Genomic DNA, 56,117 nt, shown 5'->3' with positions numbered 1-56,117 from the left:
AGCACCTGAGCGCCAACCGCCCGCACATCCAGCCACCCGCGCGCCACGTGCCGCGACCGCTTTCGCCGGGCGGGCTCGTCCTGTCGTCAGCTGATCCTCACGCCGTCGAGAATGCCCCCCACACACGTCGTACCGTCCGCACTGGCATGGCCTCCTGCGGCCAGGCATTCCTGCAAGGAGATGTCAGTCGGGGCGGTGCGAACGGTGGCGTGGGCCGAGGCGGCCGTCAAGGTGATGGGCAGCGCGCTGGCGGCGGCCAGGACGACCGCGGCGAGACGAGGACTCATCTTCATCACTCCTGCTCTGAACGGCAGTCGACTGGCCGCCGTTCGTCGGGTGTCACGGTGTTCCGGTCTCGCGCCGGAGCACCGTCCAGACCTGTGGTAGGCCACGACCGCCTCCAGCGGATCGGCCTGATCAAAGCCCCGTCCATCCGAGGGCCCGCCCGGCGCGATGCGGCACGGGGCTCCGCTCGAAGTCGGGAGACTCGGTTACCGATTGTGAAGCCGCCGACGGGCGCACGGGCACCCCTGCGGTCGCCACAGCCGTGCCGCGCCAGGGCAGGTGAAGACGTGCCGTAACCGACAGTCATGGGGGACCACGAGCCTGCGGACAGCCGTCGGCGGTCACGGCCGATAACCCAACAAAGCGGGGGGTTGCTTAGCCTGCCCTCTTCTTCCGGCCTCCGCCCCGGCGTGCCTCAGGTAGGTCCGGGTGGGGATGATGCAATTACTCCAGAGTTACGGCGTGTGACTACTACTTCACGTAATGTCGAACTCTGGCCGACCTGCGAGGGGCGGCCGTGTCGGTGGGTGAAGAAGCGGAGGGAGGCGGGCGTGCCGGTCGATCCCACCGATCCCGAAGCCTTCGAGGACGCCCAATCGGGCACGAGCGGATCAGCGGTCGAGGTGTCCGAGACCGACGCCGCGGAGTGGCACAGCGGACCTCGCCTCGCATAAGGAGCGGTCGCTCCCCGACGCCGCCCCGGCTTCCGAACGGGCCGGCGTTCCCGGTCTGGACAAGGACGACCGACGCTGATCGTCCACCCGGGACGAAGGCGGAGCAGCGGGACGGAAAGGCTCCCGACCTCTCCTGAGGCCCAGCATCGCCACAGGCTCCTCGATGTGAAACCACATGAAGGGGAACGAAAATGACAAAGACGAAGTACCTGGCGCGAACGCGTACAGCGGTCATGCTCTCCGGGCTCACTCTCGGGGCGCTGACCGCCGTGGCGCCCCTCGCGCACGCGACGACGGACCCCACCAGCACCACTACGGCCGTCCAGGAGCACAGCGACCGCGGTTACGCCAAGGGGTATCGCGACGGATACCGCAAGGGGTACCGCGACGCGAACAGGGACGCCCACAAGGACTGCCGCTACCGCAAGCACGCCCAGGCGCGCCAGGGCGGCGAATACAACCGCGGCTACGCGGACGGATACGCCAGGGGGTACGACAAGCGATACAACGAAATCTGCCAGCGCACGCCGCGCTGACTCAGACGACGCGGAAGCGTTCGGCTACGACGAGGGTGGTGTCGTCGATGGCGGGGGTGTGGCCCAGGAACTCGGACACGCCCTCGCTCTGGAAGAACGCCTCGTGGGCCGTTCGCCATTCGGCGGCGTTGGCGTAGCCGCGGCCCTCGGCGAGGGCGAAGGCGTCGTCGATGTCCTTGATGGGGACGGTCCGGACCTCGACGAGTTCGATCGTCACGGTGGGGAGGCCGTCCGAGTCGAGCACCGCGAACCGCTGGCCGACCTCCGGCAGCGGCTCACCGGCATGCTCGTAGATCTCCAGGAGTCCCGTCAGCGCCGTCTTCCGGCCCTCCTTGATCGCCGCCACGCCGCTGTCGCGCTCCGGTCCGGGGAAGGCGAGTTCGAGCGTCGGGAGTTCCTCGTTCGTCATCCCCGCAGCGTACGAAGGCCCCGTCGCGGAGATCAATTCGGACCGGACGGCGTCAGCCGAGGAGGCTGGGCTGGTCGAGCACCCACAACCACGTGCCGTCGGGCTGGCGGCGGGCGATCTCGACGGTGACGTCGCCGCCGGCGAGGCGCGTCGAGGTCAGCGCCAGGTCGCCGTTGCGGACCGTGGGGAGTTGCGTTCCGGGGGTGAAGGTCGGTTTGCCCGCGACGAGGTGTTCGTACGCCTTGCGGATCTCCTCGCTGCCGCTGGCCGTCTGACCGCCGGGCAGGGCCAGGAGGCCGTCCGGCTCGTACAGCGCGACCAGCCCGTCGACGTCACCGGCGTTCAGACGTTCCAGGACGAAACGGCTCAGGTCCTCCGGTCGCTGCGCACGCTCACGCCCCTGGTCGTCGCTCATCGTCTCGACTTCCTCCGGATGCGGATCGTCCGGATGATCATGGCAGGGACGTCCGACGGAACACCGGCCCTCACCGGCGGGTGACGCCGAGGACGGCCTGGACGACCGCCTCGGTGTCGGTCAGGTCGGGCAGGACGAGTTCGGCTCCGGCGGCGCGCAGGGCCGCTTCGTCGCTGGTGCCGGTCGCGACGGCGACGACCCTGGCTCCACCCTCGTGACCTGCGAGGACGTCGTGCGGGGTGTCGCCGATCAGGACCGTGGAGCGCGCGTCGAAGCGCTCGCCGTACTTGGCCTCCGCGCGGGTCTGGGCCAGGCGGACCAGGGGCGGGCGCTCGGCGCCGTCCATGCCGAAGGCCCCGACACTGAGGTCGACGTACCCGTCCAGGTCGAAGGCCACGAGCTTGTGGCGGGCGATCTGCTCCATGTTCCCGGTGAGGACGGACTGGATGACCGGTTCGTCCGCCAGCGCGGTCAGCACGGAACGCGCGCCGGGCAGCTCCCGTCCGCGCTCGGCCAGCTCGTGCCGGTGTTCGTCGAAGGCACGGCCGAGGGCGGTCGTGAAGGCGCGGACGAGTTCCTCGGTGGGATCAATGCCGTGCAGCCGGAGCGTGTCAGCCGTGATGGCCCGCTCAGTGCGTCCGGCCATGGGAGCGAGCCGCGTCGGCGAGCGTCCGACGAGGTTCTCGAAGACCGCGCGGTACAGCTCGCGGCTGAGTCTGTTGACACTGATCAGGGTGTGGTCGATGTCCCAGAGCACAAGGATCCGCACCCCGGTGATCTTACGTCGGACGGTGCGGCTAGGGTTCGCGCGTGAGTTTGAAACTGCTTCCGGTTGAGGTCGGGCACGTCGAGGCGATGGTGAGAGTGGCCGACTCGGCGTGGACAGACGAAGGGGTGCGACAAGCGCTCGTGGCGGCGGGCTGGCTGCCGGACGGGCGGACGATCGACTGGGGCCCCGGCGGGGAGTTCGAGTTCGGAGGCAGCCTGGACATCGGGGCCGACTGGGGGCTGGACCTCGGTACGGCCCCGCCCCGCCCGGGTTCGCTCGTCGCACTGCCGTTCGCGCTGCTCTGGCCACCCCTCAGCGCTGACGCCGACGAGGACGACGAACCCGACGACCTCGACGACCTCGACGACCTCGACGACCTCGACGACGACGAAGAGGACGAGGACGATCTCGACGAGGACTACCCGGACGTCTGGAAGCGTCTGCCGGACGCCGGGCCCGCCGTGTTCGAGGCCGAGTTTCTGCGCGTCCGGGCGCTGGTCGAAGGGCTGATCGGGCCGCCCGCGCGCGTCCACGGGAGCATCGCCGCAGGTTCGCGCTGGGATGTCTGGGAGCGCGGGGAGACCGTCCTGACCCTGTACTCCCAGGACGACATCCCCTCGTACTCGCACTACGACCGCCTCGCGCTCGCCGTCTGGCCCGCCGAAGGATGGCGCCAGCCCGAGTAGGCAGCCCGCAACAGCCTCAGTTGAGGGAGAGGGCGATGCCGCTGCCGATGCCTAGGGCGAGGGTGAGCGCGGTGGTCAGGTAGACGACCAGGGCCGCCGGGCGGGACACCGCCGGGGGCTCGCCCTCGGCCCGCGAGTAGAGCGGGACGACCCAGCGGAGGTAGTAGAAGACGCTGGCCACCGTGTTGACGGCGGCCACGACCGCGAGCCAGATGTAGTGGCCCTCGACCGCCGCCCCCAGCATCAGGACCTTGCCGACGAACACGGCCGTCGGGGGCGTCCCGATCAGGCCGAGGAGGCAGATGACCAGGGACAGCGCCAGCAGGGGCGAGCGGCGCGCGAGGCCCCGGTAGTCGCTGATGCGGTCGCGTCCGACGGCGACGACGACCGCGAAGGCGCCCAGGTTCGTCAGGGCGTAGGCGGCGACGTAGTACAGCAGGGCGGGTTCGGCGAGGTCGGTGCGTCCGGCCATGGCGACCGGGACGAGCAGGTAGCCCGCCTGGCTGATGGTGGAGTAGGCGAGGAGGCGGCGGACGTTGTCCTGGCCGAAGGCCGCCAGGTTGCCCAGGGTCATGGTCGCGGTCGCGATGAGGGCGATGGTCAGGGCCCACGAGTGCGGCATGACCTCGTCGCCCAGGCGGAACAGGGCGGCGAGGGCCCCGATCTTCGGGACGGTGGTGACCAGCGTGGCCACGACCGGGGACGAGCCTTCCGCGACGTCCGGAACCCAGAAGTGGGCGGGAACGGCCCCCGCCTTGAAGAGCAGGCCCGCTACCAGCAGGATCGCGCCGACCGTGACGGCCGCGTTCGAGGGAAGGTCGCGCGCCAGGGTCTCGTACGACGTGCTGCGCCCCAGGCCGTAGAGCAGGGTCACGCCGGTGAGCATGAGCAGCCCGAGCAGGGCGCCCATGAGGTAGTACTTCAGCGCGGACTCGGCGCCCTTGCCGTCCTTGCGGAAACCGGCGAGCGCGTAGGCGGGGATGCTGGCCAGCAGGTACGCCGCGACCAGCACCAGCAGGTCGGACGCCGCGCCCAGCGCGATCGTCCCCAGGGCCGTGAACACCGTCAGGACGTGGAACTCGGTCTCCCGGCGGTGCCCCCGCATCGGCGCGAAGCCCAGGGCCAGGACCAGCAGCGTCGTCCCGAGGACGGTCAGCCGCGTGACGTGCGTGACCGGGTCGAGCATGAACGAGTCGAACGTCATCAGCCGGGGGCCCGACACGGCGAACGCGGCGGCCACCAGCCCCGCCAGGACGCCCGCCGCGCAGACGAGCGCGGCGATCCACTGGCGCTGCCGCGGGACGAACATGCCGGTCAGCAGGCCGAGGACGGCACCGAACAGCGTGAGGAGCTCCGGCAGCAGGTCCGCCGGGTTCTCGCGCATCATCGGGTTCATGGTGTTCATCGGGCGACCAGCGCGATCACGGCCGACGACACCGGCTCGACCAGGTCGAGCAGAAAGCGGGGCGCGACGCCGATGACCACGGCCAGCGCCAGCATCGGGACGATCGCCAGCCGCTCGGCAACGCCGACGTCGGTGACCTTGGCGGTCAGGGTCCCGGGCTCCCCGAGCAGGACGCGCTGGAGCAGCCGCAGGAACAGCGCCGCCGTGATCAGGACGCCCAGCACCGAGATCCCTCCGGCGATCGCCGCGCCGGTCGTCCCGGCGCCGATGACGCCGGTGAAGATCTGGAACTCGGCGATGAACCCGGACAGTCCGGGCAGGCCGAGCGAGCCGAAGGACGCGACGGCGAGCAGTCCGGCGAAGACCGGGGCGACCCTGGCGACGCCGCCGTACTCGTCCATGTCGTAGGACGTGGTGCGTTCGTACAGGACGCCGCAGAGCAGGAACAGCGCGCCGGTGAGCAGGCCGTGGCTGACCATCTGCGTGACCGCGCCGGTCACCGCGAGCCGCCGGGCCGCCTCGTCCCCGGCGAGGCCGGCGGCGCCGACCGCGAGGACGATGTAGCCCATGTGGTTGACCGACGTGTAGGCGATCAGGCGCTTGAGGTTGCGCTGGGCGAGGGCGACGAGCGCGCCGTAGACGACGCTGACGGCCCCGACGATCACGATCACCCAGGCGTACTTGCGCCAGGCGTCCGGGAGCATGGGCATCGCGATCCGGACGAACCCGTACGTGCCCATCTTCAGCAGCACGCCCGCGAGGATCGCGGACCCGGCGGCGGGCGCGTCGGTGTGCGCGGGCGGCAGCCAGGTGTGGAACGGCACGGTCGGGGTCTTGACCGCGAGGCCGACGACGATCGCGAGCAGCACCAGTCCTGCGAGGCCGGGCGAGTCGGCCAGCGGCGGGTTCCGGGTCAGCTCGACCATGTCGAACGTCTTCGGGGACGACCCCAGGTACAGGCCGATGAAGCCCAGCAGCAGCGCCAGCGACCCGAAGAAGGTGTAGAGGAAGAACCGCAGCGCCGAGCGCAGCCGCTCGCCGTGTCCCCAGCCCGCGATGACGAAGTACATCGCGACGATCGACAGGTCGAAGAACACGAAGAACAGCAGCAGGTCCAGGGCGGCGAACAGGCCGAGGCTGACGGTCTCGAGGAACAGGAACAGCGCGGCGAACGTCCGGACGCGGTGCGTCTGCCTCAGCGAGTACACCGCGCAGCCCAGGAACAGGAAGGAGGTGAGGGCGAGCAGGGGCAGCGACAGGCCGTCCGCGCCGAGGTGGTATCCGGCCCGGACGGACGGGATCCACCGCGCGTTCGTCTCGTAGCCGATGCCCGGACCGTCGTAGCCGATCCAGAGCGCCACGACGATCGCGAGGTCCGCGGCGGACGCGACGATCCACGTCCAGACGGACGCCCGGTCGCCGAGGCGGAACAGGTACAGCGCGAGCGCTGCGACCAGCGGGAGGAAGATCACCAGGGAAAGCACGGTCACCCGACCAGAACGACGACGAGGGTCAACACGACGAGAAGGACGGCGGCCTGGGCGTAGTAGGTGTGCACCTGGCCGGTCTGCGGACGGCGGGCGAGGGCGGCCAGGCGGCGGACGGCCCGTCCGAGGCCGTCCACGAGGCCGTCCGTGGGGAGCTCCACCCGCCTGGAGGTCACGGTGGCGGCGGCGCGTCCGCCCGCGGCGACCGCGCGGACGGCGCCGTCCAGCACGCGGTCGTCGAACCAGGCCAGCGCGTTCGCGAGCGCGAGCACGGGCCGCGCCACGAGCCGGTCGGCGGCCTGGCCCAGGTAGAGCCAGTTCTCGGCGACCGCGAGCCGGGGAACGCGGACGCGGCGGGACGCGACGACGGCCGCCACCAGCACCGCGAGGCCGCCGGAGATCACCAGTTCGAGCGCGGTGGGGCCGTGCTCACCGGACGCGCCGAGCAGCTTCTGCCACGGTCCGAGGACGCCCGGCAGGGCGACGATCCCGAAGCCCACGCCGACGGCCGCGAGGACGGGCATCGGCAGCTTCTCGGCGAGCCCGACGTGCCGGGTGCCGGGCTGCTCGGCGTCGTCCCTGGTCAGGGCGTCCTGGGGATGCCAGACCGCGACGATCATCTTCACCGAGTACGCCGCCGCGAGGACGCCGCCCGCCAGGCCGACCGCGTACAGCGACCCGGGCGTGGACGCCAGGATCGTGTCCTTGGTCGCCCAGATCGACAGCGGCGGGAGCCCGGCGAGCGCGAGCGCGCCCACCCCGAACGTGACGCCGACCAGGCGGTACCGACGCGCCGCGCCGTGCAGTTCGGAGAGGTCCTTGGTGCCGAGGGCGGTCAGGAACGCGCCCGCGCCCAGGAAGAGCAGGCATTTCACCGCCGCGTGCGCGACGAGCTGGGCCGTCCCGCCCGCGACCGAGCCGACGCCCGCCGCGAGGACCATGAACCCGATCTGCGCGACCGTCGAGGCGGCGAGCAGCTGCTTCAGGTCGCGCTGGGCGACGGCGACCGCGCCCATCACCAGCGCCGTCAGCGCCCCGGCCCACGCGACCAGCGTCTCCGCCCAGCCGGTGCTCTCCAGCAGCGGATGGACGCGGAGCAGCAGGTACGCGCCCGCGGCGACCATCGTCGCCGAGTGCAGCAGCGCCGACACCGGGCTCGGGCCCGCCATCGCCCGCGACAGCCAGAACGAGAACGGCAGCTGCGCCGACTTCCCGAGCGCCGCCAGGACGACCCCGGCCGCGACGAGGTCCCGCCAGGGGGACGCCGCGTCCGGCAGCGCGTCCAGCGACAGCGAGTGCGTGCCCGCGACGGCGCAGCCCGCCGCGAAGTAGAGGCCGAGGTCACCGGCGCGCGTGGTCAGGAACGCGACGTTCGCCGACTCCACGCGCTCGTCGTCGTGCCACCAGAAGCCGATCAGCGCGTAGGACATCGCGCCCATGACCTCCCAGGCCATGAGCAGCACCGCGAGATCGGTCGCCGTGACCGTCACCAGCATCGCCGCGGCGAACACCAGCATCAGGCCGAAGAACCGGGCGCGCGCCTCGTCCGGGCCGATGTCCCCGGCCGCGAAGACCAGCACGGCGAGCGCGGCGGACGCCACGGTCACCACCAGCACCGCCGACAGGCCGTCCACCGCCATGCCCGCCGGAAGCCCGGCGAACAGCGGGAACGTCACGTCCGGACGGGCGACGGCCGCGGCGACCGCGAGACCGAGCGTGCCGAGCCCGGCGGCGACGCCGAGGATCGGCGCGCCCCGGTCGGCGCGGCGTCCGGCCAGCAGGAGCAGCGCGCCCACCACGAGCGGCAGCGCGGGCAGGGCCCAGGCGATCGCGCTCATCCCTTGAGTTCCGATGCGTCGTCGGTGACGTCCACGTCACGCGCCCGGAACAACGCCGTGGCGACCGCGAACCCCATCGCCATCTCCAGCGCCATCACCGTGACCGCGACGAGCACCAGCACCTGCCCGTCCGCCGACCCGGGCGCCAGGTAGAACCAGAACGCGCCCCCGGCCACGACGAGCCCGTTCACCATGAGCTCCAGCCCCATCATCAGCATCACGATCGACTGCTGCGACAGCGCCCCGTACAACCCGACCGAGAACAACGCGGCCGCCAGCACCAAAAACGCCTGAAGCGTCACCGAGCACCCCCAACCCCGCCATGCCCCTCATGCGCACCGTGCCCATGCCCCCCGCGCCCGGACGATCCGTCCGCCTCCACGTCCGACACGTGCACCTCATGCCCATGACCAGCATGTTCGCCAGCCTCACGCCCGTCCGCACCATGCCCCTCGTGCGCATGCGCGTCGTGGGCCTGTTGGTGCTGCGCGTGCTCATCGTGCCCGGCCGCGCCATGCCCCTCATGCCCGTGCGCGCCGTGGCCGTCGTGGCCGCCTGCAGCATGTGCGTGCCCGCTGGGTGCGGGCGTGCCGTGACCGGCGTGGGCGGGTGTGGGGTCGTCTGTGGGGGGCTCGGGGGTGGGGGTGGAGAGGTCGTAGCGGCCTCGGTTGGTGGCCAGGACCACCGAGGCGATCATGGTGGCGAGGATGGCGAGGCCGATGACCATCATGACCAGCATCTTCGGGCCCATGATGGCCTGGCCGAGGGCCTCGGTCGGGTCGGACGGCGGGGCGCCCTCGCGACGGGGCCAGTGGACGGTGAAGATCCCGGCCGTGAGGAGGGCGAAGACACCGGCGGAGATGCCGAGGGCGGCACGGTTGTTGTGCACCATCGTCATCGGCATGAGGCCGGCCGGGTTCATCATGTACATGATCATGAAGACGGCCATCACCAGCATCTCCATGATCATCATCAGCACGACCAGGACGCCCAGGTAGTGCAGATCGATGAGCAGCAGCACCGCGCCGACGCACAGGAAGGACGCCAGCAGCGCGAAGGTCGCGCGTGCCATCGAGTCGACGACGAAGACCATCGCCCCCGTGCCCACGGCCGCGAGGGCCAGGATCCAGAACGCCGCGTCCTGCAGCATGTCAGTTCCTCCTCACAGCGCGACCAGCCCGGTGACCAGCAGTTGGAGCAGCGTGGCCGGGATCAGCGCCGTCCACGCGAAGGTCATGAAACGGTCCATCCGGAGCACCGGCAGGCGGCGCGCCGTCCAGAGCAGGGCGGCGAGGACGACGAGCGTCTTCAGCAGCGCCCACAGCCAGGCCGGGAGAAGCGGACCCGCTCCCCCGCCGAGGAACATCGGGACGGCGGCGGCAGCGGCGACCGCGAGCATCGCGTACCGGCCCGCCGAGAACACCAGCCGGTCGGCGCCGGACAGTTCGGCCATGGCACCACCCGCGAGATCGGCGCCCGCCGGGGACGACAGCGGTCCCCAGAACGCCATCGCCAGCGCGGACAGCAGGTACACGAGGAACGCGACCGGCATCTGGACGGCGAACCACAGATCGTGCTGCGCCGTCACGACGTCCGAGAACCGCAGGGACTCGGCGCCGACCGCGACCGTGATCAGCGCGAACATGTGCGGGAGTTCGTAGGCGAGGCCCTGCGCGATCATCCGGTAGCCGCCGACCAGCGAGTACGCCGAGTTCACGCCCCATCCGGCGAGCCAGACGCCCGCCCAGACCGCGACCTCCATGGCGTTGAACCAGACGATCCCGACGGACGTGTCGGACGCCGCGCGCGCACCGCCGAGCGGCAGGACCGCCGCCGCGAGCACCGCCGCGACCGGCAGGACGAGCACGCCGGTTCGGCGCAGCAGCCGGTCGGACGCGAGAGTGCTCCGGCGCTGCCGGACGAGCAGGCGCGCGGTCTCGCGCAGCGGCGTGTCCCAGGCCCGCCAGGGCCCAGGGCTTCCGGCCGACGCGGCGGCGAGGACGGCGTCGAACGCCGCCGCCGCGATCGTCAGCACCGCGACGAGGGGAAGGACGACGAGCTGGGACTCAGACATGCTCCGCCACCGTCCTCACCGTTTCGGGGTCGAGCGCGGCGATGAGCAGGCGCGCCGCCGCGACGTCCAGGCCGACGAGCAGTTCGTCGAGCGGCGGGGCGGACGTGTGCCGCCGCGTCTCACCGCCGAGCTCGGCGAGCTGGTCGGACACGCGTGTCCAGGCGTTCGTCTCGCCGATGGCCACGTCCTGGAGCATCCAGCGCAGCGTGCGCGAACGACGCGTGCGGCGGACGAACTTCGCCAGGCGGGACGGTTCGACGCGTCCGTTGGTGAGGGCCTCGTCGCGGAGAACGCGTGCTTGCGCGGCCTGGGCCGTCCAGCCCGCGACTGCGAGCAGGCGGGCCAGCGCGTCCAGGCGGGCCGCGACCACGTTCGTCTCGTCCCAGAAGTGTTCGGCGTCGGCGTCCGCGTCCGCGGAGAGGTTCTCCACCTCGGCGGCCTGGACGACGTCGCCTTGCAGGGTGAACGTCACCTTCAGCCCGGCGGGCCAGTCGGCGAGCACCGGCCCGAACGGCACATGCAGGACGTCCAGCTTGAGCCCGTCCCGGTCCGGCGCGCGATCGGCCATCGCCAGCCCGTGCGGCACCCCCATCATGTGGTGCTCATGCCCCCCGCCATGACCACCGCCGTGACCCTCATGACCGCCATGCCCCATGGCCGCGTGGTCCATGGCCTCGCGCCCCGAAGGCCCACTCTCCATGGCCGCGTGGCCTCCGTGACCCTCATGACCCTGGTGGCCCTCGTGGTCTTCGTCGGCGTTCTCCGCGTCGTGGTTCATGTGGGCGTGGCCCATCGCCTCATGGTCCATGGCCTCGTGGCCCGCGTGCTCATCGCCCATGGCCGCGTGGCCCTCATGCCCCTGGTGGCCTTCATGGCCTCCGGAAGCCGCGTGGCCTTCGTGACCCGAATGGCCTTCGTGACCCTCGTGGTCTTCGTCGGCGTTTTCGGCATCGTGGTTCATGTGGGCTTGGCCCATCGCCTCATGGTCCATGCCCTCGTGGCCCGCGTGCTCATCGCCCATGGCCGCGTGGCCCTCGTGGCCTTGGCCCATGTCCCCGTGACCCATGGCGCTGTGGTCCATGGACGATTCGGGGGTGAAGGAGGCGCGGCTCGCGGCGTCGGTGACCTGGGCGGGTTCGTCGGCCAGGTGGGCGGACGCGGCGTCCAGGGCGGTGAGGACGTCGGACGGGGAGTGCAGGTCGGCCCGGGCGCGCGGGTTCGGCATCTGGTCCCAGACGGTGTCGACGGCGTCCGCCAGGTCGGGCCCGGGACGTCCGCAGACGATGAGGAGGTCGGCCTCCGCGGGCGTGAGGGCGGGTCGCCAGCCGCGGCGGCGCAGGTCGGCCTCGACGGCGAGCCGGACGGCGGTGAAGCCGGGGACGGCCACGACGAGCGGACGCGGGCGGCGGGCGGCGAAGCGCAGGAGGCGTGCTCTCAGGCCCATCGGAACGCGCCCTCCCGCCAGGCGTACAGGACGCCGACCATCAGCAGCGCGAGGAAGGCGAACATCTCGACGACGGCCTTCGGCCCGACGGACGTCACGACCAGCGCCCACGGGTACATGAAGACCATCTCCATGTCGAAGGCGAGGAAGACCAGGGTGATCACGTACCAGCGGACGTGGTAGCGCGACACGGCGTGCTCGACCGGGAGGCCGCCGGACAGGTACGGCGCGGCGGCCGGGGTTCCCGGGAGGGCGGTGAACGCGGACACCGCGTACACGGCGCACACCAGGGCCGCCGTGAGACCGAGCAGCGCGAGCGCGCCGACGAACGGCTGCATCCGCACTCCCCCCTTTCGGCTGATCCGAGCGGACCGATGACAACACGTCGGGATTCGTCGATATGCCTCTACCCGGCACGTGTATGTCCGAGCGGGACGAGTATGTCCTACACGATGTCGGAGGTACAAGCCGAGGTCAGGGCGTCGAAGCGAGGCGCAAACCCTCCCGAACGCCTCGCACTCGGACGCCGTGATCGTCCGAAACCCTTACCCCGCCGGGTCTCCCGGCCCCACCGGGCTCCCACGGACGGCGCGGCGAAACGTCCCGGGAAAAAGATCGCCGGTTCGGCCGGGCGGGGCGCGTCGGCGCGCCTCGGCGACGGCGAGCGTGCGGGCGGCCCGGCCGCGGACGCCGAACGTGCCGCGGATGGGCGGAACGCACACCTCGGCGGCGCCCCCGCGGCAACCGGGCGGGCGGGCGGAACGTCCCCATAAAGCCGGACGTAGTGGCCCATATTTTTCACCTCGGGGCAACGCAAGAATGGCGGGTCCGGATCCGGACAGAATATTGAGTGGCGCTCCGAAGAAGGTCATTACTAAGCTCCGAAGCATCAGTAAGTAGCAGCGTAAAGAACGATCGACCCTCGGTCGTTCACACTCGGAAAGGAGTTTGATCGCATGCTCTACACACCGCCCGAACTGACTCGACTCGGCAACTTCACGCAGGTCACCCTCGGCCACCCGAGCTGGGGTTGGGAGTGGGACAGCAAGTGCTTCTGGCTCAACTGCGTGGGCAAGAACTAGCGGGACGCTCCAGCGGTAACGGCTCGGAGTGAATCCGGGCGCCGACGTCGGAATTTCGACGTCGGCGCCCCACCTCGAATATCGGTCCCGAATTCGCACCGAACGATGTCCGTGCGTTTTCGCATGCCCTGGGAATTCCTGTGCGCTTCATCGTGCTCCCCGACCATCCGGCCGGACCCGCCGTCGTCGACCTCGTGGCGGACGCCCCGGCCCCGCTGCTCCGTCACCCGTCCGGACGGCCCTGGATCCTCGGCGACCGGGCCCTGACCCTGGGCGAGGTCCGGCACACCGCGCTCGGCGACCGGGCGGCCGTGCTGCTCGGGCCGACGAACGCGACCGTCCACGGGCTGTCGCACGTGCTGGCCACGGCGAGGACGCCCAGGGACGTCGCCGCCGCGGCGAGCGCGTTCGGCGGCTGCTTCCACCTGGTCGTCAGCATGGGCGGACGCACGTGGGTGCAGGGGTCGCTCTCGTCCGCGCGGCAGGTCTTCCACGCGCGGGTCGGCGAGGTCGTCGTCGCATCCGACCGGCCCGACCCGCTGGTGAGGGGGCTGGGCGCGGTCATCCGGGACGAGCTGCTCGCCGCCCGGCTGATCGCGCCCTGGCCGCCGTGGCCGCTCTCCGAGCAGAGCCTGTGGCACGGCGTCGAAGCCCTGCCCACGGGTACCGCCCTGGAGATCGGCGCGGACGGGCGGGGACGGGTCGTCCGCTGGTGGCGTCCACCCGAACCGCACCTCGCGCTGCCGGAGGCGGCGGCCCTCGTGCGCGAGGCGGTGTGCGACGGCGTACGCGCGCGGGTACGAGGCGCGGGAGTCGTCAGCGCGGACCTGTCCGGCGGCATGGACTCCACGAGCCTGTGCTTCCTCGCCGCCCAGCACGCCGACCGGCTCGTCACGTCCCGGATGGAGGGCGACGACCCGGCCGACGAGGACGGCCTCTGGGCGCGCCGCGCCACCGAGATGCTGCCCGGCGACCACCTGGTGTTCGAGCGCGGGACGACCCCGGCCTGGTTCTCCGGCGTGCTCGACCACGCCGACGACCTGGAGGAGCCGTACGCGTGGATCCGCACGCGGGCCGCCCTGCTCGCCACCGCGGGGCGCGTCGGGGAGTACGGTTCGCGCGTCCACCTGACCGGGCACGGCGGGGACGAACTGTTCCTGTCGAAGCCCGTTCACCTGCATGAACTCGCTCGGCGTCGACCGCTGGCGGCAGTCCGGCACCTGCGGGCGCACCGGGCGTTGTTCCGGTGGCGGACGGGGCCGATGCTGCGCGGCCTGTCGGCGAACGCCTCGTTCGGGGAGTGGCTCGCCGCGTCCGCGGACGGCCTGACGGCTCCCCTGGAGACCGCCGCGTCCGCTCCGGCGTTCGAGTGGGGCATCGGCGGGCTGATGCCGCCCTGGGCGACCCCCGACGCGATCGACGCGGCCCGCACGGCCGTGCGCGACGCGGCCTGGCACGCGGTTCCGCTGTCCCCCGGACGCTCCCAGCACTCGATCATCCAGGACGTCCGGGGATGTGGCGCGACCGTCCGGCAGGCGGCGCGCGCCGCCGGAATGCCCTGGGAGGCCCCCTACGTGGACGACCGCGTCGTTGAGGCCGTCCTGTCCCTGCGCCCTCAGGACCGCGTGGGCCTGACCCGGTACAAGCCCCTGCTCTCCGAGGCGCTGCGCGGCCTGGTGCCCGCGCCGTTCCTCGGCCGGACGACCAAGTCGGAGTACAGCGCGGAGGCGTACCGGGCCCTCCGCCGGAACCGCGCCGACCTGCTGTCCCTGTTCGAGGACTCCCACCTGGTCCGGCGCGGGCTGGTGGACCTCGACGCCCTGCGCCGCGTCCTGACCGTCCCGCCGCCGACGGCGCTGGCGTTCGTGCCGCTGGTGAGCACGGTCGCGTGCGAGGTCTGGGCGCGGTCCCTGCCGGTGCGCACGGACGGCGTCCGAACCCTCGGAGGAGAGTACGCATGACGATGCCCATGACGTTGGAGCCCACCGAGCGCGTGCCGTGGCGGCGCAGGCTCGCCGCGCGGGTCGCGGTCGCGGTGGCGCGTCCTGTGGCGGCGCTGCCGCCCGCGCGCCTGAGACGCGTGCTGGTCCTGGCGAGCGGGCGCGCGCGTCCGGCGAGCGCCGCGCGGGCGGACGAGGCGCGGCGGGCGGTGGTCTCGGTCAGCGTCCGGTGCGCGGGACAGGTCTGCCTGCAGCGGGCGGTCGCGACGGCGCTGCTGTGCCGGTTCGGCGGGACGTGGCCGGACTGGTGCACCGGCGTGCGGCTGGAGCCGTTCAAGGCGCACGCGTGGGTGGAGGCCGAGGGCCGTCCGATCGGGGAGAACGCCGAGGTCGGAGCGTTCTCGAAGGTCCTGGTGATCTCGGCGGGCCGGCGATGACGGCGGGCCTGGTCCTCGCGTTCGCCCAGGGCGCGGTGGTGCTGGTGTTCGGCTACTCGGGCTACACCAAGCTCCATGACCGCGAAGGTTTCGGGAATTTCACCCAGACGGTACAGATGCTGACGAAATGGGACGGTCGCGCCGTCACGGTCCTCGCGGCGTCCTTCGCCGGCTCGGAGGCGTCGACCGCCGTGCTCACCGCGCTGCCGCCGACCGCTTTCGCCGGGTTCGCGCTGGCCACGGCTCTGCTGACGCTGTTCATCGGCGTGATCCTGCGGGCGGTGCGCGGACGGGTGTTCGCCGAGTGCGGCTGCTTCGGCGGGCACAGCGCGGCGATGAGCTACCCGCTGATCCTGCGGAACGTCCTGCTGCTGGGGTTCGCGGTGCCGGGGCTGCTGCTCTCGGCCACCCGGGCGCCCGAGGTGTCGCCGCTCGCCGGGGTCGCGGCGGCGGCCGGGGTCGGTGCCGCGTTCGCGCTGGTCAAGTACTACGACACGGCCGTCCGGCTGGTGCTGTTCCGGCTGTTCCCCGAGGCCCGCGCGTCCCGTCCGGAGGCGTCATGACGGTCCCCGAGGAGGACTCCGCGACCGAGACGGCGGCGATTGCGACCACACGGCTCGTCCAGCGGTTCGGGGCGGTCACCGCGCTGGACGGCGTCGACCTGGCCGTCCCGCACGGGACGGTCCTCTGCCTGCTCGGGCACAACGGCGCGGGCAAGAGCACCCTTGTGGACATCCTGACCACGCTCGCCCGGCCGACGTCCGGCGCCGCCCGGGTCGCCGGGTTCGACGTGGTCGCCGAGGCGCACCGGGTGCGCCGGAGCATCGGCGTGGCCGGGCAGTTCGCCGCGCTGGACGACCAGATGACACCACGCGCGACGCTCGTCCTGCTCACCCGCCTGCACGGTTTCGGCCGCCGCGCCGCGCATGCGCGCGCGGACGAGCTGCTCGAACTGTTCGGCCTGGGCGAGTTCACCGAACGGCCCCTGCGCGCCTGCTCGGGCGGCACCCGGCGCCGCCTCGACCTCGCCGCCGCGCTCACCGGACGGCCCGAGGTGGTCGTCCTGGACGAGCCGACCGCCGGCCTGGACCCGGTGTCCCGGCTGACGCTGTGGGAGGTCGTCCGGGGCCTCGCCCGGGACGGCGCGGCGGTGCTGCTGACCACCCAGGACCTCACCGAGGCCGACCGGCTCGCCGACGTCGTCGCCGTCCTGCGGCGCGGACGGCTCGTCGCGTCCGGCACGCCGGACGAACTCAAGGCGCGCGTGGGGAGCCGCGCGGTGACGGTCCGTCCGGCGGACGCCGTCCGCGCCGAGCAGGCCCTCCGCGCGGACGGCATCCGCCCGTCGTTCGACCCGGCGCGCGGCACGCTGTCCGTCGCCGCCGCGTCCTCCCGGCAGGTCACCGCCGTCCTGCGCGCCCTGGACGCCGCCGGGATCGACCCCGGCGAGCTCTCCCTCAGCCAGCCGGGCCTGGACGAGGTCTACCTCGCCCTCGCCACCGGCCACGACACCGTTCGGGGGGCGGCATGACGGCCGTCGCGGAACGGGCCGTGGAACGCCGGGACCCGGCGCGCGGCGACGGCGCTCGCATCGCAACGCAGACGGGCGTGCTGACCGTCCACGCCGTCCGGACGATGCTGTCCGAACACCGCCTGCTGCTGATCACGCTGATCGAACCGCTGCCGATGCTGCTGGTCTTCGGCCAGGCGCTCTCGGGCCTCGCGCACGTCCCGGGATTCCCGCGGGGCGTCCCGTACATCGACTACCTCGTCCCGGCGCTGATGGTGACCACGGCCCTCCAGTCGGGGCTCCAGTCCGCGACGCGGCTGACCGACAACCTCGCCGGCGGGCTGATGTCCCGGCTCCGCACGATGCCGCTCTGGCTCGGATCGGTGCTGGTCGCGCAGAGCGCCACCGGGCTCGTGCGCGGCCTGTTCCGGCTGGTGACGCTGGTGGGGCTCGCCTGGCTGGGCTTCGGGTTCCAGTGCCGGGGCGGCCTGGTCGGCCTGCTCCTCGCCGCCGCGGTCTCGATGGCCGTCGCGTGGGCGCTGGGGTGGGTGTTCATGGCGCTCGCCTGCTGGTTCCGGCACGGCGACACGTTGCAGGCGGCGGCCGGGCTGGCGATGTTCCCGCTGATGTTCGCCTCGAACGCGTTCCTGCCCGTCGCGTCCCTGCCGCCGTGGCTGCACGCCGTGGCCGAGGTGAACCCGCTGACGCACGGCGTCACGGCCGTCCGGGCGCTGACGCTCGGCGGCTCCGCGCTGCCCGCCGTCGCCGCGACGTTCGCGCTCGCCCTGCTGGTGACGGCCGTCGCCGCTCCCCTCGCCGTCCGCCGCGTCCGCCGCACCGACTGAACGTCCGCTGAAGAACGTCCCTTGAAGGAGGCCCGCATGACCGTCCGCCTGTCCGACCACATCACGCTCGTCGCCGTCCCCGGCCCGGAGGAGGGAGACCGTCCGGCCGCCGTCCTCCTCGACGGCCGGACGGGCGAGTACTGGCAGCTCAACGCGACCGCGCACCTCGTCCTGAGGTCGCTGCTGGACGGCGCGTCCGAACCCGAGACGGCCCGCGCCCTCGTCCGGGCGCACCCCGAGGCCGCGGACCGTGCCGAGACCGACGTCGGCGACATCGTCACCCGCCTGACCGCCGCCGGCCTCCTCGAGAGGCCCTGACCTCAGGTCAGGGGCTCGGCGGGGCCCTGGTCGAGGCGGAACGGCGGGTAGGCGTCGGTGAGGAGCAGGGCGTACGCCGACACCCGCAGGCTCCACCGGCTCACCCCCATCAGCAGGTGGAACAGGCCGCGCGGGTACCTCGCCGTGAACAGCAGCGCGATCACGACGATCAGCAGCAGGACGCCGATCAGGCCGGGTGTGTGCCACCCGTCCCCCATGTCGGACGAGTACATGCCCGCGCCGGTGAACGCCGCCAGGACCAGGTAGTGCGGGATCGCCAGCAGCCACCACTTGACCAGCACCAGCCCGCGTGAGAGGCGCTCGGGGTAGGCGACGTCCAGGCGGGCGGGGTAGTCGGGGGCCTCGCCCAGGGTGAACGGCGGGTACCTGTCGGTCGCCAGCACCCCGTAGCCGTAGTAGCTCACGCGCCAGTTCCAGCGCAGGACGCCGACCGTGTAGTCGAACAGCGCGCGCGGGTAGCGGCCGGTGAACAGGATCGCGAAGAACGCGATGACCCACACCACCACGACCCCGATCCACAGCACGAACAGCACGATGTAGTGCGGAATGAGCAGCAGCCACTTCACGAGCCACAGGGCTCGTGAGGGCGTCGGCTCCGGTGTCCCCTCGACACGGAGGGGGAACGGCGGTGCGGGTGGGGGTGGCGATGGCGGAACGGTCATCGGAGGGCCTCCCTGCTTGCTCGGCGCCCTGGTTGGCTGGTGCTTGGAGAGTGCGCCTGAGCAGGCGATATGTGAAGGCCGAATGTCCTGGTCCGGCCAGTTTTTACTCTGGACGGACCGGATCTTGGCCGATCCGGCGGGTCAGCCGGTCAGGAGGCCCGCCTCATGCGCGAGGATCGCCGCCTGGACGCGGTTCTCCAGGCCGAGGCGGACGAGGATCCGGTTCACCCGGCTCTTCACGTTCGCCTGGGTGAGTCCGAGCTCGGTGGCGATCCGCTGGTTGGAGTGGCCTCGCGCGACCAGGAGCAGGACGTCCAGTTCGCGCTCGGTGAGCAGGTCGAGGCGACCACGACCGGAGGGCCGTCCGGCACCGTCACCGGCGGCCGCACCGGCACCGGCACCGGGTCCGGCGGCGGCGCGGCCTGCGGGCAGTGCGGTGAAGACGCCGATGAGTCGCCGGGTCACGCTGGGGGCGAGCATCGCCTCGCCCGCCGCGACCACCCGGACGGCCTGCGCGAACTCCTCGGCCGGGCTGTTCTTCAGCAGGAACCCCGAGGCCCCGGCGCGCAGCGCGGCGTGCACGTACTCGTCCAGGTCGAAGGTGGTGAGGACGAGCACGCGCGGCGCGGGTCCGGCGTCGTCGGGCCAGTCGGCGAGGAGGCGGCCCGTGGCCTCGACGCCGTTCACCCCGGGCATCCGGACGTCCATGACCACCACGTCCGGACGCAGGCGGACGGCCGCCTCGACCGCCCGCTCCCCGTCGGCGGCCTCGCCGACGACGGTCAGGTCCTCCCGGCGGTCGAGGACGGCGCGGAGCGCGGCCCGCACCATGTCCTGGTCGTCGACGAGCAGCACGCGGATCGTCATCGCCGTTCCTCCAGGGGGATCAGGGCGGCGACCCTCCAGCCGCCGTCCGGGGTGGGACCGGCGTCCAGGGTGCCGCCGAACGCGGTGACGCGCTCGCGCATTCCGAGCAGCCCGCGTCCCGAGCCCGGCACCGGGCGGTGGCCGTCGCCGGGCGGCCCGTTCACGACCTCGACACGCAGCGCGGACGCGTCGCGGGCGACGACGACGGCGACGCCGACCGGTCCCGCGTGCTTCAGCACGTTCGTGACCGCCTCCCGGACGACCCGGTACGCGGACGCCTGCAACGCCGCCGGGAGCGCGCCCGCCGGGCCGGTGACGGCGTCGACCGCGACGCTGACCCGGCACCCGGCCGCCTCCGCGGCCTGGACGAGCCGGTCCAGATGCGCGAGCGACGGCTCCGCCCCCTCGCCGTCACCCCCGACCGAGAGCAGCCCGAGGATCCGGCGCATCTCGACAAGCGCGGTGTCCGCCGTCTCCGCGATGCGCACGACACCCTGCCGCGCGACCCCGACGACCTCGGCCGTGTCCGCGGTGTCGCGGGCGCGCGCAACATCGCAGGCGTACGCGCTGTCGCAGACGTGCGCGTTCTCGCAGACGTGCGCGGTGTCCCAGATGTCCCCGGTGTCGCGGGGGGAGGAGGGCGGGGTGGTGGTGAGGGCGTCCTCGGTGGAGCGGGCCTGGACGGCGATGGCGCTGACGTGGTGGGCGACGACGTCGTGCAGTTCGCCCGCGATGCGGGCGCGCTCGGCGACGACGGCCTGCCGCGCGTTGGTCTCCCGCTCGGCGCGCAGCCGGTCGTTCAGGTCGCGCAGCCTGCGGGCGTCGGCCTCGATGCGGCGGCGTCCGCAGCCGAGCAGGAACGCGACGGCGAAGTACGCGGCGAACGCCGTGGGCGAGTCCGGGTTGAGCGAGTCGGGACGCGGCGGCTCGGCCCGTCCGGTGAGGAGCTCGGCGGCGGTCGCGGCGGCCAGCGCCAGCGCCGTCGCGGTCAGGCCGTCCCGGACGGGACGGTACCGGGCGACCGCGTACACGCCGAAGATCAGGAAGTAGGGGCCGGGGGTCTTGCCGGGGACCGGGTCCAGGGCCTCGAACAGCGCGAACAGGACGGTCATGGCGGCGAGGACGGTCCGTGGCCGACGCCGACGCCACAGCAGCGGGACGGTCTGGGCCGCCCACAGCAGCGCGCCCGACGGGCTCGGCGCCGGGTCCCTGGCGAGCAGCGTCGCCGCGTCGAGCAGGCTGAGGCCACCGCCGAGCGCCGCGTCGGCCAGCCAGGGACGCCCGGCGAACCGGACTCGCGTGCCGCGCAGGACGGCCAGGGCAGAAGTACTCATTTCGCCGCCAACCCTAGGTCGCGCGGACACGGCGGCACATCGTCCGCGCGGCGCATCGAAGGTTGCGCGGGGCCCGCGTGGGTTCGTCGCCCGGGAGGACGCGCCGTGAGGGTTCGCCTACCTAGCGTCGAAGCATGCAAAGAACCGCTCTCCTCGCCGCCGGGACCGCGCTGATGCTGCTCGCGGTCGGCGGTCGCTGGGACATCGCCCTGGCGGCCTGGATCTTCCCCGTCCTGCTGCTCCGCTTCTCCCGGACGGGCCGCGCCTGGACCGCCGTCACCGGGATCTGGGCCGCGAACGTCGCCGCCGCCCTGTTCTGGACGTGGGAGTCCGCGCTCGGCTCCGGCCCGGTGATCGTCGTCGGGGCCGTCGCGATCGGCGCGCTGCGGACGGTCCCGTACGTCCTGGACCGGTGGCTGGCGTGCAGGCTCCCGGCGTGGGCCGCGCTGATGGCCTTCCCTGCGGCGGTCGCGGCGTCCGAGTTCCTGTTGACGCTGGTCACGCCGTTCGGAACGGCCTTCGGCGTCCTCGCCGTCACCCAGTACGGCGAGCTGCCGCTGCTACAGATCACCGCGGTCACCGGGGCCTACGGAATCGGATTCCTCATCGCCTGGTCCGCGTCGGTCGCCAACCTCGTCTGGGCCGTCCTGACAAGCCCCGCCGACCAGACACCCCAGACCGACCGCACGCCCCACGACGGGCAGACGCCTCACACCGAGCGGACGTCTCAGGCCGAGCGGGCGCGGCGGGTCGCCTGGCCGTGTGCGGTGTTCGCGGGGGTGTTGCTCGCCGTGGTCGGGTTCGGGAGTGTGCGGCTGGCGTTCTTCTCGGAGCCGCAGCACACCGTGCGGATCGCGGGGGTCGGGCCGCGGCCGGAACTGCGCGCGGCTCAGAAGGCGGCGATCCGGGCGGTCGGCGGCGGACGCCGTGACGTCGCGACCGCGCCCGACGCCGCGGTCCTGCCCGCGATGCTCGCCGTGCGGAACGACCTGCTCGCCAGCACCCGCCGGGAGGCGGTCGCGGGCGCGAAGATCGTCACCTGGCCGGAGAACGCCGTGTCCGTGCGGGAGTCCGACGAGCGGGCCACGATCGGCGCCGCCCGCGCCGAGGCGCGCCGCGACGGGATCTACCTGGAGATCGGCCTGAACGTGTTCGCCGCCACCGGGCCGTCCTTCGGGAAGGACGAGACCCTGCTCATCGGCCCGGACGGCGCCGTCCTGTGGACGTACCAGAAGGCACACCCCATCCCCGGCTCGGAGACGTTCAAGCCCGGCGACGGGCGCGTCCCCGTCGTGGACACGCCGTACGGACGGCTCGCGAACGTCATCTGCTACGACGCCGACTTCCCCGCGATGATGCGGGTCCGCGCCGACATCGTGCTCGTCCCGTCGCACGACTGGCGCGAGTACGGCGAGGCGCACACCCGCAAGGCGTCGCTGCGCGCGATCGAGGGCGGTTACGCCCTGTTCCGGCAGGACGGCCAGGGCGTGAGCGGCGTGTTCGACCGGCACGGACGGGTCCTGGCGACCGCCGACACCTTCGCCGCCGGGGCGGAGACGACCGTTGCCCACGTCCCGACGCGCGGCGGGACGACCGTCTACGACGTCATCGGCGACACGTTCGCGTGGCTGTGCGTCGCCGGTGTCGTGGCCCTCGCCGCGTTCGGCGTGGCCCGGCCGCGCCGCAGGCGCGCGGCGGAGGCGTCGCAGGTCACGCGGGTGGACGTCCCGGCAGCGTGACCCGGAAGATCGTCCGGCCCGGGACGGAGTCGAGTTCGGCGCGTCCGCCGTGCGCGGCGGCGACGCCCGCGACGATGGCCAGCCCGAGCCCGGTGCTCCCGGACGCGCGGGACCGCCCCCGGTCCCCTCGGACGAACCGGTCGAACACCGCGTTCCGCAGGTCGGCGGGCACGCCCGGACCATCGTCCTCCACCTCCAGCACCGCGCCCCCGCCCGCCCGGGGCCGCTCCAGCCGGACGGTCACGCGCGTCCCGGGCGGGGTGTGCGTGCGGGCGTTGGCCAGCAGGTTCGCGAGCATCTGGTGCAGCCGGTGCTCGTCCCCGCGCAGCGTGACCGGATCCTCGGGCAGTTCCATCGTCCAGCGGTGGTCCGGGCCCGCCACGCGGGCGTCGGCGACGGCGTCCAGGACCATCCGGGTGAGGTCGACCGGCTCGGCGGCCAGCGGACGGCCCGCGTCGAGCCGGGCGAGGAGCAGCAGGTCCTCCACCATGTCGCCCATCCGGACCGACTCGGCCTGGATCCGGCCGAGCGCGTGCCGGACGTCATCGGGGGTCCGGTCCGCGTCGCCGTCCGGGCGGCGCAGCGCCAGCTCGGCGTGGCCGCGGATCGTGGCGACCGGGGTGCGCAGTTCGTGGCTGGCGTCGGCGGCGAAGCCGCGCAGCCGCTCCTCGCTGGCGTGCCGCCGGGCGAGGGCGTCCGCGACGTGCCCGAGCATCCGGTTGAACGCCGCTCCGACCCGTCCGACCTCGGTGCGCGGGTCGGCGTCCGGGACGCGCTCGGGCAGCTCGACCTGGCCGCTGGCCAGCGGCAGCTCGGCGACCCGCGACGCGGTCGCCGCGACCCGGCGGAGCGGGCGCAGCGTCAGCCGCACCCACCCCGCGGCGGCGAACGCGGCGAGCACCAGGACGGCCCCGAACACCGCCAGCTCGACCCGCGCCAGCCGCCGCGTCGTCTCCTCCACCGGACGCAGCGGCAGCCCGGTGACCAGGACGTCGCGGTCGTCGCCCACGTAGGCCGCCATCCGGTAGGCGCGCAGCGTGGACAGCCGGACGGTGCGTGGCTTGCGGTCCGGCGGCAGGGCGAGGAGCGCGCGGGCGTCGGCGGCGCTCACCGGGACGCCCACGACCGCCTGGTCCCGGACGACCCCGGCGGCGGTCACCCGGCCCCTGAACAGCCGCGCGGCGAACGTGTTCGGCGGCACCCCGCGGGTGTCGGGGACGCGGTTGTCGGCGTCCGGCCGCCGCTCGTGCTCCAGCCCGGCGGCCAGGCGCGGGCCGAGGGCGGCGATCTGCTCGTCGACGCGTCCGACCAGGAAGCCGCGCAGCGCGGTGACCGTCGCGATCCCGACGGCCAGGCAGCAGAACGCCAGCAGCGCGACCAGCCCGAGCGTGAGCCGCGCCCGCAACGTCCGCGGAAACAGCCCCCGGAGACGATCGCCGAATCGGTCGCGGAGACGACCGCCGGAGCCCTCGCGGGGACGATCGCCAGAACCGTCGCGGAGGCGGTCCCCGGAGCCGTCGCGGGGGCGGTCGCCGGAGCCGTCGCGGGTCACCGGGGCTCCGGCTTGAGGACGTAGCCGACGCCGCGGACGGTGTGGATCATCGGGGTCCGGCCCGCGTCGATCTTCTTGCGCAGGTAGCTCACGTACAGCTCGACGACGTGCGCCCGGCCGCCGAAGTCGTAGCTCCACACCCGGTCGAGGATCTGCTCCTTGCTCAGCACCCGGCGCGGGTTGCGCATCAGGAACCGCAGCAGCTCGAACTCGGTCGGGGTCAGCTCGACGACCTCGCCGTCCCGGGTGACCTCGCGGGCGTCCTCGTCCATGCTGAGCCCGCCCACGGTGAGCAGCGCGGACGCGGCGGCGCGGCGGGTCAGCCCGGCCCGGCGCAGCAGCCCCCGCAGCCGGGCGAGGAGCTCCTCGAGGCTGAACGGCTTGGTGACGTAGTCGTCGCCGCCCGCGGTGATCCCGGCGACCCGGTCCTCCACGGCGTCCCGGGCGGTGAGGAACAGCACGCAGACCTCGGGTGAGGCGGCCCGCAGCTCGCGCAGGACGCGCAGGCCGTCGATGTCGGGGAGCATGATGTCCAGGACCACCGCGTCCGGACGGAACTCGCGCGCGACCGCGATCGCCCCGGCCCCGTCGGCGGCCGTCCGCACCTGCCAGCCCTCCTGGGCCAGGACGCGCCCCAGCACGTCGGTCAGGTCCGGCTCGTCGTCCACCACGAGCACGCGGACGGGCGACCCGTCGGCGTGACTCAGTCCTCGAACATCGTCCATGGTGCCCCCAGTTTCACCTCCTTTCCTCTGAGTTCCCTCTGTATCTCCTCAGAAGCGCCTGGTGGACGACGGTTCTGAGGGTTCTCAGAGATTCGGCTGGCACTGTGACGGCACGCCGATCGAAAGGGGGGCTCCATGACCGCGGTACGTTCCGGGCACACCCTGCCGAACGCGCGCCGCGCACCGGCGGGACGGCGTCGGCGCGGCCTGCGGCCCGAAGGGGTCCTCGGCGTGGTCTACGCGGGCGGCCTCGCGGTCCTGGCGCTGTGGTGGCACGGCACGGACTCGGTCGTGGGGGCCGCCGGGTGGCTGACCGACGGAGCCCGCGTCACCGGGCTGCTGGCGGCCTACGGCTGCGCGGTGATGCTCGCGCTGATGGCCCGCGTCCCGGCGCTGGAGGGCGGCGTCGGGACCGACCGGCTCGCGCGCTGGCACGCGGCGGGCGGCCGGTACACCGTGTGCCTGGCCCTCGCCCACGTCCTGCTGGTCATCTGGGGATACGCGCTGACGGACCGGAAGAACGTGATCAGCGAGACCGGCGACCTCGTCTTCCACTATCCGGAGATGCTCAAGGCGACGCTGGGCACGCTGCTGTTGTTCGCGGTCGGGATCACCTCGGCGCGGCTGGCCCGGCGGCGGCTGCGGTACGAGGTCTGGCACCTGATCCACCTCGGCACCTACCTGGCGATCTTCCTCGTGTTCTTCCACCAGCTGGCGAACGGCGCCCAGTTCGCCGACCAGCCCGTGGCGCGGTACTTCTGGTACGCGCTGTTCGTCGGCGTCTCGCTCGTGCTGGCCTGGTACCGGTTCACCGTCCCTGCCCGGCGGAACCTGCGGCACCGGATGCGGGTGTCCGAGGTGCGGTTCGAGTCGCCGGGCGTGGTGTCGGTGTACGTCACCGGGCGCCGCCTGGACGACCTCGCGGCCCGGCCCGGCCAGTTCCTCCGCTGGCGGTTCCTCGCGCCGGGCATGTGGTGGGCGGCGAACCCGTACTCGCTGTCGGCCCCGGCCCGGGACGGCCTGCTGCGGATCACGGTCAAGGCGGCCGGGGACCACAGCCGCGGGCTGGTCCGGCTCCGTCCCGGCACGCGGGTCTGGGCGGAGGGCCCGTACGGCGCGTTCACCGAGGCCAGGCGGACGCGACGGCGGGTGCTGCTGCTCGCGGGCGGTGTCGGGATCACCCCGCTGCGCGCGCTGTTCGAGACCCTGCGCGGCGACGTCACCCTGATCTACCTGGCCCGCCGCGCCGAGGACCTGGCCCTCCGGGGCGAGCTGGAGGCCATCGCCGCCCGCGACGGTCGCCGGGTGCTCTGCTTCGTGGACGACCCCGCCGAATACTCCCTCCCCCTGACCGCCGACTCCCTGCGGACGGTCGTCCCCGACGTCGCCGAGCGCGACGTGTACCTGTGCGGCCCGCCCGGCATGACCCGCGCGGCGCACCGGGCGCTGCGCGAGGCGGGCGTCCCGGCACGACATGTTCACCAGGAGTCCTTCGAGTTCTGACACCTTCGACACGCTGCCTGCGTTTGGGCTTTTGACCGCTTTGACATTCTGACCGTCCCGACGTTCCGAACACGGGCCCCACGGGCCCGGGGAGGAGAGCACGCGATGCGCCGAGCCGTCCTCACCACCAGCGCGACGGTCGCCGGGGTCGGCCTGCTGCTGGCGCTGAAGCCGCACCACGGCGGGCTCGCCGCCGCGTCCGGGCCGTCCGGTGGAGGGTCGGGCGGGGCCGGATCCGGGTCCGCGACCGTGGCACCGCACGGGTCGTCCGGGGCGTCCGGGTCGTCGAAGACCTCGGGGACGGGCGCGAACGGCACCTACACCGGGGACGTCGTCGACACCCGGTACGGGCCCGTCCAGGTCCAGGTGACCATGAAGCGCGGGAAGCTGACCGGGGTGAAGGTGCTCCAGGCGCCGTCCGAGAACGGGCGGGACCGGCGGCTGGCGGAGATGTCGATCCCGCGCCTCACGCAGGCGGCGCTCGCGGCCGGGAACGCGCGGATCGACACCGTCTCCGGCGCCACCTACACCAGCGAGGGCTACATCGGCTCGCTGCAGAGCGCCCTGGACAAGGCCCATGGCTGAGTCCGGCGGCGGGCGCGAGGTCCGCGTCGTCCACGTGATGGGCACGGTGGTCTCGTTCGACGTGCGGACCCCGATGACGCCCGGGATCTCCCGTGCCCTGGACGCGGCGGAGGAACGGCTGCGGCACGTGGACGCGGTGTTCTCGACCTACCGTCCGGACAGCGAGATCAGCCGCCTCGCCGACGGGACGCTCACGCTCGACGCGTGCCGCCCCGAGGTCGGCGAGGTGCTGGGGCTGTGCGCGCGGATCGCCGAGGAGAGCGACGGCCGGTTCACCTGGACGCCCGGCGGACGGCTCGACCCGTCCGGGATGGTGAAGGGCTGGGCCGCCGAGGACGCCTCTGACCTGCTGTTCGAGGCGGGCGCGACCGACCACTGCGTGAACGCGGGCGGCGACGTCCAGGCACGCGGCTCCGCCGGGCCCGGCCTCCCCTGGCGGATCGGCCTCGCGCACCCGCACCACCGCGGCGACCTCATGACCGTCGTCACCGGCACCGACATCGCCGTCGCGACGTCGGGGACGTCCGAGCGCGGCGGCCACATCGTCGACCCGAGGTCCGGCCACCCGGCGACCGGCCTGGTCTCGCTGACCCTGGTCGGCCGCCACCTGACCCACGTGGACGCCCTGGCCACCGCGGGCTTCGCCATGGGCGACGCCGCCCGCGCCTGGGTCTCCGCCATGCCCGGCATCGAGGCGTTCGGGGTGACCACCGACGGCCACGCCTGGCAGACCCCCGGCCTCCCCCTCTGGACAGGCGGAGGAACGGCGGGCCTCGGCTAACGGTCTCGGGTCTCGGCCAGCGAATCTCAGCCAGCGCCTCTGCGGCGACTTCTGCCAGCGGGTCATGCGTGGTGGGCGCGGTCAGTGGGTCTTGGCCAGGACGTCCAGGATCTCGGCGGTGGTGGCGGTCTCGCCGAGGCGCGGGAAGATCTCCGCGACGCTGTGCTCGTGGGACGCGGTCGAGCGGTCGGACATCGCGTCGGTCGCGAGCGCCACGTTGTAGCCGTGCTCGTAGGCGGCGCGCGCCGTGGACTCGACGCCGATGCTGGTCGCGATGCCCGTCAGCACGATCTGGGTGACACCCCGGCGGCGCAGCTGGAGGTCGAGGTCGGTGCCGTGGAAGGCGCCCCAGTTTCGCTTGGTGACCCGGATGTCGGACGGCTGCGCGCCGACCTCGTCGACGATCCGGTCCCAGCCCTCGGCCGGTGCGCCGCCGGGGCGGGCGACCTCGGTGCGGCCGGTCGGAGCGTCCGAGCCGTCCGGCGCGAACGACACGTTGACCAGGACGACCGGCAGCCCTCGCGCGCGGAACGCGGCGGCGAGCTCGGCTGACCGGGCGATGACGTCCGCGGCGGGGTGCGGCTGCGTGGGCATGCCAGCGATGCCCCGCTGGAGGTCGATCAGCACCAGCGCGGTGCGCTCGTCGAGCGTGGTGACGGCCATGGTTCTGCCCCTTGGTGTTCGGTCGGACGGTCAGGACTGGGCGAGGCGGTCCAGCAGGGCGAGTGCTTCGATGAGGGTGCTCCGTTCGGCCTCGGTGAAGTCGTGCTGCAGGGCGCGCGCCATCCACTCCTCGCGGGCCTGCCTGCTGCCCGCGATGAAGTCGTGCCCGCCGCCGGTGAGCGAGACGAGCTGGCGGCGTCCGTCGTTCGGGTCGGGGTCGCGCCGGACCACGCCGTGCCCCTCCAGCGCGGCGAGGGTCGCGGCCATCGACTGCGGACGCACCCCCTCGGCGACGGCGAGCTCGCTCGCGGTCATCGCCTCGCCCCGGCTGAGCCTGCTCAGCACGGACGTCTGGGACGGCGTGAGCACGTCGTTCCCGCCGATCTCGCGCAGCCTGCGGCGCAGGCGGCTGAACACCACCCGCACCTCGCGCGCCGCGCTCACGGCCGTCTCCCCCACCTGCTCGGGGACCTCCCCGGCGGACTTCTCCATGCCTCCACCGTATATCAGCAGCCCAACCTGTCAAGGTAAAACTGAACAGTCTCACCTGTTCTTTACCTGGAATCCTCGCCAGGCTCCTCCTCCCAGCTCATGCGGCGTGACGGCGTCCGGGATCGGGATACGGTCGAGGCCATGCGGCTTCATGTGGGATGTGCGATGTGGACTCTTGCTCCCTGGAGAGGACGGTTGATCCCGCATCCGCTGCCGCCGAACGAGCGGCTGCGCGCCTACGCGTCCTGGTGCAACGCCGTCGAGGGGAACACGACGTTCTACGCGACGCCGTCCGTGGAGACCGTGCGTACCTGGGCCGAGCAGACCTCCCCCGACTTCCGCCTCGTGGTGAAGCTGCCGAAGACGGTCACCCACGAGCATCGCCTTGTCGGGGCCGACGAGGAGATGCGGGCCTTCCTGACCGCGATGGAACCGCTCGGACCTCGTGCGCACGCGTTGTGGGTGCAGTTGCCCGGCTCGTTCGGGCCCAACGATCTGGGGACGCTCCACGCGTTCCTGCGGCGCTTCCCGCGCTCGCAGCGCCTGGCGGTGGAGGTCCGGCACCGGGCGTTCTACGAGGACGAGCGGGCCGGGCGCATGCTCGAACGCGTCCTCGCCGGGGTGGACGCCGAGTGGGTGCCGTTCGACACGGTCACGATGTTCGCCGACCCGCCGACCAGCGACGCCGAGCGGGACGCCTGGACCAAGAAGCCACGCCTCCCGCGCCGCTCACGGGCCCTGACGGACCGTCCGATCGTCCGCTACCTGGGCCGGGACGACGTGGACCGCACGGTCGAGGGCTGGCGGCACTGGGTGGACGTCACGGCGGAATGGCTGCGCGAGGGCCGCTCCCCGACCGTGTTCGTCCACACGCCCGACAACGCCGAGGCCCTCACCCTGGCCCGCCGCTTCCACGACGAGGTGCGGACGCTCGTCCCGGACCTCGAACCGCTGCCCGAGCCCGTCCCGGCAGAGCCCCCGACCCTCTTCTGACCTCTTCGGCCCTTTGTTCGGCCCTCAGTTGCGCGTCGCCTTCTCGGCGCGGAGGGCGTCGAGGCTTTCGGTGAGGCGTTCGCGGCAGGCGGCTTCGGCGGCCACGGCCTGTTGCGAGGCGAACAGGTCGATGGCCAGCCGGAGCCGCGCGACGGCCTGCGCGTGCTGGCCCATGCCCTGGTGCGCGTACCCCCACTGCTCGTGGAAGTACGCCGCGCCGAGGACGTGGTCGATGCTGCGGGTGAGCGCGAGGCCCTCCTCGCAGAGCGCCGGGACGCGGTCGGGGCGTCCGGCCTCGTCGTAGATCCGGACGAGGCTGAACAGCGCGATGCCCTGGTAGGCGGGTTCGCCCAGCTCACGGCCTATCGCGAGGGCCCGTTCGGCGGACGCGACGGCGCGCGCGTGGTCGCCGAGCTTGCTCAGGGCGAGGCCGAGCACGCGCAGGCAGCTCAGCTCGGCGTGCCGTTCGCCCGTCCGCTCGGCGAGCGCCAGGCCGCGCTCGGCGTCCCGGACGGCCTCCTCGGGACGGTCGAGGGCCTGGCGGCAGAAGGCGCGCAGGCCGAGCACGCGCGACAGGTCGCGGTGGTTCTCCACCTGTTCGAACACCTCGGCCGCCTCGTCCACCAGCGGAAGCGCGTCAGCGGGCCGGGACTGGTCGCCCGCCAGGACGGCCGCGCTCCGGAACCGGGCGTAGGCGGCGGTCTCGGGGTCCCCGGCGTCGGTCGCGGCGCGCGCGACCAGCCGCCACAGGTACTCCACCTCGAAGTGCTTGCGGTGCAGGTGGGAGTGCGCGGCGAGGCGCATGACGATCCCGGTCGCGAGCCGGTGCCGGTTCGCGACGCAGGCGACCTCCACGATCGTCCGCAGGTTGGCCATCTCGCTGTCGATCCACGCCGCCGGGTCGGGCGCGACGAGCCGTCCGACGAGGTCGGCGCCGACCATGGTGCGCTGCCGGAACCGCGCCGGGGCCGGGAAGTAGGGGTCGCGCGGGGCGCGGTCGTCGGCGGCGTCCACGAGCTCCAGCCAGGCGACGATCAGCCGCTCCAGCGCGGGTTCGGTGTCGGGGTCGCCGCGCAGCAGCTCGGACGCGAACTCGCGCAGCAGGTCGTGCATGCGGTACCGCGGCTGGCCGAGCCGGTCCACGCCGCAGGCGGTGAGCAGGCAGCGGTCCACCAGCTCCGACAGCACCTCGCCCGCGTCGGAGGTCTCGAGCAGGACGTCCGCGACCCACGGCGCGAACGGATGCGGGCCCGCGAGGGCGAGCGTCCGGAACGCCCGCCGCATCGGCTCGTCCAGCGCGGCGTAGGCGTGCTCGATGTTCGTCCGGACGGCGGTGTCGCCCGCGACCATCTGGTCGAGGCGTCCGGGACCGTCCAGCAGGCCCGCCAGGTGCGACAGCGGCCACGCCGGACGCGCCGCCAGCCGCGCCCCCGCGATCCGCAGCGCGAGCGGGAACCCGTCGCAGGCCGCCACGATCGCGTCCGCGGCGGGACGTTCGCGGGCGACCCGCTCCGGCCCGATGATCTGGCCGAGCAGCTCCACCGCCTCGGCGGGCGACATCGGCCGGACGTCCACGATCCGCGCGCCGTCCAGCCCGAGGTGCCGGGACCGGCCGGTGACCAGCAGCGCGCTGCCCGGTTCGCCCGGCAGCAGCGGCCGGACCTGCGCCGCGTCCGCCGCGTCGTCGGCGAAGACCAGCACCCGCCGCCCGGCCAGCCGCGACCGGTAGAGCGCGGCGCGGCCGTCCAGGGTGTCGGGCATGTCCGCGTTCTGGACGCCGAGGGCCCGGAGCACCTCCCCCAGCACCGGGACGATCTCGCGCGGCACCATCGACGCCCCGGCGAGCTGGATGTGGATCTGGCCGTCGGGGAACACGTCCTCGGCCCGGTGCGCCGCGTGCAGCGCCAGCGCCGTCTTCCCGATCCCCGGCGGGCCCGTGACGTGCACGATCGGCGGGACGGACGCGGTCGCGGCCGTGCGGAGCAGGTCCTCGACCGCGTCACGGTCGTCGCCGTGCCCGGTGAAGTCGCGCAGGTCGGGCGGAAGCTGGCGCAGCGGCGACGGCTCCCGGACGGACCCCGCGGACGTCCTGTCGGTCTCGTCGGCGTCCTCGGACCGGATCCGCTCGGCCAGCTGGCGCAGGGCCCTGCCCGGTTCGCTCCCGGTCGCGGCCATGATCGCCGCGCGGGTCCGGTCGTAGCAGCGCAGCGCCTCCGCCTTCCGCCCGGACCGGTGCAGCGCCAGCAGCAGCGCCGCCGAGAACGACTCGTTCAGCGGATCGTCGTCCAGCCAGGTGCGCAGGTCGGGGACCAGGTCCCGGTGGCGGCCGAGCGTGAGCAGCGTCTCCGCCGCCTCCTCCCGGACGCGCCGCCGCTCCCCCAGCAGCCCGGCCCGGACGCCCGCCAGCGACGGCGTCTCGGGCAGGTCCTCCAGCACCGGCTCGCGCCACAGGGCCAGCGCCCGGCCGAACAGGTCCGCGGCGTCCTCCCTGCTCCGCTCCGCCTCGGCGACCTCGCCGGTGGCGCTCGCGCGGGCCAGCGCCTCGCGGGCGCGGGCGGCGAGATCCCGGAAGACCACCAGGTCGAAGGTGTCACCGGGGCGCGGGACGAGCCGGTACCCGCCGTGGCCGAGCGGCAGCCGGTCCCGGGTCAGCGCGCGGCGGACACCGCTCAGGCACGTCTTGACCGCCCCCGCGCCGCGTCCGGGCGCGTCGTCGCCCCACAGCAGCTCCCCCAGCGCCCGCGCCGACACCGGACGGCCCGCCCGCACCGCCAGCACGCAGAGCGCGGCTCGCTGAAGCGGCTGCGACGGCTCGACCCGCGCGCCGTCGTCGGCCGTCACCTCCAGCGGCCCGAGCATCCGGATCTCCACCGTTCTCCCTCCGTCCCGATCATGGTGGCGCACGTCCGGCGAAGGGGTGAAACGGGGCATGGCCGAATTCGGCCACGGTCAAATCGAGTCAAGATCCTGGTCCGAAGCCGGAGGGCTCCTGCCTGCGCCGTCACGATCCGCTACCCGGACCGCCCACCGCGATCGACACCGCGTGATCGCCCCCGCGCTGACCTTCGGCTGACCTCCGCCCCCTACGCTCCTCCCACGGACGATGATCCAGGTGGCGGGCTGCCGGACGGAGGTGACCGGTTGAGCGAGTCCGACTCCCCGCCATGCCCACCCCCCACCAGTTCGTCCGCCACCGCCCCAGACCACGCCAAACCAAGCCGTGCGGGCCGTGCCGGGGCAGGGCCTGTCGGGACGGTCGTGCGGGTGGAGTTGGCGGACGGGGCGTCCGGGTGGATGGCTACGGGGTGGGAGGAGGCCCGGCGCGTCCTCGCCGACCCGGTGTTCAGCCGCGCTCGTGCGGTCGGCCGGGCGCCTGGAGCGCACCGGCGCGAGACCTTCCTCATCGACATGGATCCGCCCGACCACCAGCGGATCCGGCGGCTGGTGGTGCCCGCGTTCACGCACCGGCGCGTCCAGCGGCTCGCGCCCCGGGTGGACGGTCTGGCCCGCGACCTCGTCGCCGCCATGGCCGCCGCCGGTCCCCCGGCCGACCTGGTGCGGGACCTGGCGCTGCCGCTCCCGATCACCGTCATCGGCGAGCTCCTCGGCGTCCCGCCGCAGGACCGCGACCGTTTCCAGGGCTGGTCGGACGCGTTCCTGTCCAGCACCGCGTACTCCCGCGAGGAGATCGAGGCCGCGCACGCCCACCTGGACGGCTACCTCTCCGAACTCATCGCCGCGCGCCGGGACGAACCGTCCGACGACCTCCTGTCCGAGCTCGTCCGCGCGCGCGACGAGGACGGCGGCCTGACCGAGCCCGAACTCGTGAACCTCGGAGTGGGCCTCCTCGTCGCCGGATACGAGACGACCGCGAACCAGCTCACCAACTTCGTGTTCACGCTGCTCACCAGGCGGGACCTCTGGGACCGGCTCGTCGCCGCACCCGCGCTACTCCCCACCGCCGTGGACGAGTTGCTGCGCTGCGTCCCGCTGGGCACAGAAACGGGCATGCCGCGCGTGGCCGTCCGGGACGTGGAACTCGGGGGCGTCCTCGTGCGCGCAGGGGAGACCGTCTACGCGGCGCGTCCCCTCGCCAACAAGGACGCGACGGTCTTCGACGATCCCGAACGGATCGTCCTTGACCGTCCTGAGAACCCGCATATGGCGTTCGGGCACGGAATCCATCACTGCCTGGGCGCCCATCTCGCCCGGCTGGAACTCGGGGCGTCCCTCGGGGCATTGATCGCGCGACTGCCGTCGGCGCGGATCGGCGTTCCCCGGGCGGAGCTGCAATGGAAGACGGGGCTGAGCGTGCGGGGGCTGCACGCGCTGCCCCTGACCTGGGAGGACGACACGCGATGAGCAACGGGGGCGTGCTCGGGCTGGCCGGGCCCGCACGGGTCTACGACTGCCTGCTGGGCGGCAAGGACAACTACGCCGTCGACCGCGAGCTGGTCCGGGAGCTGCTGCGGATCGAACCGGGCCTGGTCGACGCCGCGCGCGCGAACCGCGCGTTCGTCCGCCGCGCCGTCCGTGAACTGGCGGGCCTCGGCCTGCGCCAGTTCCTCGACATCGGCTGCGGCCTGCCGACCAACGACAACGTCCACCAGATCGCGTCCCGCCACATGCCGGGCGCCCGCGTCCTGTACGTCGACCAGGACCCGCTCGTCCTCGTCCACGCCCGCGCCCTCCTCGTGGACGACGGTGACGTCGCCGCCCTCCAGGCCGACCTCCGCAAACCCGAGGACCTCGTCGCCCAGGCCCTCGACCACGGCCTCCTCGACCCGTCCGAACCGATCGGCGTCCTCGTCACGTCCGTCCTGCACCACCTGACGGACGCCGACGACCCCTGGCACACCGTCCGAACACTGACCGCCGCCCTCCCACCCGGCAGCGTCCTCGTCATCTCCCACCTGACGAACACCCCCACAGAACCCGCCCCGGGAACGCCCACCCCGCCGGACACACCACCCCTCGCAGCGCCGCCGCCACCTGCGGGAATCCCGCTCCTGACCGAACCACCGCCTCCGCTGGAACAGTCACTCTCCCGCGCTGCGTCAACCCCAGCAGGCCCTCGCACGGCAGGCTCATCCGCAGAGGACCCATCCCCGGAAGGCGCATCTGCGGAAGGCGCATCCGCGGCCACCGGCTCCGTTGCCGCCGACGCCTCCGTCTCGGCAGCCGTGGCGGCCCGTTACACGGAGGGCTGCTCGCTTCCGCTGGTGCCGCGCGACCCGGCCGCCATCCTGAGCCTCCTGGACGGTCTGGAACTCCTCTCCCCAGGCTTCGTCCCCGTGGAGGACTGGCGCCCAGAGATCTCCGCCGGAACCCCCTCCGAGCCGTCCCTCTACCTGGCAGCCGCCGCCACGATCCCCCACTGACAGCGGCCAGGCTCTCCGCCTCCGACAGCGGCTCCTTAATACCCCTCAGGTGCGTCGAGCTCGTCCTCGGTGCGTTCGAGGCCGAGGCGGGCGGTCAGGTCGAGCAGGGCCCGGGGCGTGCGGCCCGTGAGGAGGATGCCGCCGCCGTGGCCCTGGGCGAGATGGACGAGCACGTCCGGGCCGCCGCGGACGATCCCGTCCTGTTCGAGTTCGCGCCACGGCTCGAAGCCGAGCGCGGGCAGTTCGGCCTCGATCCTGGCGACCAGCTCGGCGCCGTCGCCGTCGCCGACGACGTCCTCCTCGTCGATCGGCGTCGACCAGCCGAGCGTGCGGGGCAGCCGCTGGACGGCCAGCTGGAGGAAGAACTCCGAGACCGACCGCGCCTGGAGGACCCACTCGCCCTCACTGGTGCCCTCGCCCCCGGCGACGCTGACCAGCACGCGCGGGTCGGGCTCGTGCGCCTCGGCGGCCGGGTACCCCCACTCGTTGCAGGCCTGGTACTCGACCATGAACACGCAGACGCGGTGGTCGGCGTCCGGCGCGACCAGGTCCGAGTCGTCCGGGATCGGGCCCATGCTCTCGCCATGGCCGGGCGGCTCGGCGTTGGCGGTCGGGGGGTACACGGGGTGCGTCCAGTAGAGGCCGGCGTCGTGGGTGAAGGAGTTGAACGGCAGCTCCCACCACTCGTCCAGGGCCGCCGGAACGGGCAGGGCGAGATCGACGCCCTCGAACCCGTCGACGCCGGTCCTTCCGCCCAGCGCGAGTGCGTACTTCTCGTGCCTGTCCTCGGACAAGCGCTTCCGGCGGGCCGAGCCCGGCCTGACCGCGTAGCCCCACTCCTCGTGGAACTCGCGCAGGACGTCCCAGCGGTTCGCCGCGGCCTTCAGCCGGTCCGCGAACACCCCGTAGTCGACGATCTCCGCCACGCGGGCATCGTAGGGGACGATCCGACATACCGCCCCCGTCGGCCCATCAGCCAGCCCTGAGACACGACCCGGCGGAAGGCGGGGAAGGACGGGGCGGATCCGGCGAAGCGGTGGCGAAGATCAACTTTCGCTCACTACGCTTTCAGCCCGAAACGGGCTTTTCATGCGCCCTCCAGGACGCCCCAACGGGAGCATCTCATCGACATCGACCAGCGCGCGTTCTCCCTCCTGTTCGCGTCCTCCGACCTGGCCGACTGGCGTCCCCTGCTCGCGTCCACCGCCGACTGCTTCGGCGAGTCGCTGTCGTACGGACCGCTGCCCGCGCGGCTGGTCGAGACGCTTCTGGAGGACGGGCGCTCCGCATGCCTCGCTCGCCTTGCGGACAACGAGGAGGTCGTCGGAGCCGATATCAGCCTGCAGATCCGCCTCGCCGCGACCGGCCGCCCGAACGCCGCCCACACCGTCGGTGACCGCTGGTGGTCGCTGCGCGGCGGGCGCGACGCGCTGGCCGCCCCGCACCCGGACGACGACTGGACGCAACCCCACGGCGTCCTGGACCAACTGCAGAGCAGTCCGGTCTCCCGCCGCCGCGCCCTGGTGGTGTGCCCGGTGGGACGCTCGGCACGATCGACGCTCAACGACATCGCCTCCTCGCTCACCCGCGCCGAACAGCTGCGCGGGCTGCTCACCGTCCATGACCACGACGGCGGCCTGGCGCAGTTGGGCCAACTGGACCAGAGCAACCTCCGTCCAGCGGTCACCGCCGTCCTACGCACCGTGCTGGCCACCGAGGACGTCACGGTGTTGCGCGAGGCGGTGGCCATCGCCGAGGGCACCGACGGGCTGGTCGAGGAGCTCCACGAGTGCGAGACGCCAGAGGACGCCCTGGCCATGCTGGAACTGCGTGACCACATCGACTGGGAAGTCCTCGGCCACGCGCACACCGACCGTCCATTCCACGACCCTGGACTACAGGCGCTGGCGACGCGCACCGACTGCCCCACGGACCTACGTCCAAGTGCAGCCTCCAAGGCGAGGCTCGCTGCCCAGGCCGTCGGGTACGGATCCGGGCTGCCCGCATTGGTCGCCAAGCACCTCGGCGACGACGTGGAGGCCTGGCGGACGGTCCGCACCCGCCTCCCACGCTTCCGCGGGGACATCGCGGACCTGCTGGCAGAAGCCGAAAACGCCACCACCACGTCCAAAAAGCGCACCAAGGCGACGGACGCGGGCTGGCCGGGAGCGGGCGACCTGCCCGCGTGGGACAGCGTCGCGTCCGTCTCGGGGACGCGCGCGAAGTTCCTCGCCCTCCTGGACTCCGCGACCGTCGAGACGCAGCTACTCCTGCTGAAGCACCTGGACGACCGCACGGTCGGCGATCTGTTCGGCCAGGGCACCTGGCATGACGCCTGGCTCGACTTCGCGAAGCGCGCCAGGCAGAAGCGGTACCGGTTCGCGCTGGCGCAGCGGCCCTCGCTCACCACCGAGGCGATCGAGTCGCTCATGGACCTGGACGACCCGGCGCTCAACGCCCGGCTCTTCCTGCGGACCGGCACGACGGGCCCCCAGCGGGAACGACTGCTGTCGGGACGGCTGACCAAGGAGCTGATCGAGCGCCTCGTGAAGCGTGAGGGCGGCTTCCGCGCCCGTGACGCCGTCAACTGCTCCGACGAGCGGCTCCGCAGGCACATCCTGAGCATGGTGCGCGTGCGCGGTATCACCCCGCAGCTGCGCCTGATGCTCAACCTGTGGGAACGCGAGGGCCACGCCGCGGTGCGCGGACTCCTCGACGACGAGCCGTTGGGACGGAACTTCTCCCGCAAGGTCATCCGCCAGGAGGTCCGGCGGCCCATCACCAAGCTTCTCGCCGAATCGGACGACGCCCGCGCACTGGAGGAGCTTCGCGCCACCGTCACCGCGGGCGAGACCGCCGAGGCCCAGATCGACCTCCTCCGCACGCGCTCCACCCACCCCTCGGCGGAGGTGTTCCGCGAGGCGCACCTGTGGCACTGGGACGCCCTCATCGCCGAGCACGCACGGGAGCCGCTCGGCACGGTCGTCCTGCTCGGCCTGGCCGAGATCCCCGAATGCCCGCAGCCGATCCGGGACGAGGCCGACCGTCACCGGTGGCAGTGGATCGACTCCACCGGTTCCCTCATCGAAGGCCGGACGCCGGAGGAGATCCTCGGCGGCAACCCAGCAGGCTGGTGGCTGCAAGGCGCCGTCGACACGGGCGCGGTGACCTGGGACCAGGTGGTCGCCCTCGCGTCCCCGGCCAGGAAGGTGCTGAACGCCATGACCGGACCGGACGCGGTGGCGGCGCTCGCCCCGCTCGTCCGCGAACACCTCGACCCCGCCCGCGACGCCTGGGTTCTCGCCCTGCGCATGCTCCCGAATTTCCCCGGCACCGTAACCAACCTCCTCCGCACCGCCGCCACAGCAGCATCTCCCCCCGGCTAGGCCCTGACCACACCCAAGCCTGTCCTCTCTGTCCGGCGACCTCGCCGAAAGGGGAGGCCAGGCCGCAGCGCCCGATCATCGCCGTTGAGGACGTCCGCGTCGACCGTTTGCGGTCAATTCAAAGCCGCAAGCCATCTGCCCTGCCAAAACTTTGAATAATAGCCATGCAGGACATTTGCCGATCGACGGGCTGTCATGATTCGCATATGGATGACGCCGGACGATGTCGCGCGGACGCGAATCCTGCCGACGCCCCAGCCGCTGTGTGAGCTCGCCGCCAGCCTGATGGAGCGTCGGTGGCCCGCGCCCGAGCGGGGCCGACCCCCGAGACATCCCTTGGCGCGCCGCGTGCCCGTCCAGGAGACCCGCCTGCTCCTCGAACTGACACCGGACGGACGTCGCTACCCCCGCTTCCTCTCCCCCACCCGCGGTTTCTCCTCCTTCGAGGAGAGCCTCGACACCGTGCTCGGCACCCCGGCGGAACAGGTGCGGGCGGACCTGGAGATCTCGCTCGGCGGGCGGAGGCCGAACCCGTGGCTACGCGGGCTGGCGGCGGGTGACCGCGAGGCGCGACACCGACTCGATCAGGCCCTTCGGCGGTACTACCGAGATTGCGTCGTCCCGGACCTCGGCGCATTGGCGGCGTCCGGCCGCGCCAACGCCGCCGAACTCGTGCAGGCCATGGGCGAGAACGGCCTCGCCGACGTCTTCAGGTTGCTCCGTCCCTGGATGCACTGGAGCAGCCCGGTGCTCACCGTCATGACGAGGACCGACCGGGATCTGCGGCCGGGCGGGAAAGGCATCGTCCTCATTCCCTCGGTCTTCTCCGCCCACCCTTTCTGGGAGATCTGGGACGACGCGATCACGATTTCCTACCCCGTGCGGACGGCACTGGACGCGGCGTCCCCACAGGCCGGCGACTCGTCGGAGCCGCTGGCCGCGCTGCTCGGCCGCACCCGCGCCGCGATCCTCCGGGCGGCCGAGGACGGCGCCGGCACCGGGGCGCTGGCGGCCATGGTCGGCATCAGCGCCCCTTCCGCGTCACAGCACGCGAAGGCTCTCCGCAACGCGGGCCTTCTCCTGACCGTCCGGGTCGGAAAGGCCGTCCAGCACACCGCGACGCCGCTGGGCCGATCGCTACTCGCCTCCACCAGGCCGACCGGGGCACCCATACAGGCGTAGCGGGCCACAACACCGCCTTGCCAATGAGAATGGCCTGGCCCCGGTCGGTGATGACCGGGGCCAGGCCTTGTCAGGCGCGAATTCAGCAGTTCTTGATGAACCAGACCGACGTCCAGTCGTACTGGTGCATGGCGCCACCGTCAGGGGTGAAGGATTTCAGCGCGTTGCCGGTCCGGCCGTAGAAGGTCGACCGAACACCACCGGTCTGAGCGTCCTGGTAGGCGCCCCCACCGACCCAGTTCGACAGTGCGTAGGTGCTGCACTTGAAGAGGTTGAAGATCAACCAGGTCGACGTGGTCGAGTCCCAGGCCCAGGCGCAGAGGGTTCCGCTGGGACAGGTGTACGCGCCGAACGGTCCCACGCGCTTCGTGGATACCGCAGGTGAGATCGACGGAGCGACACCGGCCACCTGGACGCCGCTCGGTGCGGGCGGCGCGACGATGGCGTGGCCGCCCGCCCGGCTCATGGAGGGTGTGGCCGCCTGAGCCGCCCCGGACACGGCGAGGGTGGCCATCAGGGCCCCCAGCACCGCGCCGAGCCAGGCGATCGCGTGGAGCCTTCGCGTGATGTTCACGATGACGATCCCTTCCTCATGCTCACGGACTTCTGAGGCCGACAGCCGCCGCGACGCTCCCTTTCCGCACTCATTCGACGCAGCGCTTCACAATGAAGCCGCCTTGAGGATCGCTGTCGACAATGAGCAATGTAAAATCGAGAAAGAACCTCACGCCATCATTTTCATCCCGACCAAATTGTCGCGACGACCACCACGTCGCACACGGTCGGTTCTGCCGAGGTCCCGCGGCGGCGTTCGTCGATGAGCCGAGCTGCTGATGGCCGAGTGCGACGACCGTGACCGGCGCGACGCCACCCTCGACACGCGAGCCCCTGTCACCGGCACAGCCGGGCCGTGGCGATGGCGACCTGGGCGGGTTCCAGCGTCGCCTTGCCGTCTTCGAGGTCCCACAGAGCGTTCTGCGGCACGCAGCCGAGCGTCCAGCCGGTCGCTCGTTCGCGGTCCAGGCCGAGGATCTCGGTCAGCAGGCCGAAGCGCCGGAGCACCGCGCGAGTCACGTCACCGGTCGCCTCCACCTCATCCCACCGATTGTCCAGCGCGGGCAGCAACTCGAATCCCGGGTCGCCGGCCAGCGGTTTCGGGATCGATCGCCAGCCAGGGCTCCCGCTCTCCGGCAAGGACGTTGTCGTAGTGCAAATCCCAGTGCAGAAGGCGGTCGCCAGGTTCACCCGTCAGCTCGGCCACGGCGGACGCACAGGTGCGCACCAGTCGCCGCTCGGCGGGGTCGCGCAACACCGGCACCGCCCGCGGGGCCTGGTCGAGCATGGCGGAGGCAATGTCGGACAGCAACCCGGGAAGTCCAGCCGCGGTAGAGCCAGGGGGCGCGGCGCCCCGTCGCCAGGTGCCCCGGACCAACGCCTCGAACTAAATGGGCCGAACACGGTACGCGCCGATGGCCACGCCCACGATCGTGCAGGGCTCGCTGCCGTGATTGCGCCAGGCGTGGCGGATGCCGTTCTGGCCGCGACGCGCCGCGGTCGCGGTCGAACCGCTGCCGCGAACGCTCGGCGTGACCAAGGGCAGTTTCTACGCGCACTACCGGAATCGGGACGAACTGATCGCCGCGGCACTCGCGGAGTGGGCGCGGAACCACGGCGAGGACGGACTCGCCGCGATTGCCGATCCGGCACTGCGGTTGCGCGAGTTGCTGACCGTCGTCGTGCAGTCCGTCCAGCCGCTGGCGCCGTCGGTGCGCCTGAGCCTGCTCGGCGACCGCAACGACCCACGGGTCGGGACGCGGTCGGCCGGGTGAACCGGGCCCGGCCAGAACTCCTGACCCGCGCCTACCCGCGAGCTCGGCCTGCCCCCGGACCGGGCGGCGTCTCGGGCACGGGCCGCCTACGCGGCCATCCTCGGGCCGCTGCACCTGGCACGAACCGGTCCGGACGCGCCACACTCCGCCGCACTCGCCGACGAGGCGGCTGCGACCTTCCCGCTGCCAAAACGGACGCCCCCGGCTGAGGCCGATCCTGCGGGGAGTCCGCTCCGGACGTCACCGGCGGCACGTCGCTCCGAGCGATGTCGACACGGGTGAATCCACAGAAGCAAGGTGAGCCCGTTGTACACAGAAGCGACACGGACGCATCGCGGGGACACGGCGCGAGACCGCTGCGCGCGGAAGAGACGCGGGGCGTTCAGGACCGGGTGGCGCGGGTTGTCGCGCCTGGGCGTTGCGGAGCGGATTGGAGGGGGCTCCGGCACTCGGACTCGGGCGGGAGTGGTGGCTCCGGCTCAAGAGCCCTTGCCTTGATGGAGGGGGTACGGGTCGGGATGTGGGGTGGTGCGGCTTTCGCGGGGAGCCGTGGCGTCCCTGGTGGCTTCGCGCCGTACCGCCTAATTCGCGGGCGCAGGGACTGAATCGGGCCGAAGGGGGCCCGATGGGGCAGTGCTAGTGGGTGGCGTTGTACTGTTCGATCACCTTGGCCGGAATGCGGCCGCGGTCGTTCACCGGGATGCCGTTCTGCTTGGCCCATTCCCGGATTTCTGCGCTCTGCTCACGGTTGCCCGCGCTGCGCGACGGCTTCGCCGGTCGGCGGGCCGCCTTACGGGCGTTCGCCACGAACGGCTCGAACCGCTCGCGCAGTTTCGCGGCGTTCGCAGCGTTCAGGTCGATCTCGTATCCGACGCCGTCAAGCGCGAAGGACACGGTCTCCTCGGCGTCGCCGCCGTCGAGGTCGTCGGTCATGACGACGATGGTCTTCTGTGCCACGGGGACTCCCTGCGTTACGCGTCTGGGCTGGCTTCGGGGTGCGCCTGGACGAACGCCTCGTAGGCGGCATCGGGCAGCGCTCCCTGGTCCGGGACCTCTAGGCCCTCGTTCTTGGCCCACGTGCGGACGTCGGCGTTGGTGAAACCCTTGAGCTTCACCGGGCTTTTCCGGGGCTTGCGCGAGCGCCCCGCCTGCTTCACCTCACGCGACTTCTCGACATAGCGGGTCAGCGTGTCGAGGGTCTCACGCAGCCGCACGTCGTTCTCGTCGGACAGGTCAATGGTGAAAATCCGCCCCAGGATCTCGAAGTCGCGCTTGCGGACATCCTCGCCCTCGCCGCCATCGAGATCGTCTACCAAGATGACCTTCTCAGCCATGCGTTCCTTTCTGATTCCAGCGCCCTTTACGGTAGCGGACTTTCGCACCTCATCGCTCAACACACGAACGCGTCGAACAAGCGTTTTCCCGTTCGGGGGTCCGAAGCCCCCTGTAGGCGGCCCCGAAGCCCTCGGCGGGAGTCTTCGAGATGTCGTCGAGGACGTCCGCGAAAGCGCGCGCGGCGGGGTGCGCGCACGTCTTCGGAGGACGGGGGCAGAACCGGGAACCCTTGCGGTTCAAGGCGTTTGGGACGTGGCGCGTCCCGGCGTCCCCCTTCGAACGCACCGGCGGGCGACTGCTGATTCCCCGCCTCCCGGACGCGGGAGAACACGACCCGCCGGAAGGACATCGCGCCTGCCCAGAGCCCGCGCGAACCCCCGGTCGGCGACCTCGGAACGACTCTTTTCCCTAACGCAGAGTGACAGGAATCCGACCATCAAGGTCTTTGAGATGTGACCATGAAGACAGAGCGTCCGCTGGTCACGGGCGGCGGGATGCAAGCAGGACCGGACCACGGTCCGCGTCGCCGACCGGAGTCCATGGCCAAGGCCGCCAGGTCCGCGCCCAGGTCACCGCCCGCCGGCGGCCTCGTCCGAAGCCGGGTCGGTGGACGTATCCATGACCGAATTCGTCGCCAGTTCGGTAGCCGAATCCGTGACCGGGTCGGTGGCCGACACCAGGCCGGTGTCGACGGCGGACGCGATGCGGTCGCGGAGGACGGCTTCGGCTCGGCGGGCGTCGGACTCGAGCCGGTCGATCACCTCGACGGCGAGGGTGTCACGGACGGTCCCGGCAACAAGATCGCGGTAGCGGGCGTTCTGTTCGGGCAGGTCGCGGAGGACACGCCACTCGTGGAACGCCTCGTCGGCGGCGTGCGCGGAGCGCGCGTAGGACTCCAGGGCCTCGATCCGTTCGGTGATCGAACGCACCGAAAGGTCCAAGGCGTGGCGCTGGGGTTCCAGCAGCGCGCGGACGGGGGCGGAGAGGCGGTCGGGCTGCTGGGCACGGCGTTCGCGGCGGAGCCGGGTGTGTTCGGCCAGGGCGGACGCGATGGCCCATTCCTGGCGCGGAAGTTCGGTCGCGTTGTCGATGGCGTCCAGGAGCCCGGCGGCCTGGGCCTGTGAGCCCAGGACCGCGTCGACGGCGCGCTGCGCACGTACCAGGAGCCGGGCCGCGGGACGGTCGAAATCGGCGGGAAGCAGGTAGCGGCCGTGATGTTCACGCGCGGCCCGGGCAGCCTCAGGTTCGCGCAGGTGGCGGAGGGCCCCGACCGTCCACCCGGCGAATCCGGCCGTGGCGAGGGCGGCGGCCGCCTCGGGCTGGCCGAGAAGGAGCAGCGACACCTGGACGATCGGGACCGCCAGCATCGCGAGAACGGCGCCGCGTCCCCACCGCAGGGCACCGCTGAGCAGGTCGTCCTCGTCCAGGGACGCGAGGAAGAACAGCCGGATCCAGCCGCCGGGCAGCACGCCGTAGAAGAACGCGAAGACCGGGATCCAGATGATCCGCGCGACGATCGTGGCCGGACTCAGCCGAGGCTGCGGCGGGGCGGGCAGGCTCGCGGCCACGAGGCGTTCCGGAGCGGCGGCGAGCGACTCCCGGTCCTCCGCCGGGAGGGAGGGGTCGAAGACGGGCCGGGGGCGGTCGTCGGTCATGGCAACTCCCACCGCGTCGAGGCAGTACGTCCGGTGGCCCCTCCGTGCTATCACGGCTGACGCGAACGCATCCAGCGCCCGACCAGATCCCACCCCACCCGCACACCCCGCCCCACCGAAATCCACAACACCCACACACTCTCCCCACCCCCTCAACACCACCCGCAACGCCTGCACGTCTCACCCCAGCGCCCCCAACACCCCCACGCCGCGCCCCCTCGAGAGACCCGCGCCCACCGACCCAACAAACCCGCCACACGCGCACACACGCCCCACCCCGACAGGCCCGCGCACTTCGCGCCACCACCCCAACGAACCCCGCAGCACACACATGCGCGCCCCCACCCCGCCGAGCCCCACAAAGCCCACACAGCCGTCCCACCAGCTCCGACAGCCCCGCGGCACCTCCAACCCCTCACCTCACCCGCTCCGCCGAAATCCGCGACACGCAATGCTCGCCCTTACCCCGCGGCTCGCGACGCTCGCACATCTCGCGCTCGCCGGCTCCGGCTGGTCCGCGTCACCTGCGCGCTTCGCCTCACCGGGTGCGGCGAGACCCGCGATGCGGGGGTGCTCGTTCCACCTGTCCTGACCGGCAGCGACGGCCACGGGGGGTCGTTCCGGGGGCGTCGACGGCTAGGACGGGGGCTGGAGGAGGTGGTCGCCCAGCGTTGTGCGTGCGTACAGGACTGAGCGGCCCGTTCGGGAGCGGGTGACCAACCCGGCGTCGTGGAGGACGGCGAGGTGCTGGGAGACCGCGCCCGGTGTGACGCCGAGGCGGCGGGCGAGGTCGGTGGTGGTCGCGGGGCCGTCCAGGCAGGCCAGGAGGGTCGCCTTGGGACGTCCGATGAGGTCGGTCAGGACGCCGGGACGTACCGGGGGCGTGGTTTCCCAGACCGTCGCGATGCCGCGGGCCGGATAGGACACGAGGGGTGGTTCGTCCGCGCCCAGGGGAAGTCCGGGTGTTCGAAGGAACACGGCGGGCATCAGGACCAGGCCGCGACCCGTGATCGGAATCCGAAGCTCGGTGTGCGGATAGCTGAGGTCGAGGCTCAGTTTCCCGGCTCGCCAGCGAATGGCGGGATGCAGGTCGGCGAACAAGAGGCGGGCGCCGCCGCGGGCGAGCCGCTGCGCGCGGTAGAGCAGATCCGCTTCGAGGACGCCGCGCATGCGTGGCCAGTGCGGGGCCAGGACGGCGTCCCAGTACGCGGCGAGCAGGTCGGCGAGGCGGTCGCGGAACCGGGCGGGACGGTCGAGCTCGGCGGCCAGGACGGCGGGCGCGGGCCGTCCCTGGAGCGCGACGTGGACGTCGGCGGCGATCTTGTCCGGCGGGACGCGCCTGACCCGGTCGAGTTCGGCGGCGAAGTCGGGCAGCGGGTCGTCCGGGCGGGCGGTGAGGAAGTCCGGGACGGCGCGATGCGTGCCGACCAGCGCCAGGAGCAGCCTGATGTCCAGATCGCCGAGCTCCCCGGCGGCGGATCGCAGCCAGGGCAGTTGCAGCGCGTAGTAGTGCGGGAGCAGCCAGACGCGCAGGCTCAGCGCCGCCTCGGCGAGCGGGGAGATGACGAAGCGCGTGTCGGCGAGGTCCTCGACGTCCAGGCGGAGTTCGATCATTTAGGCCCAGTCTAAAAGGCTGCCCCGATCGGACGGTCCGCGCTGGGGTGTGGGGCATGACCACAGCGCTGGCAGTGATTTTCGCCGGGGTGCTCCACGCGACATGGAACGCGATCGCCAAGGGCGCCTCGGACCGCTGGGCGTCGTTCGCCCTGATCGGAATCGGACAGGCCGTACTGATCGTCCCTTTGCTGGGCCTCGTCCCCGTTCCGGCGGCGTCGGCCTGGCCCTGGCTGCTCGGCTCGGTCGTGCTGCACCTGATCTACATGGGCCTGCTGCTCACGTCGTACCAGCTGGGGGACTTCAGCCAGGTGTATCCGCTCGCCCGTGGAAGCGCCCCCTTGATCGTCGCGCTGGTGGCCGCGACGGCCCTGGGCGAGAGCCTCACCTGGCTCCAGTTCGGCGGCGTGGCCGCCATCTGCGCCGGCCTGGGCGTCCTGGCCTTCGCCCCCAACACCACCTCCGCCTCTGCAATCGCGACCGAGGGCACGGCCGAGGTGGGGGACGTGGGTTTGGCCGGAGGTGGGACTACGGGCGAGGCCCGAGGTGTCGGGCGCGTGCGGGATCGGCGCGCGGTGGGGGCGGCGTTGACGACCGGTGTGTCCATTGCCGCGTACACGGTGCTGGACGGGGTCGGGGTGCGGGCGGCTCACGGGGCGTCCGGGTACTCGGCGTGGCTGTTCGCTTTGGAGGCGCCGTTGACGGTCGGGATCGTCCTGGCGCTGCGCGGTCGGCGGTCGCTGTCAGGACTGCCCGTCCGGACGTGGGCGATGGGCCTGACGGGCGGTGTCCTGGCCATGGCCGGGTACGGGATCGTGCTGTGGGCGCAGACGCGGGGCGCGCTCGCGGCCGTCGCGGCGCTGCGCGAGACCGGCGTCATCGCGGGCGCGGTGATCGGGGCGGTGTTCTTCGCCGAACGCATGGGCGCACGCCGCATCGCCGCGGCCTGCGTGGTCGCGGCGGGCGTCGTCCTGATCACGGGAACCTAGGCGGGAGAAGCGGGGTCAGAGGTCGTGGCCGAGGGCTTTGCGGACGGCGGCGGCGACGGCTTCGGGTGTGGGGTTCTGGAGGGTGGCGGCGATGTGGGCGTCGGGGCGGACGACCCACAGCTCGCCCGGACGCAGATCGGGCAGCGCCTCCCTGACCGCGGTCGGTTCCGGGCAGGTGACGGGCGCGGCGGTCGCCTTCTCGGCCGCGGCCAGGAGTTCGAGGTACGGCAGGGACGGGTCCGCCAACAGGGTGATTCCACCGCGCAGGAGCTGCCGCAGCCGCGCGGGCCGTCCACCCACACGCCCTGGGGTCGGTACACGCGGAGTTGGGGCCGTCGGCGGCGGGGCGTTCTGGATGAGCGGGACGGCGGCGGGCGGGAGCGGTGCGTCCGGAACGATCCTGCCGGGGGCCACGGCCGGTGCGGTTCCGCGTGCTGGACGGCCCGTACCCCCCGGACGGGTCGGATCCGGGACGGTCAGGGGCGAGTGGTCGTACCAGAACGGCTCGGCGAAACGTCCGGAATCGATCTCGTTCGCGCTCGTCGGATCGGCGGACGCGCGTTCGAGCACTTCTGCCCGATGCGCGCGCTGCTCGGGCGTGGACGGCGCGAGGAAGCGCATGGTCGTCGCGGTGACGTCCAGGTTCTCCAGGGCGGCGGCGCGGCGTTCGGCGTCGTAGGTGTCGAGGATCGCCGGCGGGGACCATCCGCGCACCGCGAAGGCGACCTTCCAGGCGGCGTTCTCGGCGTCCGGAACGCCGGAGTTGAGGCCCCGCGCGCCGAACGGCGCGTACACGTGCGCGGCGTCCCCGGCGAGGACGACGCGTCCCACGGCCATCCGGGACGCGACGCGCGAATGGAACCGGTACTCCGTCGCCCAAAGCACCTCGTAGGGCTGATCCCCGACGACCTGCCGGATGCGGGCGTCGAGGCGTCCGTCGGCACGTTCGGCTTCGAGGTCGAAATCGGGCGGTACCTGCCAGTCGATCCGGTACACCGAGTCGGGACAGGGGTGGATGAGCACCTGCCGCCCGGGGTTCCACGGCGGGTCGAAATGGAAGTGCCGCTCGGTTTCCCTGCCTGGCCAGTCGGTTCGCAGGTCGACGATGAGGAAGCGGTCGCCTCCGTCCTCTCCCGGAAACGTGACGCCGAGCGCATCGCGCAGCAGATCGGAGTGCCCGCCCGAGCACACCACCGCATAAGACCCGTGCACAACCTCGCCGCCCACGCGCGACGCGTCCGAGCCCCCGGACGCTCCGGACACGCAGTGTGCGGTGACGCCGGACGGGTCCTGGTCGAGGCCGGTGACCCCGTGGTCCCAGAGGATCGTGATGTGCGGATCGGCGTCGGCGAGCTCCTGCAGCACCTCTTCGGTGCGGCTCTGCGAGATGTTGACGAAGGGCGGCAGCGGCCCGGTGGCGCCGAAGCGCCATGAGGTCACCTCGCGTCCGCGGTGGAAGACGCGGCCGGTCGTCCAGGTCAGGCCCTCGTCGGTGATCGTGTCCGCGCCCACGGACGACCAGATGTCCAGAACATCACGCTGCTGGCAGATCGATCGCGACCCGATCGCCGTCCGTCCAGGGCGGCTTTCCAGCACGACGACCCGCAGCCCCCACCGCGCGAGCAGCAGCGCCGTGGTCAACCCCACGGGCCCCGCCCCCACGACCAGGACGGGCGCGACCGGCTCCATCCCCGCCGCGTCCCCGTGACCAGCCACCCCGGTCTCAGCCCCCTCCGACGCGATTCCAGACTCGGACGACACGACCTCACCCCCGCCCATCCCAGACAATCCCCCACTCACCCCAGACACGGCACCTTTCAGCACGGACGCCGCACCTCCCTACACACCTGCAACCCCGCCTGGCAAAGACCTGCCCCCGCCCGACGCAGACGTACCCCCACCCGCCACGAACGCTGCGCCCCAGCACGGACGCACCGCCACCCGCCACAGACGCAGGCCCGCGGGACGTGGTGCGAACCTGGCGAAAGGCGCAGACCCGGTGGACGTGGGTGCGGTGGGGCTCGGTGTGGCGGGTGGTCGTCGGGCGTGGGCGCGGCTCGGGGCGGGGCGGTGGGGTGTGGGCATGGGGTCAGTCCTGGAGTTCGGACCAGACCTGGCGGTCGCGTTCCGCGGTCCAGATGCGAGGGCGTTCGATGCCGTCCAGTTCGTCCCAGAGGCGGGAGACGTCGAAGGGGAGGCAGTGTTCGAAGATCGGCCAGCCGCCGTAGGACGGTTCGAGCGCGGTGTGGACGGCGGTGAACGCGTCGCGCAGGGTCCCGCCGCGTTTGCGCACGTCACGGACCTCACGGAGCATCGTCTCCAGGAAGTCGCGGGTCTGGCCGATCGCCGCGCGCACGGACTCCCGTCCGTGCGCGACGGCGCCGCGTCCGCCGATCAGGGCGTCCGCGCCGAACGAGGCGACGCGGTCGAGGGTCGCTCCGGCCCAGTCGCGGTGGAAGGCGTCGCCGGTGTAGAGGGCCGCCTGGGTCTCGACCAGGTCGCCCGCGAACAGGACGCGGTGCCGGGGCAGCCAGGCGACGATGTCGCCCTCGGTGTGCCCGCGTCCGCAGTACCGGAGAACCAGTTCGCCCCGGTCCCCGCCGAGGTCGATCGTCATGCTGTCGGAGAAGGTGGTGGTGGGCCAGGTCAGGCCGGGGATGCTCGCCGGGTCCTTGAAGAGCCGGGGCATCCGGCCGAACTCCGACTCCCAGTCCTGCTTGCCACGCTCGGCGATCAGGTCCCTGGTCTTGTCGTGCGCGATGATCGAGGTCGTTCCGAAAGCGCTCGCGCCGAGCGTCCGGACGGCGTGGTAGTGCGAGAGGACGAGGTGCCTGATCGGTTTGTCGGTGTGCGCTCGGAGCACCATCAACCAGTCGCGGGCGGCCGTGGGGGTGGCGAGCGCCTCGAAGCAGACCACGAAGTCCTCGCCCTCGACCGCCCCGACGTTCGGGTCGCCTTCGGCGGTCAGCGCGTACACACCGTCCGCGAGGATCTCCAGGGTCTGGGTCTTGGCGGACATGTCGGCGGACGACGCGAACGGCTTGGGCATCGTTGCCCCTCGCTCTCTTCTGGGCGCACGGCAGGGGAGGACGGCCTCCGGCGGGACGCGGCGGGGAACCGTCGGCACCGAGGCGAAGGTTTCATTCCACGACCGGACGACCGGTAACCACGATTCCCGTCCACCCGGGCAGCAGCCCCGGTGTGAACGGCGGGAGGCGCGGCACCCCACAGAACCAACTCAGCGCGCTGACCAGGGCCCCGCGGGGGCGGCGGGGTCGCGGGTGCGAAAGGGTAGGGAAGATCCAGTTCGGGGAACGTACCGGGGACCTGGGCGCGCGGACGGGTGGCGCCCGGAAGGAGGGCGGGATGACCGCGGCGCTCGGACTGCTCGCGGTCCTGCTGCTGACGGCGGCGACCGGGTACTTCGTCGCGCAGGAGTTCGCGTTCGTCACCGCGGACCGGCCGGTCCTGGCGGAACGCGCCGCGGACGGCGACCGGGCGTCCGAACGCGCGATCCAGGTCATGGAGCGGTTGTCGTTCATGCTCTCGGGCGCGCAGCTCGGCATCACGGTGACCGCGCTGGTCGTCGGTTTCATCGCCAAGCCCGCGCTCGCCGACCTGCTCGCCCCGGCGCTGCGCGCGGCGGCCGTCCCGGACGGCGTGGTCGGCGGGATCTCGGTGACCGCCGGGTTCGTCCTCGCCACGGTCATCCAGATGGTGCTGGGCGAGCTGTTCCCCAAGAACCTGGCCCTGGCCCGCGCGGAGCGGCTGGCCCGGGCGCTCGCCCCGTCGACGCTGGTGTACATGACCATCGCGGGCCCGGTGATCCGGCTGTTCGACGCCGCCGCGAACCGGCTCGTCCGGGCCGCCGGGATGGAGCCGGTCGCGGAGCTGCACCACGGCGCGACGCTGGAGGAGCTCGGGCACATCATCGGCGAGTCCGGCGAGCAGCTCGGCGACAGCCAGGCCGACCTGCTGGAACGCGCCCTGGAGTTCTCCGACCGGGACGCCGAGGAGGTCATGGTCCACCGGGTGGACGTCGTGACCGTCCCGGCGGACGCCCTCGCGTCCGAGCTGACCGACGTCGTCATCGCGCACGGCCACTCGCGCTACCCGGTCGTCGGCGACAGCGTCGACGACGTGCTCGGCGTGGTCGGGCTGGACGACCTGATCCAGCTCAGCCCCGAGCAGGCGGAGCACACGCCGGTGCGGGACCTGGTCCGTCCGGCCGTCCTGCTGCCGTCGTCGCTGCCGCTGCCGCAGGTGGTCGCCGAGCTGCGCCGCCACGGCGATCCGCTGGCCTGCGTGGTGGACGAGTACGGCGGCTTCGCCGGGCTTCTGACCTGGGAGGACGTCGCGGAGGAACTCGTCGGGGAGATCGCCGACGAGATCGACGCGGACCCCGAGCTCGCCATCCGCTCCGGCGCGTGGTGGACGACCGACGCGGGCCTGCGGGTGGACGAGGTGCAGCACGAGACCGGCATCGACCTGCCCGAAGGGGACTACGAGACCGTCGCGGGCCTGCTCCTCCAGCGTCTCGGCCGGGTGTCGGAGCCGGGCGACGTCGTCCGCATCAGGCTGCACCCGGAACGCGTGGACGACCCGCCGCGCGAGGCCGTCGTCGAGGTGCTGACCATCCACCGGCACGTCCCGGAACTGATCCGCGTCTGCGTCGTCCCCCTCGGCGGCACCCCGCCCACGATCAACACCGGCGGTTCGGGTGGAATCGCCACCAACACCGTGACCAGGAGCGGAACCGTCATTCCGGCGAAGAACCGAGCACGTGCCGACCGCAAGAACGGAACCGGAACCCCCGGAAGCAAGAGCACCAACGGAAGCGGCTCCGACGGACGGGGACCCGAACGCAAACGCACACCCGGGCAGGGCGGAGGAACGGGCGGAGCCGCGAACGAAGGCGGCAAGCCGTCCGCTGAGCGGAACGGGGAGGGCGGCGCGCGATGAGTTTTCCGGTCGGTGTTCTGTTGACGTTGGCGCTGCTGGCGGGGAACGGGTTCTTCGTGGCGTCGGAGTTCGCGCTGGTCGCGGCCCGGAGGCCGCGGCTGGAGAAGGCCGCGGCCGAGGGCGACCGGAAGGCGGCGTCGGCGGTCGCCGGGATCCGGGAGCTGTCGCTGATGCTGGCGGGGGCGCAACTCGGCATCACGATGTGCTCGCTGGGCCTCGGCGTGGTGTCCGAGCCGGTGTTCGCGGAGACGCTCGCGACGCTGTTCCACCACGTCGGGGCACCTCAGGGCGCGGCGCATCCGATGGCGTTCGTGCTCGCGCTGGCGTTCGTGACGTTCCTTCACATGGTGCTCGGTGAGATGGCGCCGAAGTCGTGGGCGATCATCGATCCGGAGCGGTCGGCGACCGTGCTCGCGCCGCCCTTCAGGAGGTTCGCCCGGTTCGTCCGGCCCGCGCTGGCCGCCCTGAACGGACTGACGAACCTGCTGCTGCGCCTGGTCGGCGTCCGGCCGAAGAACGAGGCGGAACTGTCCCGCACTCCGGAGCAGCTGCGCAGCCTGGCCGTCGAGTCGCGGCGGCTCGGGCTGATCGCGGAGACCGACCTGAACCTGCTGACCGCCGCCCTGGACGCGCCGCGCGCACCGCTCGCCGGGCTGGTGATCCCCACCGCGCGGATCGTGTCGGTGCCCGCGGAGGCGTCCCCGCAGGAGGTCATCGACGCCGCCGTCCGCACCGGGCACACCCGCCTGGTCATCGCGGACCCCGCGGTCACGGCGTCCGACGGCGGCCCCGCACGGATGGTCCACGTCCGGGACGCGTACCTCGCGCGCGCACGCGGCCGGGAAACCCCCGCCGGTGACCTGGCGCACCCGATGCCCCGCCTGTCCCTCGCGACCGCGGTCGCCGAGGCGGTCGCCGTCCTGCGCGACCAGCACAGCCACCTGGGCCTGGTACTCCGCGAGGACGGCCGCACCGTAGGCATGGTCAGCCTCGACGACCTCCTCACCACCCTCCTGGCCCCCGCGACCTAACCCACCCCACACCTCACCCACCCCACACCTCACCCACCCCACGCCTCGCCTCCCGCACCGCGCCCCCGGCCCCCTCGGGCCTTCGGTGGGAGGGTGGGCGCATTGGGCGTCAACCCTTGTTGACATGGCGAGCGCGTCAACTTACATTGACATCATGAGCGACGGAGTGAGGCTCGCCCAGGAGGCGAGCAGCCGGGACCCGGCCGTGGGGCTGCGGGCCGTCCGCGCGCTGCGTGATCTGGCCGAGCGGCTGGAGGCGCTGCAGGTGGACAACGCCCGCGAGCAGGGATGGTCCTGGCAGGAGATCGCGGTCTGCCTCGGCGTCAGCCGGCAGGCGGTGCACAAGAAGCACGGCGGGGGACGCCGCATCCTCAGGAAGGAGAACTAGAAGATGTTCGAACGGTTCAGCACCGACGCCCGCGAGGTCGTGAAGGCCGCGCAGGAGGAGGCCCGGAGCCGGGGCGACCGGGGGATCGGGACCGAGCACCTGCTGTTCGCCCTGACCCGTGACGCGGGCCCGGCCGGTGAGGCGCTCCGCGACTGTGGCGTGTTCCGCGGCGCGGCCGAGGAAGCCGTGGACGCGCTGCCCGACCGGGACGGCCTGGACGGCGAGGCCCTGCGCGTCCTCGGCATCGACATCGACGCCGTCCGGGACGCCGCCGAGGACGCCTTCGGCCCCGGCGCCCTGGACTCCCCGCGCGGCCCCCGCCGGGGCCACTCCCCCAAGGGCCACATCCCGTTCAAACCGGAGGCGAAGAAGGCGCTGGAACTCAGCCTCCGGCAGTCCCTGCGGCTCAAGCACAAGTACATCGGCTCGGGGCACCTCCTGCTGGGCCTGCTCCAGGACCGGCGCTTCCCCGCCGCCCGCGCCCTCACCGGGGCGGGAGTGAACCTGGACGCCCTCCGCGACGACGTCACCCGCCGCATCCCGCCCCAGGCCGCCTGACCCGGCGACAACCGCGACCAGCCTGGATCGAACCAGCGCCCGCGCCGCGGGGTGGACGTTCAGCGACCCAGGAATCGGGTGAGGAGCGCCTCGCACGCACGACGACGCCGGTCGTCCCGCGCGAACCGGCGAGCACATTCGGTACGCACCCATCCGGGCGACGCGTTCTTCCTGATCACACGAGGACGAGGCGTACTCGCACGCCCTGACGGCGTCCCACCCGGGCCGGACGACGGCCTGACCGCATCGGACGGAGCCCCACCCGCGCGAGGTGTCGGTCGTGGGCGGGGCGTCGTCCGGGGCGAGGAGCGCAAGCCGGACGACGCCTCCGGACCCGCGCCAGCCGACACGGACACCCTGGGCCCACATGCGACCTGGACGCCCGCGGCCGCCCCGCCCCGGTCCCCCAAGGACGCGGCGCGGAGAACGACGGCACGGGACGTCCCGCCCAGCCCCCGCCCTCAGACCCAGCCCCGGACGACGCGCGCGCGGAGGGCACGGAGGGCGCGGGGTTAGAGGCGGTCGACGGCGGTGACGCGGATGACGGCTTCGCCTGCCTGGTCCGATCCGGCGAGGTCGACCTCGGCGCTGATGCCCCAGTCGTGGTGGCCCTCGGGGTCGTCGAAGGCCTGGCGGACGCGCCACAGCTCGTCCTCCGGGACCTCCTCGATCTGGAGCAGCTTGGGGCCGCGGGCGTTCGGGCCGGTCAGCAGCTCCTCGTGCTCCTCGAAGTAGTCGTCCATGGCGTCCGCCCAGGCGTCCGCGCCGAAGTCGGGGTCGAGGTCGCCGAGTTCGGCGTACCGCTCGAGCGCGGCCAGCTCCACGCGCCGGAACATCGCGTTGCGGACCAGCACGCGGAACGCGCGCGCGTTGGCGGTGACGCGGGTGACGCGCTCCTCGAAGGCGACCGCGAGGTCGTCGTCGGACGGGTTGGCGAGCTGCTCCCACTCGTCCAGCAGGCTGGAGTCGACCTGGCGGACCAGCTCGCCCAGCCACTCGATCAGGTCGATCAGGTCGTCGTTCTTGATCGACTCGGGGACGGTCTGCTGGAGCGCCTTGTACCCGCCGGACAGGTACCGCAGCAGCAGCCCCTCCGTGCGCGCCAGGTCGTAGTGGCCGATGTACTCGGTGAAGGTCATCGCCCGCTCGTACATGTCCCGGACGATCGACTTCGGGCTGAGCGGGTGGTCGCCGACCCACGGGTGGCCCGCCCGGTACACCTCGTAGGCGGCCTCCAGCTGCTCCTCGAGGGGCTTGGGGTAGCTGACCTCCTGGAGCAGCTCCATCCGCTCCTCGTACTCGATGCCCTCGTTCTTCATCTCCTGGACGGCCTCGCCGCGCGCCTTGTTCTCCTGCGCGGCGAGCACCTGGCGCGGGTCGTCCAGGGTGGACTCGATCACCGACAGGACGTCCAGCGCGTACGTCGGGGAGCCCGGGTCGAGGATCTCGAACGCGGCCAGCGCGAACGCCGACAGCGGCTGGTTGAGGGCGAAGTCCTCCTGCAGGTCGACGGCGATCCGCGCGTAGCGGCCCTGCTCGTCCGGCTCGTCCAGGGCCTCGACCACGCCCCCGGCCAGCAGCGACCGGTAGATCGCGATGGCGCGGGAGATGTGCCGCCGCTGGGACGCGCGGTCCTCGTGGTTGTCGGTGAGCAGGCTCTTCATCGCCTGGAACGCGTTGCCCGGACGGCCGATCACCGACAGCAGCATCGCGTGGCTGACCTGGAACCGGGACGT

52 protein-coding genes and 1 pseudogene (1 of these 53 only partly in view) are annotated in these 56,117 nt (G+C 72.6%); 24 read left to right on the top strand and 29 right to left on the bottom strand.

Annotated features, from left to right (window positions below; genetic code table 11):
* Positions 1-1,150 precede the first annotated feature (1,150 nt).
* Positions 1,151-1,495, top strand: coding sequence for a hypothetical protein (locus tag P696_RS0116600; RefSeq protein WP_026413220.1), 345 nt, complete (start codon positions 1,151-1,153; stop codon positions 1,493-1,495).
* 1 nt (position 1,496) lies between these two features.
* Here the strand turns inward: P696_RS0116600 and P696_RS0116595 are convergent, their stop codons facing one another.
* From P696_RS0116595 to P696_RS0116585, 3 genes are all read right to left on the bottom strand, one after another.
* Entirely contained in the window at positions 1,497-1,904 is a 408-nt protein-coding gene (locus P696_RS0116595; RefSeq protein WP_026413219.1) for an ASCH domain-containing protein, read from the bottom strand.
* A 52-nt stretch (positions 1,905-1,956) separates the two neighbouring features.
* On the bottom strand, positions 1,957-2,319 hold the full coding sequence (locus tag P696_RS0116590; protein ID WP_026413218.1) for a YybH family protein: 363 nt from the start codon (positions 2,317-2,319) through the stop codon (positions 1,957-1,959).
* A 70-nt stretch (positions 2,320-2,389) separates the two neighbouring features.
* Positions 2,390-3,088 carry an HAD family hydrolase gene (locus P696_RS0116585; RefSeq protein ID WP_051467756.1) on the bottom strand — a complete coding sequence of 233 codons (699 nt, stop codon included), beginning with the start codon at positions 3,086-3,088 and terminating at the stop codon, positions 2,390-2,392.
* Positions 3,089-3,129: 41 nt separating this feature from the next.
* Between P696_RS0116585 and P696_RS55950 the strand changes: the two genes are divergently transcribed.
* Positions 3,130-3,774, top strand: coding sequence for a hypothetical protein (locus tag P696_RS55950; RefSeq protein ID WP_157429743.1), 645 nt, complete (start codon positions 3,130-3,132; stop codon positions 3,772-3,774).
* Between the two features lie 16 nt (positions 3,775-3,790).
* On the opposite strand, the gene P696_RS0116575 is transcribed toward P696_RS55950, so the two are convergent.
* Genes P696_RS0116575 through P696_RS0116540 form a run of 8 tightly spaced genes read right to left on the bottom strand, consistent with a single transcriptional unit; the run spans position 3,791 to position 12,360 of the window.
* Complete coding sequence (locus P696_RS0116575) at positions 3,791-5,179, bottom strand: NADH-quinone oxidoreductase subunit N (protein WP_084337618.1); 1,389 nt, start codon at positions 5,177-5,179, stop codon at positions 3,791-3,793.
* The gene (locus P696_RS0116570; protein ID WP_245627696.1) at positions 5,176-6,669 is read right to left on the bottom strand and encodes a complex I subunit 4 family protein; all 1,494 of its coding nucleotides are present in this window, start codon (positions 6,667-6,669) and stop codon (positions 5,176-5,178) included. Before P696_RS0116570 ends, P696_RS0116575 begins: the two co-directional genes overlap by 4 nt.
* On the bottom strand, positions 6,666-8,504 hold the full coding sequence (locus tag P696_RS0116565) for an NADH-quinone oxidoreductase subunit 5 family protein (RefSeq protein WP_026413214.1): 1,839 nt from the start codon (positions 8,502-8,504) through the stop codon (positions 6,666-6,668). Before P696_RS0116565 ends, P696_RS0116570 begins: the two co-directional genes overlap by 4 nt.
* Positions 8,501-8,806 (bottom strand): NADH-quinone oxidoreductase subunit NuoK, encoded by a 306-nt coding sequence (gene nuoK / locus P696_RS0116560; protein ID WP_026413213.1) that lies wholly within the window; start codon positions 8,804-8,806, stop codon positions 8,501-8,503. The genes P696_RS0116565 and nuoK overlap by 4 nt, the downstream gene beginning before the upstream one ends.
* A complete protein-coding gene (locus P696_RS54475; protein ID WP_084337616.1) occupies positions 8,803-9,654 on the bottom strand; it encodes an NADH-quinone oxidoreductase subunit J family protein in 852 nt (283 codons plus the stop codon). The genes nuoK and P696_RS54475 overlap by 4 nt, the downstream gene beginning before the upstream one ends.
* A 12-nt stretch (positions 9,655-9,666) precedes the next feature.
* On the bottom strand, positions 9,667-10,578 hold the full coding sequence (locus P696_RS0116550) for an NADH-quinone oxidoreductase subunit H (RefSeq protein WP_026413212.1): 912 nt from the start codon (positions 10,576-10,578) through the stop codon (positions 9,667-9,669).
* Positions 10,571-12,022: a hypothetical protein gene (locus tag P696_RS52510; RefSeq protein WP_051467755.1), complete on the bottom strand. Its 1,452-nt coding sequence runs from the start codon at positions 12,020-12,022 to the stop codon at positions 10,571-10,573. Before P696_RS52510 ends, P696_RS0116550 begins: the two co-directional genes overlap by 8 nt.
* Entirely contained in the window at positions 12,013-12,360 is a 348-nt protein-coding gene (locus P696_RS0116540; RefSeq protein WP_026413211.1) for an NADH-quinone oxidoreductase subunit A, read from the bottom strand. The genes P696_RS52510 and P696_RS0116540 overlap by 10 nt, the downstream gene beginning before the upstream one ends.
* A 618-nt stretch (positions 12,361-12,978) precedes the next feature.
* On the opposite strand from P696_RS0116540, the gene P696_RS55945 reads away from it, so the two are divergent.
* From P696_RS55945 to P696_RS0116510, 7 genes are all read left to right on the top strand, one after another.
* Entirely contained in the window at positions 12,979-13,104 is a 126-nt protein-coding gene (locus P696_RS55945; RefSeq protein ID WP_157429742.1) for a lasso RiPP family leader peptide-containing protein, read from the top strand.
* 140 nt (positions 13,105-13,244) lie between these two features.
* The gene (locus tag P696_RS46000; RefSeq protein ID WP_051467754.1) at positions 13,245-15,065 is read left to right on the top strand and encodes an asparagine synthase-related protein; all 1,821 of its coding nucleotides are present in this window, start codon (positions 13,245-13,247) and stop codon (positions 15,063-15,065) included.
* Positions 15,062-15,481, top strand: coding sequence for a lasso peptide biosynthesis B2 protein (locus P696_RS0116530; RefSeq protein WP_026413210.1), 420 nt, complete (start codon positions 15,062-15,064; stop codon positions 15,479-15,481). The genes P696_RS46000 and P696_RS0116530 overlap by 4 nt, the downstream gene beginning before the upstream one ends.
* Complete coding sequence (locus P696_RS52505; protein WP_051467753.1) at positions 15,478-16,044, top strand: MauE/DoxX family redox-associated membrane protein; 567 nt, start codon at positions 15,478-15,480, stop codon at positions 16,042-16,044. The genes P696_RS0116530 and P696_RS52505 overlap by 4 nt, the downstream gene beginning before the upstream one ends.
* Positions 16,041-17,012: an ATP-binding cassette domain-containing protein gene (locus P696_RS0116520; protein WP_051467752.1), complete on the top strand. Its 972-nt coding sequence runs from the start codon at positions 16,041-16,043 to the stop codon at positions 17,010-17,012. The genes P696_RS52505 and P696_RS0116520 overlap by 4 nt, the downstream gene beginning before the upstream one ends.
* Entirely contained in the window at positions 17,009-17,836 is an 828-nt protein-coding gene (locus P696_RS0116515; protein WP_064744047.1) for an ABC transporter permease, read from the top strand. Before P696_RS0116520 ends, P696_RS0116515 begins: the two co-directional genes overlap by 4 nt.
* A 36-nt stretch (positions 17,837-17,872) precedes the next feature.
* Complete coding sequence (locus P696_RS0116510; RefSeq protein ID WP_026413207.1) at positions 17,873-18,154, top strand: lasso peptide biosynthesis PqqD family chaperone; 282 nt, start codon at positions 17,873-17,875, stop codon at positions 18,152-18,154.
* A 2-nt stretch (positions 18,155-18,156) separates the two neighbouring features.
* On the opposite strand, the gene P696_RS45990 is transcribed toward P696_RS0116510, so the two are convergent.
* The 3 genes from P696_RS45990 to P696_RS0116495 all read right to left on the bottom strand — a co-directional run bounded on the left by P696_RS45990 (position 18,157) and on the right by P696_RS0116495 (position 21,038).
* Complete coding sequence (locus P696_RS45990; protein ID WP_034485305.1) at positions 18,157-18,837, bottom strand: DUF4389 domain-containing protein; 681 nt, start codon at positions 18,835-18,837, stop codon at positions 18,157-18,159.
* A 141-nt stretch (positions 18,838-18,978) separates the two neighbouring features.
* Positions 18,979-19,704 carry a response regulator transcription factor gene (locus tag P696_RS0116500; RefSeq protein ID WP_026413206.1) on the bottom strand — a complete coding sequence of 242 codons (726 nt, stop codon included), beginning with the start codon at positions 19,702-19,704 and terminating at the stop codon, positions 18,979-18,981.
* On the bottom strand, positions 19,701-21,038 hold the full coding sequence (locus P696_RS0116495) for a sensor histidine kinase (RefSeq protein ID WP_026413205.1): 1,338 nt from the start codon (positions 21,036-21,038) through the stop codon (positions 19,701-19,703). Before P696_RS0116495 ends, P696_RS0116500 begins: the two co-directional genes overlap by 4 nt.
* 134 nt (positions 21,039-21,172) lie before the next feature.
* Here P696_RS0116495 and P696_RS45985 point away from each other — a divergent pair, with 134 nt between their 5' ends.
* Positions 21,173-22,777, top strand: coding sequence for a nitrilase-related carbon-nitrogen hydrolase (locus P696_RS45985; protein WP_051467751.1), 1,605 nt, complete (start codon positions 21,173-21,175; stop codon positions 22,775-22,777).
* Here the strand turns inward: P696_RS45985 and P696_RS0116485 are convergent.
* Both P696_RS0116485 and P696_RS0116480 read right to left on the bottom strand, forming a co-directional pair.
* Entirely contained in the window at positions 22,749-24,329 is a 1,581-nt protein-coding gene (locus P696_RS0116485) for a sensor histidine kinase (RefSeq protein ID WP_245627695.1), read from the bottom strand. The two genes, P696_RS45985 and P696_RS0116485, sit on opposite strands and share 29 nt — an antisense overlap.
* Complete coding sequence (locus P696_RS0116480; RefSeq protein ID WP_026413203.1) at positions 24,326-25,054, bottom strand: response regulator transcription factor; 729 nt, start codon at positions 25,052-25,054, stop codon at positions 24,326-24,328. The genes P696_RS0116485 and P696_RS0116480 overlap by 4 nt, the downstream gene beginning before the upstream one ends.
* Positions 25,055-25,189: 135 nt before the next feature.
* Here P696_RS0116480 and P696_RS0116475 point away from each other — a divergent pair, with 135 nt between their 5' ends.
* From P696_RS0116475 to P696_RS0116465, 3 genes are all read left to right on the top strand, one after another.
* Positions 25,190-26,557, top strand: coding sequence for a ferredoxin reductase family protein (locus P696_RS0116475; RefSeq protein WP_051467750.1), 1,368 nt, complete (start codon positions 25,190-25,192; stop codon positions 26,555-26,557).
* A 105-nt stretch (positions 26,558-26,662) separates the two neighbouring features.
* Positions 26,663-27,142 (top strand): FMN-binding protein, encoded by a 480-nt coding sequence (locus P696_RS0116470; protein WP_026413201.1) that lies wholly within the window; start codon positions 26,663-26,665, stop codon positions 27,140-27,142.
* Positions 27,135-27,923, top strand: a complete 789-nt coding sequence (locus tag P696_RS0116465) for an FAD:protein FMN transferase (protein WP_051467749.1) — start codon at positions 27,135-27,137, stop codon at positions 27,921-27,923. The genes P696_RS0116470 and P696_RS0116465 overlap by 8 nt, the downstream gene beginning before the upstream one ends.
* Positions 27,924-28,004: 81 nt before the next feature.
* On the opposite strand, the gene P696_RS0116460 is transcribed toward P696_RS0116465, so the two are convergent.
* A complete protein-coding gene (locus P696_RS0116460) occupies positions 28,005-28,586 on the bottom strand; it encodes a hydrolase (protein WP_026413199.1) in 582 nt (193 codons plus the stop codon).
* A 30-nt stretch (positions 28,587-28,616) separates the two neighbouring features.
* The gene (locus P696_RS0116455; RefSeq protein ID WP_026413198.1) at positions 28,617-29,078 is read right to left on the bottom strand and encodes a MarR family winged helix-turn-helix transcriptional regulator; all 462 of its coding nucleotides are present in this window, start codon (positions 29,076-29,078) and stop codon (positions 28,617-28,619) included.
* A 195-nt stretch (positions 29,079-29,273) separates the two neighbouring features.
* On the opposite strand from P696_RS0116455, the gene P696_RS0116450 reads away from it, so the two are divergent.
* A complete protein-coding gene (locus P696_RS0116450; protein WP_245627694.1) occupies positions 29,274-30,071 on the top strand; it encodes a DUF72 domain-containing protein in 798 nt (265 codons plus the stop codon).
* Between the two features lie 24 nt (positions 30,072-30,095).
* On the opposite strand, the gene P696_RS45980 is transcribed toward P696_RS0116450, so the two are convergent.
* Positions 30,096-32,942, bottom strand: a complete 2,847-nt coding sequence (locus P696_RS45980; RefSeq protein WP_051467748.1) for an AfsR/SARP family transcriptional regulator — start codon at positions 32,940-32,942, stop codon at positions 30,096-30,098.
* A gap of 423 nt (positions 32,943-33,365) precedes the next feature.
* Here P696_RS45980 and P696_RS45975 point away from each other — a divergent pair, with 423 nt between their 5' ends.
* Together P696_RS45975 and P696_RS52500 are read left to right on the top strand one after the other, a co-directional pair.
* A complete protein-coding gene (locus P696_RS45975) occupies positions 33,366-34,433 on the top strand; it encodes a cytochrome P450 (RefSeq protein WP_170026487.1) in 1,068 nt (355 codons plus the stop codon).
* Positions 34,430-35,452, top strand: coding sequence for an SAM-dependent methyltransferase (locus tag P696_RS52500; protein WP_051467746.1), 1,023 nt, complete (start codon positions 34,430-34,432; stop codon positions 35,450-35,452). Before P696_RS45975 ends, P696_RS52500 begins: the two co-directional genes overlap by 4 nt.
* 35 nt (positions 35,453-35,487) lie before the next feature.
* Here the strand turns inward: P696_RS52500 and P696_RS52495 are convergent, their stop codons facing one another.
* Positions 35,488-36,378 carry a hypothetical protein gene (locus P696_RS52495; RefSeq protein ID WP_051467745.1) on the bottom strand — a complete coding sequence of 297 codons (891 nt, stop codon included), beginning with the start codon at positions 36,376-36,378 and terminating at the stop codon, positions 35,488-35,490.
* A gap of 609 nt (positions 36,379-36,987) precedes the next feature.
* Between P696_RS52495 and P696_RS0116425 the strand changes: the two genes are divergently transcribed.
* Together P696_RS0116425 and P696_RS0116420 are read left to right on the top strand one after the other, a co-directional pair.
* Positions 36,988-38,838, top strand: a complete 1,851-nt coding sequence (locus P696_RS0116425; protein ID WP_026413196.1) for a hypothetical protein — start codon at positions 36,988-36,990, stop codon at positions 38,836-38,838.
* A 210-nt stretch (positions 38,839-39,048) separates the two neighbouring features.
* The gene (locus P696_RS0116420) at positions 39,049-40,020 is read left to right on the top strand and encodes an ArsR/SmtB family transcription factor (protein WP_211245770.1); all 972 of its coding nucleotides are present in this window, start codon (positions 39,049-39,051) and stop codon (positions 40,018-40,020) included.
* A gap of 82 nt (positions 40,021-40,102) precedes the next feature.
* On the opposite strand, the gene P696_RS0116415 is transcribed toward P696_RS0116420, so the two are convergent.
* Entirely contained in the window at positions 40,103-40,594 is a 492-nt protein-coding gene (locus tag P696_RS0116415; protein WP_051467744.1) for a hypothetical protein, read from the bottom strand.
* A 317-nt stretch (positions 40,595-40,911) separates the two neighbouring features.
* A pseudogene (locus tag P696_RS45960) lies at positions 40,912-41,398 on the bottom strand (aminoglycoside phosphotransferase family protein); the annotation flags it as partial.
* Between the two features lie 148 nt (positions 41,399-41,546).
* Here P696_RS45960 and P696_RS57445 point away from each other — a divergent pair.
* Positions 41,547-41,849, top strand: coding sequence for a TetR/AcrR family transcriptional regulator (locus tag P696_RS57445; RefSeq protein ID WP_211245769.1), 303 nt, complete (start codon positions 41,547-41,549; stop codon positions 41,847-41,849).
* 636 nt (positions 41,850-42,485) lie between these two features.
* Here P696_RS57445 and P696_RS0116400 read toward each other — a convergent pair.
* The 4 genes from P696_RS0116400 to P696_RS0116385 all read right to left on the bottom strand — a co-directional run bounded on the left by P696_RS0116400 (position 42,486) and on the right by P696_RS0116385 (position 46,453).
* Positions 42,486-42,806 (bottom strand): histone-like nucleoid-structuring protein Lsr2, encoded by a 321-nt coding sequence (locus P696_RS0116400; RefSeq protein WP_026413192.1) that lies wholly within the window; start codon positions 42,804-42,806, stop codon positions 42,486-42,488.
* A gap of 14 nt (positions 42,807-42,820) precedes the next feature.
* Positions 42,821-43,183, bottom strand: coding sequence for a histone-like nucleoid-structuring protein Lsr2 (locus P696_RS0116395; protein WP_026413191.1), 363 nt, complete (start codon positions 43,181-43,183; stop codon positions 42,821-42,823).
* Positions 43,184-43,753: 570 nt separating this feature from the next.
* Entirely contained in the window at positions 43,754-44,839 is a 1,086-nt protein-coding gene (locus tag P696_RS52490) for a hypothetical protein (RefSeq protein WP_051467743.1), read from the bottom strand.
* A 636-nt stretch (positions 44,840-45,475) separates the two neighbouring features.
* A complete protein-coding gene (locus tag P696_RS0116385) occupies positions 45,476-46,453 on the bottom strand; it encodes an ArsR/SmtB family transcription factor (RefSeq protein ID WP_026413190.1) in 978 nt (325 codons plus the stop codon).
* Between the two features lie 56 nt (positions 46,454-46,509).
* Between P696_RS0116385 and P696_RS0116380 the strand changes: the two genes are divergently transcribed.
* On the top strand, positions 46,510-47,442 hold the full coding sequence (locus tag P696_RS0116380; RefSeq protein WP_026413189.1) for an EamA family transporter: 933 nt from the start codon (positions 46,510-46,512) through the stop codon (positions 47,440-47,442).
* Positions 47,443-47,457: 15 nt separating this feature from the next.
* Here the strand turns inward: P696_RS0116380 and P696_RS45945 are convergent, their stop codons facing one another.
* Positions 47,458-49,158, bottom strand: a complete 1,701-nt coding sequence (locus P696_RS45945) for an FAD-dependent oxidoreductase (RefSeq protein WP_245627693.1) — start codon at positions 49,156-49,158, stop codon at positions 47,458-47,460.
* A 373-nt stretch (positions 49,159-49,531) separates the two neighbouring features.
* Entirely contained in the window at positions 49,532-50,491 is a 960-nt protein-coding gene (locus tag P696_RS0116370) for an MBL fold metallo-hydrolase (RefSeq protein ID WP_026413188.1), read from the bottom strand.
* Positions 50,492-50,808: 317 nt separating this feature from the next.
* On the opposite strand from P696_RS0116370, the gene P696_RS45940 reads away from it, so the two are divergent.
* The 4 genes from P696_RS45940 to P696_RS0116350 all read left to right on the top strand — a co-directional run bounded on the left by P696_RS45940 (position 50,809) and on the right by P696_RS0116350 (position 54,381).
* Complete coding sequence (locus P696_RS45940; protein WP_084337610.1) at positions 50,809-52,404, top strand: hemolysin family protein; 1,596 nt, start codon at positions 50,809-50,811, stop codon at positions 52,402-52,404.
* The gene (locus P696_RS0116360) at positions 52,401-53,435 is read left to right on the top strand and encodes a hemolysin family protein (protein ID WP_026413187.1); all 1,035 of its coding nucleotides are present in this window, start codon (positions 52,401-52,403) and stop codon (positions 53,433-53,435) included. The genes P696_RS45940 and P696_RS0116360 overlap by 4 nt, the downstream gene beginning before the upstream one ends.
* A gap of 154 nt (positions 53,436-53,589) precedes the next feature.
* The gene (locus tag P696_RS0116355; protein ID WP_026413186.1) at positions 53,590-53,823 is read left to right on the top strand and encodes a hypothetical protein; all 234 of its coding nucleotides are present in this window, start codon (positions 53,590-53,592) and stop codon (positions 53,821-53,823) included.
* A 3-nt stretch (positions 53,824-53,826) separates the two neighbouring features.
* Entirely contained in the window at positions 53,827-54,381 is a 555-nt protein-coding gene (locus tag P696_RS0116350; protein ID WP_026413185.1) for a Clp protease N-terminal domain-containing protein, read from the top strand.
* Between the two features lie 512 nt (positions 54,382-54,893).
* On the opposite strand, the gene P696_RS0116345 is transcribed toward P696_RS0116350, so the two are convergent.
* Positions 54,894-56,117, bottom strand: partial view of a DEAD/DEAH box helicase gene (locus P696_RS0116345; protein ID WP_026413184.1) — the end only. The gene runs 1,284 nt beyond the window's last position; the window shows 1,224 of its 2,508 coding nt (coding positions 1,285-2,508); the start codon falls outside the window, past its right edge — the gene reads right to left on this strand; it ends in the stop codon at positions 54,894-54,896.

Source organism: Actinomadura oligospora ATCC 43269 (assembly GCF_000518265.1).
Classification (GTDB): domain Bacteria; phylum Actinomycetota; class Actinomycetes; order Streptosporangiales; family Streptosporangiaceae; genus Spirillospora; species Spirillospora oligospora.
This window is presented reverse-complemented; position numbering and strand designations above follow the sequence as displayed.

Bases quoted from the DNA above. Each gene is read 5' to 3' on its own strand.
- P696_RS0116465 (WP_051467749.1), top strand. From the start codon at position 27,135: ATGGCTGAGTCCGGCGGCGGGCGCGAGGTCCGCGTCGTCCACGTGATG.
- P696_RS0116380 (WP_026413189.1), top strand. From the start codon at position 46,510: ATGACCACAGCGCTGGCAGTGATTTTCGCCGGGGTGCTCCACGCGACA.
- P696_RS0116515 (WP_064744047.1), top strand. From the start codon at position 17,009: ATGACGGCCGTCGCGGAACGGGCCGTGGAACGCCGGGACCCGGCGCGC.
- P696_RS45975 (WP_170026487.1), top strand. From the start codon at position 33,366: ATGGCTACGGGGTGGGAGGAGGCCCGGCGCGTCCTCGCCGACCCGGTG.
- P696_RS0116475 (WP_051467750.1), top strand. From the start codon at position 25,190: ATGACCGCGGTACGTTCCGGGCACACCCTGCCGAACGCGCGCCGCGCA.
- P696_RS54475 (WP_084337616.1), bottom strand. From the start codon at position 9,654: ATGCTGCAGGACGCGGCGTTCTGGATCCTGGCCCTCGCGGCCGTGGGC.
- P696_RS0116460 (WP_026413199.1), bottom strand. From the start codon at position 28,586: ATGGCCGTCACCACGCTCGACGAGCGCACCGCGCTGGTGCTGATCGAC.
- P696_RS0116575 (WP_084337618.1), bottom strand. From the start codon at position 5,179: ATGAACACCATGAACCCGATGATGCGCGAGAACCCGGCGGACCTGCTG.
- P696_RS45990 (WP_034485305.1), bottom strand. From the start codon at position 18,837: ATGACCGTTCCGCCATCGCCACCCCCACCCGCACCGCCGTTCCCCCTC.
- P696_RS0116385 (WP_026413190.1), bottom strand. From the start codon at position 46,453: ATGATCGAACTCCGCCTGGACGTCGAGGACCTCGCCGACACGCGCTTC.
- P696_RS0116595 (WP_026413219.1), bottom strand. From the start codon at position 1,904: ATGACGAACGAGGAACTCCCGACGCTCGAACTCGCCTTCCCCGGACCG.
- P696_RS0116530 (WP_026413210.1), top strand. From the start codon at position 15,062: ATGACGATGCCCATGACGTTGGAGCCCACCGAGCGCGTGCCGTGGCGG.
- P696_RS52505 (WP_051467753.1), top strand. From the start codon at position 15,478: ATGACGGCGGGCCTGGTCCTCGCGTTCGCCCAGGGCGCGGTGGTGCTG.
- P696_RS0116355 (WP_026413186.1), top strand. From the start codon at position 53,590: ATGAGCGACGGAGTGAGGCTCGCCCAGGAGGCGAGCAGCCGGGACCCG.
- P696_RS0116350 (WP_026413185.1), top strand. From the start codon at position 53,827: ATGTTCGAACGGTTCAGCACCGACGCCCGCGAGGTCGTGAAGGCCGCG.
- P696_RS0116420 (WP_211245770.1), top strand. From the start codon at position 39,049: ATGACGCCGGACGATGTCGCGCGGACGCGAATCCTGCCGACGCCCCAG.
- P696_RS0116550 (WP_026413212.1), bottom strand. From the start codon at position 10,578: ATGTCTGAGTCCCAGCTCGTCGTCCTTCCCCTCGTCGCGGTGCTGACG.
- P696_RS0116395 (WP_026413191.1), bottom strand. From the start codon at position 43,183: ATGGCTGAGAAGGTCATCTTGGTAGACGATCTCGATGGCGGCGAGGGC.
- P696_RS0116480 (WP_026413203.1), bottom strand. From the start codon at position 25,054: ATGGACGATGTTCGAGGACTGAGTCACGCCGACGGGTCGCCCGTCCGC.
- P696_RS52510 (WP_051467755.1), bottom strand. From the start codon at position 12,022: ATGGGCCTGAGAGCACGCCTCCTGCGCTTCGCCGCCCGCCGCCCGCGT.
- P696_RS52490 (WP_051467743.1), bottom strand. From the start codon at position 44,839: ATGACCGACGACCGCCCCCGGCCCGTCTTCGACCCCTCCCTCCCGGCG.
- P696_RS0116565 (WP_026413214.1), bottom strand. From the start codon at position 8,504: ATGAGCGCGATCGCCTGGGCCCTGCCCGCGCTGCCGCTCGTGGTGGGC.
- P696_RS55945 (WP_157429742.1), top strand. From the start codon at position 12,979: ATGCTCTACACACCGCCCGAACTGACTCGACTCGGCAACTTCACGCAG.
- P696_RS0116600 (WP_026413220.1), top strand. From the start codon at position 1,151: ATGACAAAGACGAAGTACCTGGCGCGAACGCGTACAGCGGTCATGCTC.
- P696_RS0116590 (WP_026413218.1), bottom strand. From the start codon at position 2,319: ATGAGCGACGACCAGGGGCGTGAGCGTGCGCAGCGACCGGAGGACCTG.
- P696_RS0116495 (WP_026413205.1), bottom strand. From the start codon at position 21,038: ATGAGTACTTCTGCCCTGGCCGTCCTGCGCGGCACGCGAGTCCGGTTC.
- P696_RS0116370 (WP_026413188.1), bottom strand. From the start codon at position 50,491: ATGCCCAAGCCGTTCGCGTCGTCCGCCGACATGTCCGCCAAGACCCAG.
- P696_RS0116540 (WP_026413211.1), bottom strand. From the start codon at position 12,360: ATGCAGCCGTTCGTCGGCGCGCTCGCGCTGCTCGGTCTCACGGCGGCC.
- P696_RS0116470 (WP_026413201.1), top strand. From the start codon at position 26,663: ATGCGCCGAGCCGTCCTCACCACCAGCGCGACGGTCGCCGGGGTCGGC.
- P696_RS45940 (WP_084337610.1), top strand. From the start codon at position 50,809: ATGACCGCGGCGCTCGGACTGCTCGCGGTCCTGCTGCTGACGGCGGCG.
- P696_RS0116510 (WP_026413207.1), top strand. From the start codon at position 17,873: ATGACCGTCCGCCTGTCCGACCACATCACGCTCGTCGCCGTCCCCGGC.
- P696_RS0116360 (WP_026413187.1), top strand. From the start codon at position 52,401: ATGAGTTTTCCGGTCGGTGTTCTGTTGACGTTGGCGCTGCTGGCGGGG.
- P696_RS52500 (WP_051467746.1), top strand. From the start codon at position 34,430: ATGAGCAACGGGGGCGTGCTCGGGCTGGCCGGGCCCGCACGGGTCTAC.
- P696_RS0116455 (WP_026413198.1), bottom strand. From the start codon at position 29,078: ATGGAGAAGTCCGCCGGGGAGGTCCCCGAGCAGGTGGGGGAGACGGCC.
- P696_RS0116520 (WP_051467752.1), top strand. From the start codon at position 16,041: ATGACGGTCCCCGAGGAGGACTCCGCGACCGAGACGGCGGCGATTGCG.
- P696_RS57445 (WP_211245769.1), top strand. From the start codon at position 41,547: ATGCCGTTCTGGCCGCGACGCGCCGCGGTCGCGGTCGAACCGCTGCCG.
- P696_RS45985 (WP_051467751.1), top strand. From the start codon at position 21,173: ATGCAAAGAACCGCTCTCCTCGCCGCCGGGACCGCGCTGATGCTGCTC.
- P696_RS0116500 (WP_026413206.1), bottom strand. From the start codon at position 19,704: ATGACGATCCGCGTGCTGCTCGTCGACGACCAGGACATGGTGCGGGCC.